Annotated in this window: 55 protein-coding genes, 1 pseudogene and 1 riboswitch; of the genes and pseudogenes, 27 read left to right on the top strand and 29 right to left on the bottom strand. The window is 34.4% G+C overall.

The window, feature by feature from the left end; genetic code table 11:
* The 3 genes from B0E44_RS04365 to purB all read right to left on the bottom strand — a co-directional run.
* On the bottom strand, nucleotides 1-1,150 hold a 1,150-nt coding region (locus B0E44_RS04365; RefSeq protein WP_077370982.1), incomplete at its 3' end, for a P-loop NTPase fold protein.
* A 393-nt stretch (nucleotides 1,151-1,543) separates the two neighbouring features.
* Nucleotides 1,544-3,784, bottom strand: a complete 2,241-nt coding sequence (locus B0E44_RS04360; protein WP_077370981.1) for a cation:proton antiporter — start codon at nucleotides 3,782-3,784, stop codon at nucleotides 1,544-1,546.
* A gap of 166 nt (nucleotides 3,785-3,950) precedes the next feature.
* Nucleotides 3,951-5,297 carry an adenylosuccinate lyase gene (gene purB, locus B0E44_RS04355; protein ID WP_077370980.1) on the bottom strand — a complete coding sequence of 449 codons (1,347 nt, stop codon included), beginning with the start codon at nucleotides 5,295-5,297 and terminating at the stop codon, nucleotides 3,951-3,953.
* A 199-nt stretch (nucleotides 5,298-5,496) separates the two neighbouring features.
* On the opposite strand from purB, the gene B0E44_RS04350 reads away from it, so the two are divergent.
* The 7 genes from B0E44_RS04350 to B0E44_RS04320 are packed head-to-tail and all read left to right on the top strand — an operon-like array spanning nucleotide 5,497 to nucleotide 11,652.
* Complete coding sequence (locus tag B0E44_RS04350) at nucleotides 5,497-6,393, top strand: MerR family transcriptional regulator (RefSeq protein WP_077370979.1); 897 nt, start codon at nucleotides 5,497-5,499, stop codon at nucleotides 6,391-6,393.
* A gap of 36 nt (nucleotides 6,394-6,429) precedes the next feature.
* Nucleotides 6,430-7,905 carry an NAD(P)/FAD-dependent oxidoreductase gene (locus B0E44_RS04345; protein WP_077370978.1) on the top strand — a complete coding sequence of 492 codons (1,476 nt, stop codon included), beginning with the start codon at nucleotides 6,430-6,432 and terminating at the stop codon, nucleotides 7,903-7,905.
* The gene (locus B0E44_RS04340; protein WP_077370977.1) at nucleotides 7,902-8,741 is read left to right on the top strand and encodes a phytoene/squalene synthase family protein; all 840 of its coding nucleotides are present in this window, start codon (nucleotides 7,902-7,904) and stop codon (nucleotides 8,739-8,741) included. The genes B0E44_RS04345 and B0E44_RS04340 overlap by 4 nt, the downstream gene beginning before the upstream one ends.
* 36 nt (nucleotides 8,742-8,777) lie before the next feature.
* The gene (locus B0E44_RS04335; protein WP_077370976.1) at nucleotides 8,778-9,218 is read left to right on the top strand and encodes a sterol desaturase family protein; all 441 of its coding nucleotides are present in this window, start codon (nucleotides 8,778-8,780) and stop codon (nucleotides 9,216-9,218) included.
* 1 nt (nucleotide 9,219) lies between these two features.
* Nucleotides 9,220-9,909, top strand: a complete 690-nt coding sequence (locus B0E44_RS04330; RefSeq protein ID WP_077370975.1) for a lycopene cyclase domain-containing protein — start codon at nucleotides 9,220-9,222, stop codon at nucleotides 9,907-9,909.
* On the top strand, nucleotides 9,896-10,357 hold the full coding sequence (locus B0E44_RS04325; protein ID WP_077370974.1) for an SRPBCC family protein: 462 nt from the start codon (nucleotides 9,896-9,898) through the stop codon (nucleotides 10,355-10,357). Before B0E44_RS04330 ends, B0E44_RS04325 begins: the two co-directional genes overlap by 14 nt.
* The gene (locus tag B0E44_RS04320) at nucleotides 10,357-11,652 is read left to right on the top strand and encodes a deoxyribodipyrimidine photo-lyase (protein WP_077370973.1); all 1,296 of its coding nucleotides are present in this window, start codon (nucleotides 10,357-10,359) and stop codon (nucleotides 11,650-11,652) included. The genes B0E44_RS04325 and B0E44_RS04320 overlap by 1 nt, the downstream gene beginning before the upstream one ends.
* On the opposite strand, the gene B0E44_RS04315 is transcribed toward B0E44_RS04320, so the two are convergent.
* The 8 genes from B0E44_RS04315 to B0E44_RS04280 all read right to left on the bottom strand — a co-directional run bounded on the left by B0E44_RS04315 (nucleotide 11,653) and on the right by B0E44_RS04280 (nucleotide 18,430).
* Nucleotides 11,653-13,071, bottom strand: a complete 1,419-nt coding sequence (locus tag B0E44_RS04315; RefSeq protein WP_077370972.1) for an SDR family oxidoreductase — start codon at nucleotides 13,069-13,071, stop codon at nucleotides 11,653-11,655. It lies immediately after the preceding gene.
* A gap of 129 nt (nucleotides 13,072-13,200) precedes the next feature.
* Entirely contained in the window at nucleotides 13,201-13,812 is a 612-nt protein-coding gene (gene folE, locus B0E44_RS04310) for a GTP cyclohydrolase I FolE (RefSeq protein WP_243412109.1), read from the bottom strand.
* A 20-nt stretch (nucleotides 13,813-13,832) separates the two neighbouring features.
* Entirely contained in the window at nucleotides 13,833-14,516 is a 684-nt protein-coding gene (locus B0E44_RS04305) for an SDR family NAD(P)-dependent oxidoreductase (protein ID WP_077370971.1), read from the bottom strand.
* 13 nt (nucleotides 14,517-14,529) lie between these two features.
* Nucleotides 14,530-14,814: a TIGR03643 family protein gene (locus B0E44_RS04300; RefSeq protein WP_077370970.1), complete on the bottom strand. Its 285-nt coding sequence runs from the start codon at nucleotides 14,812-14,814 to the stop codon at nucleotides 14,530-14,532.
* Nucleotides 14,815-14,831: 17 nt separating this feature from the next.
* A complete protein-coding gene (locus B0E44_RS04295) occupies nucleotides 14,832-16,316 on the bottom strand; it encodes a cryptochrome/deoxyribodipyrimidine photo-lyase family protein (protein WP_077370969.1) in 1,485 nt (494 codons plus the stop codon).
* 8 nt (nucleotides 16,317-16,324) lie between these two features.
* Nucleotides 16,325-16,459: a DUF2256 domain-containing protein gene (locus B0E44_RS04290; RefSeq protein WP_077370968.1), complete on the bottom strand. Its 135-nt coding sequence runs from the start codon at nucleotides 16,457-16,459 to the stop codon at nucleotides 16,325-16,327.
* A 4-nt stretch (nucleotides 16,460-16,463) separates the two neighbouring features.
* A complete protein-coding gene (locus tag B0E44_RS04285; RefSeq protein WP_077370967.1) occupies nucleotides 16,464-17,771 on the bottom strand; it encodes an AarF/ABC1/UbiB kinase family protein in 1,308 nt (435 codons plus the stop codon).
* Nucleotides 17,771-18,430, bottom strand: a complete 660-nt coding sequence (locus B0E44_RS04280; protein ID WP_077370966.1) for a TetR family transcriptional regulator C-terminal domain-containing protein — start codon at nucleotides 18,428-18,430, stop codon at nucleotides 17,771-17,773. The genes B0E44_RS04285 and B0E44_RS04280 overlap by 1 nt, the downstream gene beginning before the upstream one ends.
* 118 nt (nucleotides 18,431-18,548) lie before the next feature.
* Between B0E44_RS04280 and B0E44_RS04275 the strand changes: the two genes are divergently transcribed.
* Nucleotides 18,549-19,460 carry a TIGR01777 family oxidoreductase gene (locus tag B0E44_RS04275; RefSeq protein ID WP_077370965.1) on the top strand — a complete coding sequence of 304 codons (912 nt, stop codon included), beginning with the start codon at nucleotides 18,549-18,551 and terminating at the stop codon, nucleotides 19,458-19,460.
* 30 nt (nucleotides 19,461-19,490) lie between these two features.
* Here the strand turns inward: B0E44_RS04275 and B0E44_RS04270 are convergent, their stop codons facing one another.
* The 4 genes from B0E44_RS04270 to rmuC form a co-directional block, all read right to left on the bottom strand.
* The gene (locus tag B0E44_RS04270; protein ID WP_077370964.1) at nucleotides 19,491-20,030 is read right to left on the bottom strand and encodes a YceI family protein; all 540 of its coding nucleotides are present in this window, start codon (nucleotides 20,028-20,030) and stop codon (nucleotides 19,491-19,493) included.
* 163 nt (nucleotides 20,031-20,193) lie between these two features.
* Nucleotides 20,194-20,742, bottom strand: coding sequence for an acyl-CoA thioesterase (locus B0E44_RS04265; RefSeq protein WP_077370963.1), 549 nt, complete (start codon nucleotides 20,740-20,742; stop codon nucleotides 20,194-20,196).
* A gap of 4 nt (nucleotides 20,743-20,746) precedes the next feature.
* Nucleotides 20,747-21,112, bottom strand: coding sequence for a 6-phosphogluconate dehydrogenase (locus B0E44_RS04260; protein ID WP_077370962.1), 366 nt, complete (start codon nucleotides 21,110-21,112; stop codon nucleotides 20,747-20,749).
* A 6-nt stretch (nucleotides 21,113-21,118) separates the two neighbouring features.
* On the bottom strand, nucleotides 21,119-22,489 hold the full coding sequence (rmuC, locus tag B0E44_RS04255; protein WP_077370961.1) for a DNA recombination protein RmuC: 1,371 nt from the start codon (nucleotides 22,487-22,489) through the stop codon (nucleotides 21,119-21,121).
* A gap of 185 nt (nucleotides 22,490-22,674) precedes the next feature.
* Between rmuC and B0E44_RS04250 the strand changes: the two genes are divergently transcribed.
* The 4 genes from B0E44_RS04250 to B0E44_RS04235 all read left to right on the top strand — a co-directional run bounded on the left by B0E44_RS04250 (nucleotide 22,675) and on the right by B0E44_RS04235 (nucleotide 26,113).
* Nucleotides 22,675-23,538 carry a protease complex subunit PrcB family protein gene (locus tag B0E44_RS04250; RefSeq protein WP_077370960.1) on the top strand — a complete coding sequence of 288 codons (864 nt, stop codon included), beginning with the start codon at nucleotides 22,675-22,677 and terminating at the stop codon, nucleotides 23,536-23,538.
* A gap of 92 nt (nucleotides 23,539-23,630) precedes the next feature.
* Complete coding sequence (locus B0E44_RS04245; RefSeq protein WP_077370959.1) at nucleotides 23,631-23,954, top strand: hypothetical protein; 324 nt, start codon at nucleotides 23,631-23,633, stop codon at nucleotides 23,952-23,954.
* Nucleotides 23,955-23,973: 19 nt separating this feature from the next.
* Nucleotides 23,974-24,519 carry an RNA polymerase sigma factor gene (locus tag B0E44_RS04240; protein ID WP_077370958.1) on the top strand — a complete coding sequence of 182 codons (546 nt, stop codon included), beginning with the start codon at nucleotides 23,974-23,976 and terminating at the stop codon, nucleotides 24,517-24,519.
* Between the two features lie 10 nt (nucleotides 24,520-24,529).
* Nucleotides 24,530-26,113 carry a hypothetical protein gene (locus B0E44_RS04235; protein ID WP_077370957.1) on the top strand — a complete coding sequence of 528 codons (1,584 nt, stop codon included), beginning with the start codon at nucleotides 24,530-24,532 and terminating at the stop codon, nucleotides 26,111-26,113.
* Nucleotides 26,114-26,225: 112 nt separating this feature from the next.
* Here B0E44_RS04235 and B0E44_RS04230 read toward each other — a convergent pair whose 3' ends face one another.
* A complete protein-coding gene (locus B0E44_RS04230; protein WP_254423241.1) occupies nucleotides 26,226-26,591 on the bottom strand; it encodes a hypothetical protein in 366 nt (121 codons plus the stop codon).
* A 166-nt stretch (nucleotides 26,592-26,757) separates the two neighbouring features.
* Here B0E44_RS04230 and B0E44_RS04225 point away from each other — a divergent pair, with 166 nt between their 5' ends.
* Nucleotides 26,758-27,333, top strand: coding sequence for a pseudouridine synthase (locus tag B0E44_RS04225; protein ID WP_077370955.1), 576 nt, complete (start codon nucleotides 26,758-26,760; stop codon nucleotides 27,331-27,333).
* 26 nt (nucleotides 27,334-27,359) lie between these two features.
* Nucleotides 27,360-27,812, top strand: a complete 453-nt coding sequence (locus B0E44_RS04220) for a tRNA (cytidine(34)-2'-O)-methyltransferase (RefSeq protein ID WP_077370954.1) — start codon at nucleotides 27,360-27,362, stop codon at nucleotides 27,810-27,812.
* Here B0E44_RS04220 and B0E44_RS04215 read toward each other — a convergent pair.
* On the bottom strand, nucleotides 27,799-28,296 hold the full coding sequence (locus B0E44_RS04215) for a hypothetical protein (RefSeq protein ID WP_077370953.1): 498 nt from the start codon (nucleotides 28,294-28,296) through the stop codon (nucleotides 27,799-27,801). The two genes, B0E44_RS04220 and B0E44_RS04215, sit on opposite strands and share 14 nt — an antisense overlap.
* Nucleotides 28,297-28,406: 110 nt before the next feature.
* Here B0E44_RS04215 and B0E44_RS19000 point away from each other — a divergent pair.
* Nucleotides 28,407-28,517: pseudogene (locus B0E44_RS19000) on the top strand (tRNA (uridine(34)/cytosine(34)/5-carboxymethylaminomethyluridine(34)-2'-O)-methyltransferase TrmL); the annotation flags it as partial.
* A 101-nt stretch (nucleotides 28,518-28,618) separates the two neighbouring features.
* Entirely contained in the window at nucleotides 28,619-30,226 is a 1,608-nt protein-coding gene (locus B0E44_RS04210; RefSeq protein ID WP_077370952.1) for a class I SAM-dependent methyltransferase, read from the top strand.
* A 63-nt stretch (nucleotides 30,227-30,289) separates the two neighbouring features.
* Here the strand turns inward: B0E44_RS04210 and B0E44_RS04205 are convergent, their stop codons facing one another.
* From B0E44_RS04205 to B0E44_RS18995, 5 genes are all read right to left on the bottom strand, one after another.
* The gene (locus B0E44_RS04205) at nucleotides 30,290-31,066 is read right to left on the bottom strand and encodes an ABC transporter ATP-binding protein (protein WP_077370951.1); all 777 of its coding nucleotides are present in this window, start codon (nucleotides 31,064-31,066) and stop codon (nucleotides 30,290-30,292) included.
* 49 nt (nucleotides 31,067-31,115) lie between these two features.
* Nucleotides 31,116-31,460, bottom strand: a complete 345-nt coding sequence (locus tag B0E44_RS04200; RefSeq protein ID WP_077370950.1) for a 5-carboxymethyl-2-hydroxymuconate Delta-isomerase — start codon at nucleotides 31,458-31,460, stop codon at nucleotides 31,116-31,118.
* 66 nt (nucleotides 31,461-31,526) lie between these two features.
* Entirely contained in the window at nucleotides 31,527-32,555 is a 1,029-nt protein-coding gene (locus B0E44_RS04195; RefSeq protein WP_077370949.1) for an iron ABC transporter permease, read from the bottom strand.
* A 7-nt stretch (nucleotides 32,556-32,562) separates the two neighbouring features.
* A complete protein-coding gene (locus B0E44_RS04190; protein WP_077370948.1) occupies nucleotides 32,563-33,705 on the bottom strand; it encodes an ABC transporter substrate-binding protein in 1,143 nt (380 codons plus the stop codon).
* A gap of 90 nt (nucleotides 33,706-33,795) precedes the next feature.
* A complete protein-coding gene (locus B0E44_RS18995) occupies nucleotides 33,796-34,053 on the bottom strand; it encodes a hypothetical protein (RefSeq protein WP_254423243.1) in 258 nt (85 codons plus the stop codon).
* Here B0E44_RS18995 and B0E44_RS18990 point away from each other — a divergent pair.
* From B0E44_RS18990 to B0E44_RS04150, 7 genes are all read left to right on the top strand, one after another.
* Nucleotides 33,974-34,165, top strand: a complete 192-nt coding sequence (locus B0E44_RS18990; RefSeq protein WP_254423242.1) for a DUF5522 domain-containing protein — start codon at nucleotides 33,974-33,976, stop codon at nucleotides 34,163-34,165. The two genes, B0E44_RS18995 and B0E44_RS18990, sit on opposite strands and share 80 nt — an antisense overlap.
* 255 nt (nucleotides 34,166-34,420) lie before the next feature.
* Nucleotides 34,421-34,951, top strand: coding sequence for a bifunctional adenosylcobinamide kinase/adenosylcobinamide-phosphate guanylyltransferase (gene cobU, locus B0E44_RS04175; protein WP_077370945.1), 531 nt, complete (start codon nucleotides 34,421-34,423; stop codon nucleotides 34,949-34,951).
* Nucleotides 34,952-35,020: 69 nt separating this feature from the next.
* Entirely contained in the window at nucleotides 35,021-36,700 is a 1,680-nt protein-coding gene (cobT, locus tag B0E44_RS04170; RefSeq protein WP_077370944.1) for a nicotinate-nucleotide--dimethylbenzimidazole phosphoribosyltransferase, read from the top strand.
* Nucleotides 36,701-36,713: 13 nt separating this feature from the next.
* A complete protein-coding gene (locus B0E44_RS04165; RefSeq protein WP_077370984.1) occupies nucleotides 36,714-37,520 on the top strand; it encodes an adenosylcobinamide-GDP ribazoletransferase in 807 nt (268 codons plus the stop codon).
* Complete coding sequence (gene cobC / locus B0E44_RS04160; RefSeq protein ID WP_077370943.1) at nucleotides 37,505-38,041, top strand: alpha-ribazole phosphatase; 537 nt, start codon at nucleotides 37,505-37,507, stop codon at nucleotides 38,039-38,041. Before B0E44_RS04165 ends, cobC begins: the two co-directional genes overlap by 16 nt.
* Nucleotides 38,042-38,133: 92 nt before the next feature.
* Nucleotides 38,134-38,331: riboswitch (cobalamin riboswitch) on the top strand.
* Between the two features lie 30 nt (nucleotides 38,332-38,361).
* Nucleotides 38,362-40,209 carry a TonB-dependent siderophore receptor gene (locus B0E44_RS04155; RefSeq protein WP_077370983.1) on the top strand — a complete coding sequence of 616 codons (1,848 nt, stop codon included), beginning with the start codon at nucleotides 38,362-38,364 and terminating at the stop codon, nucleotides 40,207-40,209.
* A 4-nt stretch (nucleotides 40,210-40,213) separates the two neighbouring features.
* The gene (locus B0E44_RS04150) at nucleotides 40,214-41,311 is read left to right on the top strand and encodes a YncE family protein (protein WP_077370942.1); all 1,098 of its coding nucleotides are present in this window, start codon (nucleotides 40,214-40,216) and stop codon (nucleotides 41,309-41,311) included.
* Between the two features lie 171 nt (nucleotides 41,312-41,482).
* On the opposite strand, the gene B0E44_RS04145 is transcribed toward B0E44_RS04150, so the two are convergent.
* Both B0E44_RS04145 and B0E44_RS04140 read right to left on the bottom strand, forming a co-directional pair.
* Entirely contained in the window at nucleotides 41,483-42,103 is a 621-nt protein-coding gene (locus B0E44_RS04145) for an N-acetylmuramoyl-L-alanine amidase (protein WP_124019274.1), read from the bottom strand.
* Between the two features lie 69 nt (nucleotides 42,104-42,172).
* A complete protein-coding gene (locus B0E44_RS04140; protein WP_077370940.1) occupies nucleotides 42,173-43,621 on the bottom strand; it encodes a S41 family peptidase in 1,449 nt (482 codons plus the stop codon).
* A gap of 125 nt (nucleotides 43,622-43,746) precedes the next feature.
* Here B0E44_RS04140 and B0E44_RS04135 point away from each other — a divergent pair, with 125 nt between their 5' ends.
* The 4 genes from B0E44_RS04135 (at nucleotide 43,747) to B0E44_RS04120 (ending at nucleotide 45,842) form a co-directional block, all read left to right on the top strand.
* Entirely contained in the window at nucleotides 43,747-44,256 is a 510-nt protein-coding gene (locus B0E44_RS04135) for an RNA polymerase sigma factor (protein ID WP_077370939.1), read from the top strand.
* Nucleotides 44,243-44,692 (top strand): hypothetical protein, encoded by a 450-nt coding sequence (locus B0E44_RS04130; RefSeq protein ID WP_077370938.1) that lies wholly within the window; start codon nucleotides 44,243-44,245, stop codon nucleotides 44,690-44,692. Before B0E44_RS04135 ends, B0E44_RS04130 begins: the two co-directional genes overlap by 14 nt.
* A gap of 81 nt (nucleotides 44,693-44,773) precedes the next feature.
* A complete protein-coding gene (locus tag B0E44_RS04125) occupies nucleotides 44,774-45,301 on the top strand; it encodes a DUF4252 domain-containing protein (RefSeq protein ID WP_077370937.1) in 528 nt (175 codons plus the stop codon).
* A 1-nt stretch (nucleotide 45,302) separates the two neighbouring features.
* Nucleotides 45,303-45,842, top strand: a complete 540-nt coding sequence (locus B0E44_RS04120; RefSeq protein ID WP_077370936.1) for a DUF4252 domain-containing protein — start codon at nucleotides 45,303-45,305, stop codon at nucleotides 45,840-45,842.
* A 57-nt stretch (nucleotides 45,843-45,899) separates the two neighbouring features.
* Here the strand turns inward: B0E44_RS04120 and B0E44_RS04115 are convergent, their stop codons facing one another.
* From B0E44_RS04115 to B0E44_RS04095, 5 genes are all read right to left on the bottom strand, one after another.
* The gene (locus B0E44_RS04115; RefSeq protein WP_077370935.1) at nucleotides 45,900-46,535 is read right to left on the bottom strand and encodes an NTP transferase domain-containing protein; all 636 of its coding nucleotides are present in this window, start codon (nucleotides 46,533-46,535) and stop codon (nucleotides 45,900-45,902) included.
* A complete protein-coding gene (gene xdhC, locus B0E44_RS04110) occupies nucleotides 46,525-47,286 on the bottom strand; it encodes a xanthine dehydrogenase accessory protein XdhC (RefSeq protein WP_077370934.1) in 762 nt (253 codons plus the stop codon). The genes B0E44_RS04115 and xdhC overlap by 11 nt, the downstream gene beginning before the upstream one ends.
* A gap of 40 nt (nucleotides 47,287-47,326) precedes the next feature.
* Nucleotides 47,327-49,510: a xanthine dehydrogenase family protein molybdopterin-binding subunit gene (locus B0E44_RS04105; protein ID WP_077370933.1), complete on the bottom strand. Its 2,184-nt coding sequence runs from the start codon at nucleotides 49,508-49,510 to the stop codon at nucleotides 47,327-47,329.
* A gap of 2 nt (nucleotides 49,511-49,512) precedes the next feature.
* Nucleotides 49,513-49,971: a (2Fe-2S)-binding protein gene (locus B0E44_RS04100; RefSeq protein ID WP_077370932.1), complete on the bottom strand. Its 459-nt coding sequence runs from the start codon at nucleotides 49,969-49,971 to the stop codon at nucleotides 49,513-49,515.
* Nucleotides 49,972-50,143: 172 nt separating this feature from the next.
* Entirely contained in the window at nucleotides 50,144-50,479 is a 336-nt protein-coding gene (locus B0E44_RS04095) for a hypothetical protein (RefSeq protein ID WP_077370931.1), read from the bottom strand.
* Nucleotides 50,480-50,716 lie beyond the last annotated feature (237 nt).

The raw sequence follows: 50,716 nt of genomic DNA, 5'->3' as shown, positions 1-50,716 counted from the left end.
CAGTATCATTATTTAATTTATCTTTTACTATTTTATAATATTCCTCTTGGAGTTCTGTAATAGTTAATTGTTTAGACTTTATTTTATTATATTTTTCTTCATCTGTTACCTTTATAAATATTAAGAAAAGAAAAACTTCTGGAATTAAGTACATATTGTCTTTAAATGCACGTAAAGCTAATCTAGAATGCGAAAATATTTTTTCTTGTTGTCTTAATGTAATAGGAGAATTTGAAAATAATATTTCAGATATTTGTAAAAAACTTTTTTTATCTGAATTCAATTCGGAATGACGCTTTCTAGTTTCTTTCTCTAAAAAATCATCAAATCTAAAATAATCGTATAAATATTTATTGTATACCTCTTTTTCAGGTTTAGGAATTGAGTATTCAATATCAATGAATCTTCTTAAGTATTCATCTGCATCGATTCTATCACTTCCATAAACACCTCTTACAGCATTTCCCAATTGCTCTTTGTCGATTGAAAGAACAAAAACGATATTTGGAACTGTAAAAAAATGTTTAATTTGTTCTAAAATTGAAACGGCATAGTTTGGTCTACATCTATCAAGTTCATCAATTATAAATACTAATGACTTGCCTTGATTTGTATTAGCGATAAATGAAGCTAAACTGGTTCTAAATTCAATAATGCTTTTTTTCTTTTTAGCGTATTCGTTGACATCATTTTCAAATACATCCGCAATTCCTTTGCTAACTCCATTTATTAAATCTTTAATTTCCTTTGTATCTATATATTTATCAGCAACTGCTTGTGCAATAACAGGTAAAATTTGTTTAGATAGAATAGAAGCTTTTTTTAAAGTTTTATTAAATGCAGGTACTGTTTTAGTATTTGTTAATGTCTTTAATTCGCCCATTAGAGCAACTAATGGATTGTTTTCAAAATCATTTTCCCAAGCATTAAAATATACGGTTTGATAATTTTTATTTTTTAAGTCTTGTTCCCACATTTTGATAAATGTAGTTTTTCCAGTTCCCCATTTATTATTAATTGCTAAAACAAATCCTTCTGGATAAGAATCTAAGATTTCTGTTAAAACGGTAGAATATTTTTGTCTACCTAATTTACAGTTTAAAAATGGATTTGAACAATCAATTTCTATTTCGTTATGTTTAATTTTCATCTATTTAAGTTCTTGGATTTTCTACGGTGCGGTAAGCTGACTGCTAACTCGTTTATAGGTCTGACGACGATGTCCGACTTATCACTCAAAATTGGTTGGCTATGTCTAGTAAACGTCAGTATTTGTTTATTTTCAAATGTATGAAAAATGAATCATAAATTTTTAATAGTTTTTACTTTGCAATAAAACAAAAGCATTGAAAATAAGTTTTTTGAAATATTTCTTTAGAATGATAAACGTGTTCTCTAGCCCCGATTGCAGTGGAAATCCCACGCTTTTGGGGCGTGGATTGAAACGAAAAGCGGGAGTGAAGCTGTTATGAAAAACTAACGTTCTGCTCCTAAAAAAAAACACCAGCTTTTCGACCAGTGTTTTTATGAGATAAGGGAAAGTCTAATCATGAGCCAAATCTGCCAATAGTTTTTTGTTTCCAACAATCCACAAAATATCATCTTTTTCCAGAATGACATTCGACTCTGGGTTTAAAGTTCGTTTTCCTCTTTTTTCGATGCCGACAATTAACCCTTGTGTTTTTTCACGCAGTCTAGATTCTTTGATGCTTTTTCCAATGAAGGTGTGGTTTTTTAATTCGATTTGGCGTAAAACAATATCGGGTTCCACAATTTCTGGAGAAACATCCATTTCGTGTTGGTCCAGGTATTTTTTAAATTGCTGTACTTGGGCATCGGTTCCGATAACACAAATTTCATCACCTGGGAAAATACGTTCGTTCCTACTCGGAATGTGTATAGTTATGTCACCCCGCTTTATCGAAACAATATTTATTCCTAAATTTTCCCTCATTTGAAGGTTTTTCAACGATTCGCCGGCAATATTGGATTCAGCCGCAATGTCAAATATTGCCATGTGGCCGTCCCAAGGAGTTAAATCACTTCGACTTCTTTTAGTTCTTTCAATTTCCCGGTCGTTCAAATTGGCCAGAAAATGATTTTCAATTTTGTGGTATTGAATGTGGAGTTTCTTTTGAAAAATTAAATAAATCACCACTGCAACTATGAATGCAATCATCGCAATTTTTGGAGAGAAAAATATATTTAGCAGTAAGCCAATAAAAATAATTGACAGCACTATGCGTATAAAAAAGAGCATTGTCAACGGCCCACGAGATTTGCGGTCTTCCATTAATTGTTCTACTTCATCGGTTGCGACTCTTCGAAAAGCAAGCGCCCACAAAAAAGGCGAGACTATTCCCAAGGTGATTAAAGCTCCCATTGTATTTCCTAAATGATAATCTTCAACCAAAGGCAATATAAAACGAGACGAAAGCAAGATGACGGCAAGTATGATTACGACAAGTACAATCACCTGGATTAAAAAAGCATTGATAACCGTTTGCCACAAACTGACTGTTTTTATCGCTTGCGTACTCGCTGAATAACGTTCAATTCGTTTGGTCCATTTTCGAGGTAAATTATGAGCCAAATATTCGGAAAAAGGGAGTGAATATTTAATCATAAATGGAGTCGTGAATATAGTTACCGCCGAAACTGCAACTACTATAGGATACAGAAATGAATTGGTTGCTTTCAAGGTTACTCCCAAAGTCGCGATGATAAAGGAGAATTCCCCAATTTGAGATAAACTCATTCCTGTTCGAATTGAATCTTTAAGTGGTTGTCCCGATAATATGGCGCCAACAGTAGAGCTGATGGATTGACCGAAGATGGTAACAACAGAGAGAATAACGACAGGAATAGCATGTTGGTACAACGCATCGGGATTGATTAACATGCCGACCGATACAAAAAATACGGCTCCAAATAAATCTTTTACGGGTTTTACCAAGTGTTCAATATGTTCGGCTTGGGTGGTTTCGGCAATGATGGATCCCATTATAAAAGCGCCAAGTGCAGGCGAAAAACCGGCATTTGCCGCTAAAACAACCATCATCAGGCAAAGAGCCAGAGAAATGATGAGTAGCATTTCGTCGGTGAGTAAATGTTTGGTTTTTTTGAGTACTGTTGGAATGATAAAAATGCCACCCAAAAACCAAATCACCAGAAAAAAGAGCAGTTTTAATACCGACATTAAAAGGTCGCCGCCAGAAAACTGATTGCTCACGGCAATCGTTGATAATAAAACCATCATCAAAATGGCTAATATATCTTGAACAATTAAGGAGCCAATTACAATTCCTGCAAATTTTTGTGTCTTAACACCCAATTCATCAAATGATTTTAAAATAATTGTAGTCGATGAAATTGAGAGAATTACGCCCAAAAAGATACTGTCCATTTTGGGCCAATCCATCCATTGCCCAACGGCATATCCCAAAACACACATGCTTACAATCTGAATTCCTGCAGTGATAGAGGCTGTTCCGCCTACTTTCATTAATTTTTTGAAACTAAATTCAAGTCCTAGGCTGAACAATAAAAAGATAACACCAATTTCTGCCCAAACTTCTACGCTTTTAATTTCTTTTACGGAGGGAAAAAAATCAAAATGATTACCGGCCAGAAAGCCCGCAATCAAATATCCCAAAACCAAGGGCTGTTTTAGTTTTCTAAATATCAAAACGGCAACAGTCGCAGTCATTAAGATAAGACCTAAATCACTGATTAAAGGGTTTAAATGGCTTGTGGTTTCTGATACTTCGGCTAATAGACTCATAAGGTAGGATTGCAGTTCATCAATGCAGTTTATATGTAAAAATCATCGATGGCTAATTTACGAAAAAAGAAAATTCTTTATGGTTTGCTTTTTTTGATATTTAATTTTCTCCACAAAAAAAGCTACCTTAAAAAGATAGCTTTTGATATAAACAGTTTGTTGCTTATTAAATTCCCAAGAAATTACTTGGTGTGATTTGCATCAATTCGGCTTTGATTGCATCCGAAACATCAAGCGTTGCAATAAAACCATGAATGGCTTTTTTGTCAATTGCTTCGTTGGTTCTTGTTAGGCCTTTCAAGGCTTCGTATGGGTTTGGATAGGCTTCACGACGTAAGATAGTTTGAATCGCCTCGGCTACAACTGCCCAGTTTTTCTCTAAATCTTCGTGAAATTTGGATTCGTTCAATAATAATTTGTTCAAACCTTTTAGGGTAGCTTCAAAAGCAATTAACGTATGTCCTACAGGTACTCCAATGTTTCTTAAAACAGTACTGTCGGTCAAATCGCGTTGCAATCTTGAAACTGGTAATTTAGCCGATAAATGTTCGAAAATGGCATTCGCTATTCCTAAGTTTCCTTCGGAGTTTTCAAAATCAATTGGGTTCACCTTGTGCGGCATAGCCGATGATCCAATTTCTCCCGCTTTTATTTTTTGTTTGAAATATTCCATCGAAACATACGTCCAAATGTCACGGTCTAAATCTATAATGATAGTATTGATTCTTTTTAGAGCATCAAAAAAGGCTGCAAAATGATCGTAATGTTCGATTTGTGTTGTTGGAAAAGAATGGTGTAATCCCAAGTTTTCTTGAACAAATTTGGTTCCGAATTGTTTCCAGTCAATTTGTGGATAAGCCACATGATGCGCATTGTAGTTTCCGGTAGCTCCACCAAATTTGGCTGCAAACGGAATGTTGAATAACAAACGCATTTGTTCTTCCAGACGCTCTACAAAAACGGCAATTTCTTTACCCAAACGTGTTGGAGAAGCTGGTTGTCCATGTGTACGGGCAAGCATTGGAATGTCCTTCCACTCTTGGCTCAATTCTTTTAATTTGGATGTCAAAGTGATTAACGACGGCATATATACTTTCTCAAAAGCGTCTTTTGTAGAAAGCGGAATAGCAGTGTTATTAATGTCTTGGGAAGTTAATCCAAAGTGGATGAACTCTTTGTATTCTGATAACCCCAGTTTTTCAAAAGCGTCTTTGATAAAATACTCAACGGCTTTTACGTCGTGGTTGGTTACTTTTTCGGTTTCTTTTATCCAAAGAGCATCTTCGGTAGAGAAGTTTTTATAAATGTCACGTAAACTGCCGAATAAACTTGGGTTTACGTTTTTTAATTGTGGTAAAGGTACTTCGCATAAAGCAATGAAATATTCGATTTCAATTAATACGCGGTATTTTATTAAAGCTTCTTCAGAGAAAAAAGGAGCCAATGATAATGTCTTATTTCTATAACGACCGTCGATTGGTGATATAGCATTCAATTCGTTTAGAGTAGTCATTTTTTGTTGTTTTTTCGAAAGGCACAAATATAAAGAGAATTTAGGGATTAGGAGGTACGAATTTTGAGCTTTGACAAAGAATTTAGTTATAAAAAGTATAGTTATTCGATGAAAATGAAATATTTAAAGATTATGAAATTACTTTTTTAAAAAGTAATTTAAATTATAACTATATTTGTTTAATAAAAATTAAATATTGATGAACAATGTAAAAAATGTTTTTAGCATTAAGGATCTTGAAAATCTTTCAGGTGTAAAAGCGCATACCATCCGAATTTGGGAAAAACGATACAATGTCTTGCAGCCCATGCGTACCGATACCAATATACGTCTGTATTCTTTGCCAAGTCTTCAAAAATTGTTGAATATCACTCTGTTGCATGATTATGGGTATAAAATCTCTAAAATCGCAACCTTTAATGAGGAAAAAATAGTCGAAATGATTCGTGAAATTGTTTCGAAAAAGAATGCTAAAAATCATGCTGTCAATGCTTTTAAGATGGCTATGATGAATTTTGATCAAGACCTTTTTTCTAATACATACAATTGGTTACTCGAAGAAAAAACGTTTAAGGAAATTTTTAATCAAGTATTTATTCCATTAATGGAGGAAATTGGGCTGTTGTGGCAAACTGATACGATTACGCCTGCTCACGAGCATTTTATCAGTTGTTTGTTGTTAAAGAAAATATTAGTCAATATTGAAAAAATTGAAGCAGATAAGCCAATAAACACAGACAAGGTTTATGTGTTGTCGCTTCCTCTTAACGAAATCCATGAATTAGGATTGGTTTATTTGCATTACGAAATAGTTTCTAGAGGCTATAGAGTTGTATATTTGGGTGAGAGTATGCCTTTGAATTATTTGAAAGATTTAAAGAAACATTTCAATTCAATTATTTTTCTGTCCTATTTTACGATACAGCCAGACAGGGAGTATGTCAATGATTATGTGCAAACTATGGGTGAGGAACTTTTGGGTGACGGCTCACAAATTTGGTTAATCGGTAAGTTGACTCAGTACATTGATCCAAATTTAATTCCTGTAGATGTTAAAGTTTTTGATTCCATTCCTGATTTAATAGAAAAGATTTAATTTTTTGTTTAATATTTTTGTACATTTGTTAAACAAATGAAAAAATCAATCTCAATAATAGGTTCTGGGTTTTCGGCAATGGCCGCAGCTTGCTATTTGGCCAAAAGTGGTCATAAGGTAACAGTATATGAAAAAAATGCATCATTAGGAGGTAGAGCCCGGCAATTAAAAGCCAGTGGTTTTACTTTTGATATGGGGCCGAGCTGGTATTGGATGCCCGATGTTTTTGAACGTTTTTTTGCTGATTTTGGCAAAAAAACAACTGACTATTACGAGCTTGTAAAACTCTCACCAGCCTACAGAGTTTATTACGGAATTGATGATTTTATAGCAATTGCTGATAATCTGCCACAAATTGTAGCTGATTTTGATGCTATCGAAAAAGGTAGCGGTCAAGTTTTGAAGGAGTTCATGTATGAAGCCAAAAGTAATTATGATATCGCCATCAAAGAATTAGTATATCGTCCCGGTGTATCTCCGTTAGAATTAGTAACTCTTGAAACTGCCAAGAAAATCGGTCAGTTTTTTAGCAATATCAGTAAAGATATTAGAAAGAAGTTTAAAAATGAAAGGCTCATTCACATACTGGAATTTCCCGTTTTGTTTCTTGGAGCAAAGCCATCCGATACGCCTTCGTTTTATAGTTTCATGAATTATGCGGATTTTGGTTTGGGTACTTGGCATCCAAAAACGGGTATGTTTGATGTTGTTCGAGCTATTGAAAGTCTAGCGAGAGAGTTGGGTGTTACTTTTGTAACCAATGCTAATATTGAAAAAATAAATGTTCAAAGTAAAATAGCTCGATCAATTGTAGTCAATGGAAAAACAATACCATCGGATATTATTTTGAGTGGTGCCGATTACCATCATACCGAAACCTTATTGGATATAGAGCATCGTGCCTATTCAGAAACGTATTGGGAGAGCCGAGTTTTTGCACCATCTTCTTTATTGTTTTATGTTGGTTTCAATAAAAAAATAAAAAACATTTCGCATCACGCTTTGTTTTTTGATGTCGATTTTGAAAAGCATGCCAAAGCAATTTACGATGAACCGCAATGGCCTAAAGAACCTTTGTTTTACGCTAACTTTCCATCATTGACAGATAAAACGGCCGCTCCCGAGGGTATGGAATCAGGCTTTTTTCTTGTACCGCTTGCTCCCGGAATAGAAGATACTGAAGAGTTAAGAAATCAATATTTTGATAAAATAATAGAGCGTTTCGAAATTTTGACCCAGCAAACGGTAAAAAGCAGTATCATATATAAACAGTCTTTTTGTAAAAATGACTTTGTTTCGGAGTACAACTCATACAAAGGAAATGCTTATGGAATGGCAAACACGCTTTTGCAGACAGCCTTTTTGAGGCCAAAATTAAAAAGTTCCAAAGTGAAAAACCTTTACTTTACTGGGCAGTTAACCGTTCCTGGTCCAGGTGTTCCTCCAGCATTGATTTCCGGAAAACTGGTATCAGAATTAATAGATAAACAACTTTTAAATCATAACGTATGAAGCAATTATTTGACGATGTGTCCTTTAAGTGCAGTAAATTGGTTACCAAAAATTACAGTACTTCGTTTTCTATGGCGGTTTATATGTTGGCGCCCAGCATTCGTGATGCCATTTACAGCGTCTATGGATTTGTGCGTTTTGCCGATGAAATTGTGGATTCTTTTCACGGTTACGACAAAGAAAATCTGATTAATGATTTTGAAGCCGAATATTACAAAGCCATGAAATCAGGTATCAGTTTGAATCCAATTTTGAATTCGTTTCAGCAAACAGTAAAGGAGTATAACATATCGGATGATATGATACAATCGTTTCTCAAAAGTATGAAACTCGATTTAATCAAATCTGATTATCACAGCAAAGAAGAATACAACGAATACATTTATGGCTCAGCCGATGTAGTGGGATTGATGTGTCTCAAAGTTTTTGTTAAAGGCGATGAGGCCAGATACAATCAGCTAAAAGACCAAGCTATGAGATTGGGTTCTGCGTTTCAAAAAGTAAATTTCCTGCGAGATTTAAAGGACGATAATTTACTATTAAATCGTAATTATTTTCCAGGTATCGATTTAAAATCCTTCGATGAAAAGTCGAAAAAAGCAATTATCGAGGAAATAGAAGAAGATTTTAGAATTGCCTATCAAGGAATTATAAAATTACCTTTGGAAGCGAAGTTTGGAGTGTACACGGCTTACGTTTATTACAAAAAACTGCTCAAAAAACTGGAGCAGACACCATGTCACGAAATTGGAAATTCCAGAATTAGGGTTTCCAATTATTCCAAAGCAGGATTGTTGGCGCAGTCTTTCGTATCTTACAAGTTGAAATTAGTATAGAAAAACTGCATAAATTTTTAATTCAATAAAAAGAATATGGTTTCCTTTTTGATTTTTTTAGGTGTTTTTTTATGTATGGAATGTGTTACTTGGCTCACGCATAAATACGTTATGCATGGATTCATGTGGTATTTTCATGCCGATCATCATCAGCCAAAATATGCTCATACTTTTGAACGAAATGATATATTCTTTGTAATTTTTGCCGTTCCAAGTATTGTTCTTTTTTATTTTGGAGTACAGCAGGGTATGAATTATCTGTTTTTTATTGGACTTGGAATAACTGCCTACGGATTTTGCTATTTTATGATACATGATGTTTTGATACATCAGCGTTTTAAGTGGTTCAAAAACAGTAAAAACAAGTATTTGATTGGGTTGCGGAAAGCTCACAAAGTGCATCACAAACATTTAGGGAAACAGCACGGAGAATGTTTCGGAATGCTGTTCGTACCTTTCAAATATTATAAAATTTAGTATGTCTTTATATCTTTTTTTAAATATAGCTTCCTTCTTAATTCCGTTTCTGTATAGTTTCGAAAAAAGAATGAAATACAGTAAGCGTTGGAAAGTGATTTTTCCTTCTTTGATTATTACGGCATTATTTTTTATTATTTGGGATATTATTTTTACCAAAATGGGAGTTTGGAGCTTCAATCCAAGATATCATTCCGGGATAGAATTTTTTGGTTTGCCAATAGAGGAGTGGCTTTTTTTTATTTGTATTCCTTACGCCAGTATATTTATTCATTTTTCTTTTCAATACTTTTTGCCCAATGTAGGTTTAAGCGATACCACAGTAAAAAAGATTTATTGGTTTTTGATGATCCTCATTGTTTCGGTAACAGTATTGAATTTTGATAAATGGTACACTTTTGTCAATTTTAGTGTGTTTATTTTAGTTTTAACGATAGCCGTTTTTAAGTTTCCTACGATTTTAAAAACTTATTTTATTACTTTTTTAATCATTTTGATTCCTTTTTTAATAGTGAATGGAATCCTTACTGGGAGTTTCATAGATGAACCAGTTGTTTTTTATAATAATGACGAAAATTTAAGCATTCGATTGGGAACTATACCTGTCGAAGATGTTGGTTATGCTTTTACAATGCTGTTGATGAGTTTAGTTTTGATGAAAATAATGGAAAGAAAAAATGAAAGTATATAAAAAAGAAACCGTTCAGCATATTAATGCGACTTTAGATGAATGTTGGGAATTTTTCTCCAGTCCAAGAAATTTGCAAAAGATAACTCCTGAGTCGATGGGATTCGAAATTACCGATTTTGACAACCAATCGATGTATGCAGGGCAAATTATTCAATACAAAGTTTCGCCACTTTTGGGATTAAAATTAAATTGGACTACCGAAATTACACAAGTCAAAGACAAAGCTTATTTTATAGATGACCAGCGTTTTGGGCCATATAGCTTTTGGCATCATAAACATTTTTTTGAAGCCACTCCAAGCGGCGTCAAAATGACCGATGTAGTGCATTATGCATTGCCATTTGGTTTTTTAGGAAGAATTGTAAATGCTTTAATCGTCAAAAATAAACTGAATGAAATCTTTGATTACCGTTGTCAAAAAGTTAACGAACTCTTTAATTCAAAATAATGGATAAACAGCAAGTTACTATTTTTTGGTTTCGGCGCGATTTGCGTCTTGAAGATAATGTAGCGCTGTTTCATGCTTTGCAGTCCAAATATCCAGTCATTCCATTGTTTATTTTTGACACGGATATTTTGAACAGTTTGTCAAAAAATGATGCACGTGTAGGTTTTATACACGAATCACTCCAAAAAATAAATGCACAACTCAATGCTATTGGGAGTTCACTTTTAATCAAAAACGGAACAACAACTTCAGTTTGGGAATCTCTTTTTCAAGAGTTTTCCATTTCGGAAGTTTTCTTCAACAAAGATTATGAACCGTATGCTGTCAAAAGAGATCTGGCTATCGAGGCACTGGCAAAAGTAAATAATGCAGCTTGTTTTTCTTTTAAAGATCAAGTTGTTTTTGAGGAACTCGAAATCACCAAGTCCGATGGTTTGCCTTATACTATTTATACACCCTACAAAAATAAATGGCTGGAAAAATACAGATCTATGGCTCCGCTTGTAGAATACGATACCAAAAGTTACTTTTCTAATTTTTGCAAAAGCAATTTTTATTTTCTCACTTTACAACAAATAGATTTCGAAGAGAGCAATATAAAAGTAATTCCACATAACCTTACTCAGATTTCCAATTACCACGAAACAAGAGATTTTCCGGCTATTGACAGCACTTCGTATTTGTCACCACATTTGCGTTTTGGAACTGTCAGTATTCGAAAATTAGTCAATTGGGCGGCTCGAAAAAACGATGTTTTTTTGAGTGAATTGATATGGCGGGAATTCTTCATGCAGATTCTGTTTAGCTTTCCAAAAGTAGTTAGTCATAATTTCAAATCAGCTTATGATGGAATTCAGTGGCGCAACAATGAGGAAGATTTCAAGCGATGGTGTACTGGAACTACGGGTTATCCAATGGTAGATGCAGGAATGCGCCAGCTCAATGAAACGGGTTATATGCACAATAGAGTACGTATGGTAGTGGCTAGTTTTTTGTGCAAACATTTACTCATCAATTGGCAATGGGGTGAAGCCTATTTTGCCGAAAAACTGTTGGATTATGATTTGTCGGCCAATGTTGGTAACTGGCAATGGGCGGCAGGAACGGGTTGTGATGCGGCACCTTATTTCAGGGTTTTTAATCCTGATATTCAACTCAAAAAATTTGATGAAAAAGGAATTTACATTCGCAAATGGATTCCGGAATTTGATTTGGGTTACGGTAAACCCATGGTTGATCACGCATTTGCACGAGACCGAGCTATCGCTACATATAAAGCAGGAATTTTAAAATGATTATCGAATCAACTTTTGAAGCATTCCATTAAAAATAAACCCGTGAAAAGGCAAAACGAAATACCAATACAATTTCCCCCAAATACCTTCGGGTTTAAAAGTAGCGGATTGGTATAAAGTATTGTTGATGATTTTAAATTCGAGCCAGGCTTCACCAGGCAGTTTCATTTCGGCATAGAGAATGAGTTTGCCTTCGTCTTTGTTGGCATACAAAACCCGCCAAAAGTCTAATGCATCACCAGCGTGAATGTCGTGTTTGTTGGTGCGTCCTCTTCGCGAACCGACACCTCCAAAAAGTTTGTCAATAAATCCGCGTAAATCCCACAGCCAATCTCCGTAATACCAACCGGTTTCACCGCCAATGGACCAAATTTGGTTAATAGTAAAGGCTCTGTCTTGGATTTCCATTTTTCTTCGGTCGATAAAGCAGTTTTTCTTTGGGACTTTAAGATAGTCACCGACATTTCCAATAAATTGACCGCTTACCATAGAATCTTTCCAACTTGAAGCGATAGTATCATTGTCAATTTTGACCAAGGCTTTGGATAATGCCAATTCATAAGACATAGGGGTAATATTCAAAATTGAATTGATGCTATTGTCACGGCAAATAACTTCGACTTTCATACTGCTCACCAAAGCAGATGCTAGTTTGTAGGAGGTTGAGGTAACAAAGTACAGCCAATAAGAAGATAATTTAGGTGTCATTACGGGGATAGTGTAAATATACCTTTTGAGATGAATGGCTTTGGCAAAGCCTAAAAGCATTTCTTTGTAAGTGAGAATATCGGGACCACCAATGTCAAAACTTTGGTTGTATGTTGATGGATTCAAGAGTGATTTTGTCAAAAATTCCAAAACATCGGCGATGGCTATGGGCTGGCACTTGGTATTAAGCCATTTTGGGGTAACCATTACGGGTAATTTTTGAACTAAATCCCGAATGATTTCAAAGGATGCACTACCAGATCCTACTATGATTCCTGCTCTCAATGTAGTTGTGGCAAAGGTTCCCGTATTTAAAACTTCTTCTACCGCTTTTCGTGAGGATAGGTGTTTGGAAAGCGATTGATCATTGACAATACCGCTTAAATAAATGACTTGTTTGGCATTCGTCTTATTAATTCGTTCTACAAAATTTTCAGCTGAAATACGTTCTAATTCATCATAATTACTAGCCGATCCCGACATGGAATGAATCAGATAATAAGCGGCATCAATATCTTTGGGAATGTTTTCTAAAGTTTCTTTTTTTAAGAAATCAACTTCTATGACTTTTACATTTTTTTCAAATTCTTTTGGACAAAAAAAGCGCTGTTTATCCCGCACGCAACAAATAATATCGTGACCTTGTTCCACCAAAATAGGTAAAAGTCGTTTGCCTACATAACCTGTTGCTCCTGTTAAAAGAATTTTCATGTTTTATTGATATTAATTTTATTAGAACTTTACCGTTAATAATGCCTTCTAAAAAAAGCCACGAATTTTACGGATTAGGAGTAATATTCGTGGCGGATAAATTATTTGTTATTGGTTTTGTTTTATGATTTAACTCAATTTGTTTGAAACGAGACTTATAAATTCTTTTCTGGTTTTATCTTTTTCGAACGCACCTGTAAAAGAAGAAGTTGTTGTTACCGAATTTTGTTTTTGAATTCCACGCATTTGCATGCACATGTGTTGTGCTTCGATGACAACGGCAACACCAAGCGGATTCAATGCTTCTTGTATGCAATTTTTAATCTGGTCGGTCAATCGCTCTTGTACCTGCATTCTTCTGGCAAAAGCATCGACAATTCTTGGGATTTTACTTAAGCCAACAATTTTTCCGTTGGGGATGTAAGCAATATGGGCTTTACCAAAAAAGGGCAGCATGTGGTGTTCACACATCGAATATACTTCTATATCTTTTACTACAATCATTTGTTTGTGGTCTTCAGAAAACAATGCCGATTTTAATATGTTTAACGGATCTAATTCATAGCCGTGTGTTAAATACTGCATTGCTTTTGCAACTCTTTCAGGAGTTTTTTCGAGTCCTTCTCTCGTTACGTCTTCGCCGAGATCACCAATAATTTTTTTATAGTTTTGGGCTAGCTGTTCTGTTATTTCGGTGTCGTATTGTTCGATTTTCTCGTAACTTCTCATTTCTTTTATCATCTTTTTTTGCTGTTTTTTTATTAAATTTTAAAACTTACGATTCCATAATCCATTTCAAAAACTTGTCCCGAAATAGATTTGGCATTTTCTGATATTAAATAATTTGCCATTTCGGCAACTTCACTGGGTTTTAAATAATTTTTCATCGGGTGGCGTTCCATCATATTTTCTTTCATGCGATCGTTTCTGAGGATATTTGCCGAAAGCGAAGTTTCGGTTATTGTAGGAGCGATTGCATTTATGCGAACCACCGAAGCCAATTCGGCACCAAGGGATTTTACCAATCCTTCAATTCCTGCTTTAGCAGTAGCGATACTGGCATGGAAAGGCATTCCTAATTTGGCGGCAACAGTACTGAATAATACAATTGACGGATTATTTCCTTTTTTTAAGGCAGGTAAATATTTCTGAATAGCTTTTACCGCACCAATAACGTTGATTTCAAAATCATTTCTAAAATCGTCAAGATTTAAACTCAAAATGGGTTTCAGCGTAATCGAACCAGGACAATAAATAAGAACATCTACGGCTTCAATTTCGGGTAAATCATCTTCAAGAATTGAAATGGGATAATGAATTAAGTTAGGATGTGTAATATCAGGAGCAGTTCGGCTGATGTTATACACTTTGTTTTTTTCCAATTGCTGCAATAGGATAGCGCTTCCAATTCCTTTGCTTCCGCCAATGATTACTATGTTTCGCATATTTTTTTTTGAATTATCTTTTTGAAATTTTATTGTTGTTGATTTGTCTTTGTCTCGAACATTTGAATCGGCCTTCTTGAAAGCTTCTTAATTTTTCGTGTTTTGTTTTCCGGCCTTGCACACGTTCGCGCCACATTTTGAAACTTGACGGCTTCATTTCGGCACGCATTAGATCGATAACATCTTGTTCTTTTAAGCCAAATTGTATATGAATGGCATCAAAAGTGGTTCTGTCTTCCCAAGCCATTTCTATAATTCGGTCTATTTCTATTGGTGTTAGTGTAATTTGTAAATTCATCCTATACGATTTTGGTATTAGTCACTATCTCCGACATCGGCCATAGTGTGTAATTTTAAGATTCTGTTATTTTCTTCTTTCACCAGCGGATTCTTTTTCATATTCCACAAAAAATCGCTCGCGTGTTTTCTAGTTCTCTCTATATTAACTATTGGTTTTGGATAATCCACGCCCAAATCAAAATTGCTAAACTTTTGGTCTAAAAATGTCATTTTAGAAGGATTGTGAATAAAGGGAATAGGCAGATTTTGTAACTCTGAAACCCATTTTTTTATAAACTCTCCATTAGGATCATGCTCTAAACTATTTTTTAGCGGATTATAAATACGCAACATATTAATTCCAGTTTCACCCGCTTGCATCTGCAGTTGCGGATAATGAATTCCAGGTTCAAAATCCAGAAACATTTGTGACAAATGGGGTGCTGCTTCCTGCCAAGGCTGCCATAAATTATGGGTAAAAAAGGAAACCACCATGGCTCGCATTCTGAAATTCAAATAACCAGTCTGGTTTAGGCATCGCATACAGGCATCTATTATTGGGAATCCTGTTTGTCCTGTTTGCCAAGCTTGGATATAAGAATGATTTGTTTTCTTTTTCAAAGTATGGAATCCTTTATTGACGCTTTCAAATTCCATGATTTCTTCCATTTCAAATTTTTGAATAAAATGGGCTTGCCATGTCAATCTTGAGACAAAGGAGTCGATTTGTTTTTTGTTGTTACTAGTTAATCGAAAATTGGCTGCCTGCTGCAATACTTGTCTTGAGGATAAATTTCCCCAGGCAATATAAGGAGATAACCGGCTGCAGCTTTTTCTTGCTAATAATGGCTTCGAAATATTGCGATTATAATCTTGATAACGATCATAAAAAAAACTTTCCAAATACTTATTGCCCATATTAGTTCCTCCTTTTTGAAAAACATCATTTGGAATGGTTTGCAATGAAACGGTTTCAAAACTGTTTTCTAAAAAGAGGATGCTTTCTAGGGATAAGAAATTTTGAGAAGCTGCTTCAAAAGGAAATTGTTTGGAATTCATATAATCTTCCCAAAGTTTTATCCAGTTTTTTCTATTTTCTAATGCTCTAAAAATGCCATTATTGATGTTCTCTTTCCAGATAATTAAATTGTTTTTGCAAAAGCGTTTAAAGGATTTGTCTCTTTCATAAGTAATTTTTATGCCAGTCTCCTGATGTGAAAACACAGTGTCAATTTTGTAAATTTCCTGGATGGAATTGATAATTGAAATCACTTCGCCCGAAACGCTTAAGACTTTAGTATTTAAAGGAGCAAGCTGTTGGTTGATGTCTTTAATAGATTGTTTGATAAAGTCCCAATGTCTTTCGCTGTAATGACCATCATTTTGTAATGAGTTTTCAAAAACATACAATAACAAGGTTGGTTTATTGGATTGAATGGCATTGAAAATGGCTTCGTTATCCTGTAAACGGAGATCTCTTTTGAACCAAACAATATTGATATGACTTTTATAAGTATTCATTTTTTCGATTAATGGCTTTTATTTCTCCTGCATCTTTCACTGCAATATTTCACGTCATCCCAAACGGTCGCCCATTTTTTACGCCAATTAAAAGGACGTTTACACACCAAACATATTTTAGACGGTAATTCTGATTTCTTCAAATCGCTACTCGTATTTTTTATATTGATTCACTATAATATTGGCTTTCAAATCAAACAATAGATTGTACAGTCCAAAAAAGGTACGGTTCATATAGATAAAATGTTTGGAACCCCGGTTGCCGTTCATTTTTTTTAAGTTGGTATCTTTTGAAAAACGTTCTCCGAGCTGTGCAATGTTTCCAAAAAATTCAGCATCCGAAAAATCAAATGTTTCTCCTTGAAATGGCTGGGTGAAAAGTGATAATAAATCATAAAACATCTGAGTGAAATAGACAATTTCTTCTGCAGAATCATCTGCTCTTAGAATTTCCAGTTCAAAAAGTTTCTTGTTGAACAATTGCGGGTTGTCGAGTATTTTTGGGTTTACCAATTCAAAGTAAGGAATGTAAAAATCATTCGGAATTTTCTTCATGCAGCCAAAATCCAATGCAACCAACTGATTGTTATCGTTAACCAAAAAATTACCAGGATGCGGGTCGGCATGTACTTTTCTCAAAATATGAATTTGATACATATAAAAATCCCATAAAGCTTGTCCGAGTTGGTTTCCTAATTCGCGATTTTTGTTTATAGCAGTGAATTCAGAAAGATGAATTCCTGTCATCCAGTCCATCGTAATGATTTTCTCGGACGAGAACTCGGGGTAATATTCAGGAAAAACCAAATGCTCTATTTTCTTGCAGGCGGCAACGACTTCTTGACTTTGTTTCAGTTCCAGTAAATAATTGGTTTCTTCAATCAATTTGTCCTCTACTTCCTTGAAATATTTATCGGAGTCTTTGCCTTGTAAATTAAACATTCGGATAGCTATAGGTTTTACCAAAGCCAAATCCGAAGAAATGCTATTGGCAACGCCCGGATATTGAATCTTTACGGCCAGTTTTTTACCGTTTTTCACAGCAATATGCACTTGGCCAATACTCGCCGCATTGACTGAATTAGGATTAAATTCGTCAAAAATTTCATAAGGTGTTTTCCCTAAGTTACTTTTAAACGTTTTCAAAACCAATGGAGCCGAAAGCGGAGGTACTGAAAACTGTGACAGCGAAAATTTCTCTACATAAGCTTGCGGCAGGAAACTTTTGTCCATACTCAGCATTTGAGCGACTTTGAGAGCACTTCCTTTTAAACTCTTCAAACCATCATAAATATCTTCTGCATTGTTTTCATTGAGTTTATCACGGGTCAAATCAGAATTGACCATTTTTTCTCCATAATATTTCAAGTAATTAACACCAACTTTGGCGCCGGTTTGTACTAGTTTTGAAGCTCTTTCGATTTTGGAAGTTGGGATGTAGTCTATTGTTTTCATTATTTGTTTTTTATTTTTTCTTTGAAAATGAATTTTCCAAAATCAATCAGGCTGTCAATGGGCGTTATATCAATTAATTCGAAAGAAACCTTAACCGATTTTTCGATGTAGATATCTGTTTTCTCAAACGAAGGAGAAGCATCTTCCATCCAAAATTTCATGGTTAATAAAAATTGAAACCAAAACGATTCGGTTAATACTTTTTCTTGGTATTGCTGTAGTTTTTCAATTTTAATGCGGAAATCATCTGTGATTATTTCTGAGATGTAGTCTTTGAATTTATTTCTAAACTCGGACAAAATCATTAGTTTTTTTAGTTGATTTTGATGCTGTTTCAAAGTCATCATGACGTAGCTTCTATTAGCGGTAATTAATTCGAAGAAAGTAAAATAAAAACTCAGCAGTTTGGTTTTCATATCGTAACTTTCGTAATTATCGTCTTTCTGCAATAGCTCGATTGTTTTGTCAAAAAAGATGTTGAATATTTCTTTTTCGATACTTTCCAGTGTGCCAAAAAATGTATAGAATTCAGCCTCTGTAAAACCATTCACTTTGGAAAAATGAAATACAGACTTTGGTTTTTCATTATGTTCTAAAGTATAGTTCATATACATTGAGACAATGAGGTCTTTGGATAAATTTATTTTTTTAGTTGCCATGTTTTAAGTTTTATTTGTGTATAAAGGTAATAATGTTTAACTTATTATTAATAATGCTAAACAAAACATTAACTTATATTTGTATAGTTTTAATTGATTGCCCCTAATTTATAAAGTAATGAAGCAAAATGTTTTAATAACTGGAGGTACTGGATTTATTGGTAAAAAATTGACCAAAATATTGTTGGAAAGAGGCTTTTCTGTTTCAGTACTTACAAGAAATAGTAAACCAAATATAGATGGAGTTACCTATTATATTTGGGATGTATCTAGTCAAAATATTGAAGAAGCCGCTGTGCTCAATGCCGATTATATTATTCATTTGGCAGGAGAGAATATTGCCGAAAAAAAATGGACTACCACGAGAAAAGCTGAAATCAAAGATAGCAGAACACAATCAGCTCAATTGATTTATAACGTTTTGAAAAAACACAATAAACGAATTGAAGCCTTTGTGTCGGCTTCAGGAATAGGTTTTTATGGTGCGATTAACGGAGAAGGCATTTGTACTGAAAACACCTTGCCAGCCAATGACTTTATTGGAGTGACTTGTCAAGAATGGGAAAAATCTGCTGATTTGATGGCAGGTTTAGGCATTCGAACCGTAAAAATTCGAACCGGTTTGGTTTTAGGTAAAGATGAAGGAATATTAAAAAAACTTACTCCAATTTTTAAACGAGGTTTAGGTAGTGCTTTGGGATCAGGGAAACAATATATGCCTTGGATTCACATACACGATTTGTGCATGATGTATATCGAAGCAATTGAAAACGATAAGATGTCTGGGGCGTACAATGCTACCATCAACGACAGTACTACTAATTTATCTTTCTCCAAAGCATTGGCTAATTCTCTTGGTAAATCAATGTGGTTGCCGAAAGTTCCAGCTTTTTTAATCCGAATAGGAATGGGTGAAATGGCTGACATTGTTTTGACGGGAAGAAGAGTTTCTTCTGATAAAATAAAAAAACTGGGTTTTAGGTTTCAATTCAAAAATCTCAAAAAGGCACTAAAAGATTGTTTGAGTTAGCTAATTATTAAATGCTAATTACTCAAAAAATTAATTCAAAATACAATCGATTTTGGTATTTACATTTTTTGATATTTTGGCAATGACAATACTTGGAATTTCGATATTGAAGTCGTCAGTGTTTAATGTGAAATGAGAGTTTATATGGATTCCATTTTCTACTTTTTTAATTTTAGCTTTTACAGTAATCATCCTGGTTTGACCATGGATTGTTAGTTTTCCTTTTATCTGAAAGACTTTTTCGGTTTCGGTTACAATTTTCAAATCAAATTTTTCGATAATCCCTTTAAAAACAGCTTTAGAATAGCGGTCACTTTCCATATAGTTACTATTGAAATGTTCTTTCATTAAATCTCTTTTGAATTGAAAATTTTTAATGACAGCAGTAAAGGTTATTTGGCTTTTGTCTGGAATTAGTGTACAGTCCACAACATCGTTTTTTGCTTCAACGGCTTCGAATAAAGGCACAGAAGCTTCGAAGTAAATAGTACATTTTGAGGTACTTAATTTTTCTTGGGCACTAATAGGGTATAAGACAAAAAATAAGACTAATAGAGTAAATTTTTTCATAATTTTTTCTATTAAAGGTTTAATCTAAAGTTACGTTTTTTTTTACGACAATACTCTTAAAGTTACGCCAAAAAAAAGCCAATATCAAAAGATTAATTCTTTCGATATTGGCTTTTTAAATAGATTTTCAGTAAGTATTATTCTTAGTATTTTAAGAAAAAAACTAATCCAAATTAATCTGTATGTTGTATTTTTTTAGTCCTTCCAATGTTTCTTTTGATGTGTAATTAAACTCTTCTTCGTGTAACTCACGTTCTTTTTTCAGGGCGATCTGTTTTAATGAATTACAAAAACGTTTTACATCTTCAAAGTTAGACAGAATTAGACCTGGAACGGGAACGCTATTGCCTTCATTGTCTTTTGCAACCATAGTAAAATAAGAAGAATTACAATGTTTTTTATTACCTGTCTGGATGTTTTCGGCCTCAACGCGAATCCCTACAATCATAGAGCTTCTTCCAACATAATTAACAGATGCTTTCATTGTTACAAGTTCACCCACTTCAATAGGTTTCAGGAAATCTACTGTATCCACTGAGGCAGTAACACAATAATTTCCAGAAAATTTGGAAGCGCAGGCAAAGGCAATCTGGTCTAATAGGGACAAGACAAATCCACCGTGAATTTTTCCACTAAAATTGGTATGTGAAGGCAACATAAGTTGGGAAATGCTGACATGAGATGAAGCAACTGTTTTGTATATTTTCTCCATAGGTTTAGTTTTGGTTAAAAGGGGATTTTTCTTTTTGTATTGTTTTGATAAAATATCTAGTTTCTCCCCACCAGAAAAAGGTTCTGTATTTTTCTTCATAAGTGAGTTTGACATAATGGCCCTGCAAGGTCTTCATTTGCTCAATCACCTCTTTGTCGCTATCCAATACTGAAAACTTGAAAATTTGTGCCCCAGAGATTCCTTGGCTCAATTCTCCTTCCCATGTTTTTATGATAACACCTTTATGACTTAATCGGATTAATTCTCCAGAGCGAATGCCTTCACTAACGGTTACATAATAGATAAATGCAAAGTAACATAGGAATCCAATACCTATTAATGCTACAATTACGGCCAAAATTTTTCTCATATTATTTTAATTTAAAAGGGAATTTTCATCTGCTTCAGCTCTTTTTAAAATACTGTCAGGGAGTGCTTTTTTAGCTTTGGCACCCATTTTCTTGAGTTTTTCGACACTTGTGATGAGGTTTCCTTTTCCTTCCACGAGTTTATTCATAGCGCCTTGATATTCTACTTTACTCTCTTCGATTTTTTTACCAATTTTTATTAAATCAGCGACAAAACCTTCAAATTTATCATACAAGGCACCAGCTTGTCTGGCTATTTCAAAGGCATTTTCTTGCTGTTTTTGGTTTGTCCACATACTGTCAATTGTGCGTAAAGTTGCCAATAGAGTAGATGGGGTGACAATTACGATGTTTTTTTCGAATGCTTTGTTGTATAAGGTTGTGTCTTCGTTGAGTGCCAATGCAAAAGCGGGTTCCATGGGTATAAAAAGCAAAACAAAATCAGGGCTTTCTATCTGGTATAAATCGTGATAATTTTTACTTCCCAATTGATCCACGTGGCTTTTTATCGAATTGACGTGTTCTCTTAAAAAGGTTTTCTTTGAATTTTCATCTTCTTCATTAATGAATTTTTCATAAGCTGTTAGTGAAACTTTAGAATCGACAATCATCTTTTTTCCATCAGGAAGATTGATGACAACATCCGGAAAAACACGATTTCCTTCTTCTGTAGTATGGCTTTGCTGTACTTCATATTCGCGTCCTTTTTCCAATCCTGATTTTTCAAGGACACGTTCTAGTACCAGTTCTCCCCAATTTCCTTGCATTTTACTGTCTCCTTTTAATGCTTTGGTCAAGTTGATGGTTTCTTTGCTCATTTGAATATTCATTTCACGTAAGCCTAAAATTTGTTGGCGTAATGCAGCATGATAATCAATGCTTTCTTTGTGGGTATCTTCGACTTTCTTTTCGAATAACTGAATTTTATCTTGTAGCGGGGACAAGATATTTTTCATGTTTTCCTTGTTTTGCTCTGTAAATTTATTCGATTTTTCGTCTAATATTTTATTGGCAAGATTCTCAAATTCTTTGGTGAATTTCTCCTGAAGTTTCTCGACTTCTTCTTTTTGTTCCTTGTTGCGTTCCCAAAGATTTTCAAAATCGACTTCTTTTTTAGAAAGCTGAATGGCTAGACTGTCTTTCTCATTTCGGATATTTTCCTTTTCAGAATTAGATACTTCCAGTTGTTTTTCGAATGTGTTTTTATCTAATAAAAACTGTTCTTTCTGTTGGTTTAATTGAGAATTAAGCGCGATTAATTTTTCTTCCAGACTTACTTTTTCCGATTGAAATCGAGCAGAAAATAGGAGCTTGCCAATGAAAACGCCTATTGTAAGCGCGATAATAAAAACCACTAATAAAGGAAGAATTGTTAACATAGATATTTCTTTTTTTTAAAATGTAAAAGTACGCATTAATACGTAGTACTTAATTTTAAAAAATGAAATTTCACGAATTATTAGAAATCCAATACTAAATCAACAATTTATTTTTTTTATGTCATCACGCAACCATTTTTGGAATGAACCATCTTAATAGTATATAAATTAATTAAAAAGTAAATATGAAACGTTTTATTTTAATAGCTCTTACGGCTCTTAGTTTTTATTCTTGTTCCGATCCGATTGATAGTGATAACGCCCAAAACTGTGGCGATGTCAGAAATGTAACTTATGAGAATTTTAAATATTGCGGACAGCCAAAAGAGAATCCAACAAAACCAATTTATGTGCTTATAAACTCCAATGAAGAACTGCAAAAGCATTTTGCTGCTTGCGATGTTAGTGCTTTACCTGATTTTACTCAGAAGAGAGTGTTAGGGCTTTTGGCAGGACCGAAACCTACATCCGGCTATGATATAAAAATCCAATCTGTAATTGAAGATGACTGCCAAATTCTGGTTCAGTATTCTGAAAAAGTGCCTGGTGCTAATGAAGTGGTGCTTCAGGCAATTACGTATCCTGCAGAATATATTGTACTTCCAAAATCAACTAAGCCTATTTTGTTCTCCAAAGTAAGTACAGATATTGATTATGCTATTGTTGGTACTTATTTCGGACAATGTACTGGGGCAGACTGCTATCAGTTTTATAAAGTCGAAAATCACAAAGTAACTAAATATCCAACAGTGAATAATTTTCCTGCTGAGTTTAACCAAACTAATTATAAAGCATTAATTTTTAAAGATGATTATGCTGGTTTTCTTTCAAAAATACCAGCCGAAATAAAAAACTTAAAAGGACAGACCAAAATATTGGGTTCTCCAGATGCACATGATCAAGGCGGTGTTTACTTTGAGTGGAGCCAAGGTGGAGTTGTCACCAAAATTTATTTGGATACTGATAATACAACAGATCAAACGGCTGATGTTATTGCATTCAAGAAGGTGATTCAGGACAAAATAGTGCAATTAAAAACAAAATCATAATACTATGATTGGTTATCGAAACGATTACTTTTTTTCGATTGATAAATTAGAATTGAATATAAAAACCAGCATCAACATTTAATACTTGTGAAATGAAAAAATTTATTTGTATAATTCTTATAGCGCTTACTTTCTGTTCATGTGCTAATGATGACGCTGGTTTTGATTCAAAAACCAAAAAAGAAATAATGGATAGTTGGGCTTGGAAAATTTTTATTTTTACTGATGAAGGAGAATTTACACCAGTCGAGACTGCCAAAAATAAATTTGATAATACAACAAAAGTAAACCCTATTTTTGTAGATGATATTTTGGAAATTTACAGCAATGATGAATTATTCTTAGATAATAAAAAAGAAGGATTTAATGATCCAATTGCTTTTGCCAATTATAATGTAACTAAAAGAAAAAAATAACGAGTTTAATACTTATTTCTTGGAAGAAAACATAGAACTATTTATAAAAAAATGTGTCGATAACGACCGGGAAGCACAACTGAAAATTTATCAGTTGTTTTCTCCTGTTTTATATGGGCTATGTCTTAAATACATGCGAAATGAAGATGACGCCAAGGATGTTTTTCAAGAAGCTTTTGTAATTGCTTTTCAAAAGATGGGGCAATACAAATTTGAAGGAAGTTTTGAAGGTTGGATCAAGCGTATTTTTATCAATAAATTGCTTGAAACATTAAAGAAAAAGAAAAAAGATGTGCTCTTCTTAGATGTTTTTGATACCGATGTAATTGAGGAAGAAGAACTGGAATTGGCTCCCATTGAACAAGAAAAATTATTAGAATACATTCAAGAATTACCCGACCAGTACCGGATGGTTTTTAATTTATATGTTTTCGAAAAAATGAAGCACAAAGAGATTGCAAAATTGCTTCAAATTTCAGAAGGTACATCAAAATCCAATCTGAATAGAGCCAAGAGTATTTTGAAAAAAAGAATTTTGGTTGTATTAAATTTTAAAACAGCATAAAAAGCAAGGCATGAAAAATAAAGAAGCAAAATCTATTTTTTCTTCATTGGAAAACTACTCCAGTATTCCGCCTCCCGAATTATGGGATAAAATTGAAGCACAATTAGACGAACCTAAAAAGAAGAAACGAGCCATTATTTGGTGGTCAATTGCTGCTAGTTTAGTAGTTGGACTTTCTGTTCCAACTATTTTGTATTTTAATTCCAATCCAGGAAATGGTATTGAATTGAATGTGGAAAATAATGCGAATGAAGTTGTTTTGCAAAAGGATTCAAATGAAGAAAATAACAACATTCAGCAAGATAATCGCAAGGCAAAAGAAATTAAAAATGATAATTTAAATAATAATCCAGTAGCGACAACAACCGTTTCGAGTATTTCTTTTAAAATAAAAGATTCTTCTAAAACTAAAAATTTGAATCCCCAGAAAAACAATGGAATGATTCAAACTGTTATGAATGAATCCCAGTCCAATGCTATAGCTTCAAATCAAAATTCAAGTTCTGTTATTCTTAAATCTGAATTACAAATTAATAAATCTGCTAAGGTTGGTAATCCAAATTCAAGTAAAAACGGTATAGTTAATAATCAAAAAAGTATTGTTTTAGAAGCTAATAAGAGTAAAGGAATTGCAGATAATACAATTTCAAAACCAGAATTAGTAAATGACAAATTAGTTCAAGTTAGCCCATCAAATACCAGTAAAAAAGCTATAGTAAGTAACCAAGATAATGATGTTTCAGGATTGAACAGCAATAAAGGAATTGCAGAAAACACAAAATCAAAAGATTCTTTAAGCAAAATAAAATCAGAAGTTGCGCAATTGGAGAAGGCTTTAGTACAAAAGGATAAAGACAAAATAAAGAAAAAAGAGGTTTCTGAAAGCATTGATAAATGGTCTCTTCAAGTTTTTGCTGGGGTTATGAGTTCCCAAAATTATAATAACGAAAAGGCATTAGGATATGCTGTAGCTTCACAACAGTCTAATGGTTATGGCGTGAAGACGAATTATAAACTGAACAAAAAATGGGGAGTAAGTTCGGGGTTTAAAATCAATGAACTGGGACAAAAAATTGCTGGAGTTTCTTATTACGATAAGCAAAACTTGTATGGAGCTGCCTCTGGTTTACTTCCTCTGACCAACGATAAGTATGTGCCTAATTCAACAACCAATTATCAATTTGTATCGATTTCAAAAAATGAGGAATATTTATTTTCTTCTAATTCTAAAAATGTAAGTGGTCTCGAAAAAGGAGATGTAACACAAAATTTGAAGTATTTCGAAATGCCATTGGAGGTTTCGTATGCTATTTTGAGTAATAAGAAAGCAAATATTAGTATGAATACGGGAGGTTTTGTAGGGAAGTTAATTTCAAATGATATTGCTTTGAATGGAAGTTCCATTGGGGAAAACAAAAATGTAAACGAATTTGTTTACGGAACTTTATTGAGCAGTACCTTGCAGTATGAACTCTTTAAAAAGACCAAGTTTTTCATTGAACCCGGAATGAATTATTATATAAATCCGTTGGAAAACCAATCATTCAATCAGTTTCAATGGATGTTTAATGTAGGTTTGAATGTTAATTTTTAATTTTACAAAAAAGCTACAATATTATTTTATTTTTGATGTGAATAATACAAAATGCTAGATGCTCCTGCAAAATCTAGCATTTTGTATTTTAAATTAATTTTTTAAATACATTTTATTCATCCAATTTTTGATTCCCTCTGTCAATATGATTGTCTGGATTTGAGTTTGGATACCGATCGGGTGTTATGTCAGAATTTCGATCTCTATTTTCTAGTGTTTTTTTAGTGTCTTTTTCCGTTAAAACTCCACGGTTCAAACCCTTTTTTTCTAGTTGATCTTTATCTATTTCTTCGGGAAGATCTGGAGTGGTACCTTCAATATTCCGAGCTCTTTGTACTATTTTTTCATTTCCATGGCTATCAATTTCTATTTCTTCTTTAAGTTTTGATGTTTCTGAATTCAAGTTTTTATCAGTTGGTTGCGTGTCAGAATTTTGCTTGCTATTGGTTTTTTTTGAACCTAAATTATTACTTTCCATATCGTTATATTTTGGTGTTAATACTATAATTATTATAATGATACGCTTTTATCTGCAGTAATTCAATCAATTAACATAGCATTGGGTTTAAAGAATGAAATGTGCAGTGGTCTTTTTTAATACTCCAAAAACAAATCTATCTTTGTACTCACAAAACAAATCTAGAATGTCCCACCATCATTTCGTCCTTCACAAACCCTACGGTTATTTAAGCCAATTTATTTATGAACTGAAACGCAAGAAAAAACTCTTGGGTGAATTACATGATTTTCCTGCCGGAACAATGGCTATTGGTCGACTTGATGAAGATTCGGAAGGTTTACTTTTATTGACAACCGATGGGAAAATGAGTGAAATCATTCGAAGTAAAAAAGTAGACAAAGAATACTATGTGCAAGTCGATGGAATTATTACTCCCGAAGCAATAGAACAATTGAAAAATGGTGTCGAAATTGGTTTTAATGGCACAAAATATACAACCAAACCCTGTGAAGCTTTTATTGTAAACGAGATTCCTAATTTTGGAGCAAGAGGCAAAAAGATTCGGGACGAGCGTCACGGTCCTACTTCTTGGGCGTCTATCACGGTCAATGAAGGAAAGTTTCGCCAAGTACGAAAAATGACGGCAGCCGTTGGTTTTCCTACCCTAAGATTGGTAAGAGTCCGAATAGGAAACGTACTTTTAAATGACTTGCAAGCTGGTGAAGTTTTGGAGGTTTCTAATTTTCAATTAAACGAATAAACAAATTACCGATTAAACAAATAATTATGTTAAACATTGTTCTCGTAGAACCCGAAATACCTAATAATACTGGAAATATTGGTCGTCTTTGTGTAGGTACTGAAAGCCGTTTGCACTTAATACATCCTTTTGGCTTCGTTATTAATGATAAAAACCTAAAGCGTTCTGGACTTGATTATTGGGTGCACCTTGATGTAACAGAATATCAAAATGTAGCCGAATGGATGTCTCAAATTCCGGATAAATCTAGAGTTTTTCTGATGAGTTCTCATGCCGAAAAGTCCTATTTGGAAAATCAATTTCAAGATGGGGATTGGTTGGTTTTTGGCAAGGAAAGTGTAGGTTTGAGTGCCGAAGTTTTAGCATTATTCGAAAATCATTTGACCATTCCCATGTCACCATTAATTCGAAGTTTTAATATTGCCAATTCCGTTGCGTTTGTAGTGGGAGAAGCGAAGAGACAGATTATTGGGCTATGAAATTGATATAAGATTTTATAATTCTATTTACGGTGTTTTCCAATGAAGGTTTAGAATCTTTGAAATCTTCCTTGAGTTTACCTTCAGAAGTAAAAAAATCGACTACCGTAGTCTTCATCAGTACCCTATCGGTATAAATTTCTTTTACAGTAAATGTAAGGGTATATTTTTGATTTTCTCCAAACACAATTTTAAGGCTGTATTTGATGTCAAAATTATATTTTACGGCTAAATTCCAGTAGTAATAAGCATTTTCATAGCGAGCTTCAATGGTTAAGGAATTTTCAGTAACATCAAAAACATCTGAACCCTTTTCATTATAATACCGTGCCCATTCTTTAGATTGCTCTATTAACTTATTAATAGGCTGATTGGGCATTTCTATTTCCAGAGGAGCAAACCCTTTAGGTGTCAGTTCCAACTTTGTCTGTGCCGAACTTACGACAATCCAAAAAAACAAGGTTATTTTAAGAAAGTATTTCATCTCTAGGTTTTTACGACTCTTACAAAGATAAACAACTGTGATGGTTTTGTTTGAAAGTAAATTTTCCTTTTTCCTTTTCGAAAAAAAAAATCATCCTTAAATATGATATCAAAAACCATCTGACCATTCTTATGTCCCCGTTAATCAGAAGTTTTAATATTGCCAATTCGATTACTTTCGTTGTTGGAGAAGCAAAGAGAGAAATTGGGTTAGGTGTTTAATATGAGGTGTTTAAAATCTATTTGTAGTAAAGAAAATCTATTTTTTTAAAGGAAATTTCATATATTTGAGATAGACAATGTTAGGTCTTAAATCTCTTTTTATGATAGATAACGTTTCCTTACGAAGTACTATTTTTAGACATCTCGATGGTTTAGTGACAGCTCCGGTAGCTTTTTGTTTATATAAAAAAGGTGTGTTAGCTTATATTTTAGATAAAAAGGAAGTAAGCCTTTCTGAACTCACCGAAAAATTTAATGCCAATGAAGGCTACCTCAATGTGGGTTTGCGTGTTTTGGCTTCTCAAGGTTTCCTCAATTATCATATTGCTACGAGTACTGACCTAATTACCATTGGCATTAATGAAAAAAGCGAAACAGCTTTTTCCCTGTTTCCATTGTACGAAGATGCTGTTGATTTATTGCATTATTCAATGGATTTTCATCCCAGATTATTTGAAGAGGCTCCCTTTGAACGCTTAAAATCTATTTTCGAAAAGTATAAAGACAATTATGGAATTTCGTTCTCTTCGGATTCTTTAACCAATACCATTCAACATCAAATTTTAAAGCATATTGAAGGTTTTTTGGTTGGTCCAACTGTAGTTCGTCTGGGCATGAGTGGTATGTTTCATAAATATTTTATGGAAATATCTTTTCGTCCAGAAGAGTTTCATAAATCCCCCGAAAACTTCAAAATCATCCTTGATTTTTTGGTTTATTTGGAATGGTTTACGCAAAAAAAAGGCAATTATCAGTTTACTGAAACTGGATTGTTTTTTGCCAAAAGAGCTTCTGCTTATGGTGTGACGGTCTCATATTTGCCAACTTTTAGTAAAATGAATGAATTAATTTTTGGAGATCCTTCTGTTTTAAGAATTGTTGGAGATGGGGATGATGAAATCCATGTCGATCGAGAAATGAACGTATGGGGAAGTGGTGGCGCCCACGACACCTATTTTAAAGTTGTTGACGAAATTATCATCAAATTATTCAATTTGCCTATTGAAGAGCAACCCAAAGGAATTTTGGATATGGGCTGCGGAAATGGTGCTTTTCTGGAACATATTTTTAATGTGATTGACCGACAGACTTTGAGGGGAAGAATGCTAAATACCCATCCTTTATTTTTGGTGGGTGCCGATTACAATCAAGCAGCGCTAAAAGTAACACGAGCCAATTTAATCAAAGCTGATATTTGGGCCAAAGTGATTTGGGGAGATATTGGTCGTCCAGATTTGCTTGCTGAAGATTTATGGGAAAATTATAATATCGATTTAAAAGATTTGCTGAATGTGAGAACCTTTCTGGATCACAACAGGATTTGGGAAATGCCAAAACAAATCACTGAAGGAAGGATAAGCAGTTCAACCGGAGCATTTGCACACAGAGGTGTTCGAATAAACAACAATTTAGTAGAAGGTAATTTATTGGAACACTTCCAGAAATGGTCACCTTATGTTCATGAATTTGGATTGTTAATCATCGAATTGCATACTATTTCGCCTCATTTGACAGCTGAAAATTTAGGCAAAACAGCAGCCACGGCTTATGATGCTACACACGGTTTTTCGGATCAATATATTGTGGAGATTGATGTTCTGCATAAAAACGCCGCCGAAGCAGGATTGTTTCCTGATCCTAGTTATTTTAAAAAATTCCCAGATTCAGAAATTGCGACAGTGAGTATTAATTTATTGAAAGGAATTTAAAAAAGTTTGCGGATTTCAGTTTACAGATTTCAGTCTTGTGCAGTAAACCCAAAACTCATAATTCTAAGTAATAACAAATTTGCCTTTTTCGCTGTCAAAAACGATATGTTCGTCTTTGAATAAAGTATTAAAACTTCCTTTGCTAATTAAGTTACAAGGTTCGTCTTGTACGACAGTTTCGGGTGTCATGATAATCATCTCGTCGCTTAATTGTATGGCCATATCAATGTCGTGAGTCGAAAATAGAATACACTTTCCTGTTTCGTGTGTTAGTTTTTTCAAGAGTTTCAACAACGAAACTTTGTGCAATAAGTCCAAATGTGTAGTGGGTTCATCAAGGATAATCAAGGGAGTATCTTGTGCCAAAGCTCTTGCAATCAAAACCTTTTGTAACTGACCGTCGCTTATTTCGTAATGTTTTTTTTGTGACAAATGGCCAATTTGCGTTAGCTCGATTGCGTCTTGTACGATTTGAACATCGGTATCTGATAATGTGCCAATCCAATTGGTGTACGGCTGACGTCCCAAGGCAACCAATTCAAAAACGGTTAAATTACTGGGTGGTAGTTTCTCGGTCAAAACCATACTTAAATTTTGGGCAAGTGCCAAAGGTTCGTAGCTGGTTATTTTCTTATCGTTCAAGAAAACAGTTCCATGCAAAGGTTTTTGGATTCCAGTAATAGTGCGTAACAAAGTAGATTTCCCAATACCATTTGCTCCAATCAAAGCAATCAGTTTTCCAGCCTGTAAGTTCAGGTTGAGGTTTTCTGCAATGGTCACGGTCTCCTTTTTGGAAGAGTATCCAATGCTTAAATTTTCTGTGGTTAGGATATTGCTCATTTTGAAATGCTCTAAATTTTAGATAATTATTTTACTGAAAAACGAAAATTTACACCATAGATTTATTGCAATAGGTAGCTTTTTCAAAATCCCTGATGTTTATGGATAAAATCGGAATCTCAGGAAACATTAGCTTCAACTGACTAACTATTTTGTTCGAGAGATTGCTTTTTTGAGCAGTTGTACGGCCTTCCATTATGTTCGCAAAAATATGAATAAAATCATCCTTAGTATTTCCTGTGTTGTAATATCGAAAAGGATTGATGCGAACTTTAATATCTGCTGGGTCAAAAAGACCTGTTGATTCTGCAGTATCATAAACGGCTTGCATAATTTTTTCGGGCGATTTTAGATTCAGTATGTTTTCGGAACAATCAATTACAAAATGTGGCATAATATTTTTATTTAAATGTTTTAAAATTGAAATATGTAAACGATAACCGAGTGTTCAATTATAAGTCTACTTAAAACTCCTCTTTCGAACCAAGAGCCAAATAACCACCGGCGCTCCCAGTATCGAAGTAATGGCGTTGATAGGCAAGGTAATTTCCATTCCTGGCATTTGGGAAACCACATCACAAACCAACATTATAGCTGCGCCAAAAAGCAAAGTGCTCCAGAATAAAACAGTATGATTACTGGTTTGAAATACTAATTTGGCGATATGAGGAACTGCCAATCCTATAAAAGCGATCGGACCCGCATAAGCCGTTATGCTACCCGCCAAAATACTCGTAGCTAATATGATTATAAGCCGAGCTTTGTTGAAATTCAACCCCATACTTTTGGCATAATTTTCACCCAATAATAGTGCGTTCAATGGCTTTATACTAAGCAAACTGAGGAATAATCCCAATAAGACACAAATCGTTAAAATGAGAATAGATGGCCAGGACAAATTGCCCAGATTACCCATCGACCAAAAAGTGAATTTTTGTAGTTGCTCTGCGGAACTGAAATAAGTTAAAACGCCCACAACTGCACTGGTAAAACTACCAAACATAAGTCCAACTATCAAAATTGCCATGGTGTCACGCAAACGTTGCGAAACCAATAAAACCAATAATAAAACGCTCGTGCTTCCTAGTGTTGATGCCAAAACGATTCCGTAGGGAGACAATAAAAGATCACTCAAAAATGAAGGTAATACGCTGGCTCCTAATATTACAAAAGCAACTCCCAAACTAGCCCCCGAACTAAGCCCCAAAACATAAGGTCCAGCAAGCGGATTCCGAAATAAAGTCTGCATTAATAATCCGCTAATAGATAATCCCATTCCGACCAAAACTGCCGTAATCGCTTTGGGCAAACGGTAGTTGATGATGATATATTCCCAAGTCGATTTACTCGAATATCCTCCTGTCAAACTGTTGTAAACTTCTTTGAAAGGGATTGTAATCGACCCAAAACTAATGTTTACAAAAAACAGCACAATAAGCCCTAAAAATAGGAATGAGAATAAGATTGTATTTCGTTTTTGATTGTTCAATTTGTGTCTAATTCAGTTTAGTAGCAAAAGTAAAAGTATAATCAGGAAGCAATTCAGGATGAAAAATTTTGATGTAATCTTTCAGTACTAAATCAGGTCTTGATGGTGACAATTCATAAAAAATAGTACCTCCGGTAGCTCCCAATTTTCCTTCAAAAGTATAAATCGTTTTATTTGTAAAAGCATCAAACTGACTGTAATGAGGATTGGCTTTTTCCAGTTCAGACAATGATTTGAACGAACCAGTTGCAATCCAAAAATTAGCAGTTTTTGCTTTGTCCAATATATTTTCAAAAGACAACCCAAGACTTCCGGTACCTTCGAGGTCTTTCCAAAGATAATCGGCTTTGGCATCTTTCATAAATTGCGCAACCCAACTGTTTCCTTTGGCCACAAACCATTGGTCTTGATACATCGAACCGTATAAAACAGTCGAAGTCGGTTTTTTATCAGCAACCAAAGCTAGAGCGTTGTTGTATTCTTTTACAATATTTTCGAACAAAATATCGGCCTCTTTTTCTTTTCCGAATAATGCTCCGTAAAGTTTTAACCATTCAGCTTTTCCAAGTGGAGATTGCTCCATCCAATCGGCTTGAATGAGTACTTTTAAACCGCTCTTTTGTAAATTTTCAATAGAGGGATTGTTATTGTCAATGCCAAAAGTTACGATGAGTTCCGGTGACAATTCTATCAGTTGTTCAATATTGAGTTTCTCGTTTTGTCCAACATTTTTAACTGAACCAGCATCAATTAAGGCTCTTGTTTTTTCGGATGAGATATAATCTGTATGAGGGAAACCAACAAGCGATTTTTCGACACCGAGCATTTCAAGAAACGGAATATTTGTGGTCGAAGTCACTACAATAGATTGTAATGGAACGGAAATTTCAGTGTATTTTTTTAAGCTGTCCGGAACAATTCCGTTTTTTTCTTTTAGAATATAAGTGAAATCTTTAACCGCATCCGGCCAAGGATTTGAAACCGTTACCACTGTATAACCTTCGTGTTTGTGAATGGCTAAACTTTTGGCATACTGAATGCTATTTGGAGTGTTGACATCAGTTTGAGTGTCATTTTTTTCATTTTTTTTACATCCAATAAATGAAAAAAGAATGACGAATAAAATAACTTTGTAGAACGAAAATTTCATATTATATTTTTTACAATAAGAGCAAAGGTATATTAAATTATAAATTTCCTGTTTAGTTTTTGAAGTAAAAAATTAAGACAAACGCTATCTTTACCAAATGAATACATTAAAAGTGAAACATTGTTCGGCTTGTAAATTGCCTTTTAGCTGTGGAGATTCAGTCAAAGGAAAGGAATGTTGGTGCAATGATTTTCCTCCCATTTTCAATCCTCTTGATATTGCAGATTGTCTTTGCCTCACTTGTTTTAAAACCGCTTGTTCCGATAAAATAGACGAATTTGTCGCCACTATAACTCCCGAAAATGCAATAGGTAATAAAGCCTCGCTATTACCCGAAACCACAAACATAATAGAAGGAATTGATTATTATTTTGAAGATGGGTGCTATGTTTTTAAACCTTGGTTTCATCTCAAACGGGGATATTGTTGCAAAAGCGATTGTACGCATTGTCCGTATTGATTGAAAAATAGATTGCTTTAGAAGCAGAAAGATTTGGCATTTTTTGGAAGCATCGTCCCGCTCTCCGTTACAATCTTGTAAGCCGAACCCCGGCTTACAAGGATTTCCACTGCTATCGGGGCTAAAGGGAGAGATTTTCCTTTTTTGCCATCATTCCAAAAAAGGAAAAGAAGTAACAATAAAATTCAGATTCAGAAACGATTTTATAAAACATATTGAGAATACGGAGAAAGTTTTAAAGAAAGGAAAACAAAAATGATATATCTAATTACAGGCGGAGAACGTTCCGGAAAAAGCAGTTATGCTGAAAATTTGGCAAAAGGTTTATCCGAAAAGCCAATGTATGTGGCAACAGCCAGAAAATGGGACGATGATTTTCAAAAAAGAGTTGACCGTCATCAAAAAGACCGAGATGAACGTTGGGTTAACATAGAAAAGGAAAAGCATTTAAGCGAAATTGATTTCACCGGAAAAGTGGCCGTTGTGGATTGCGTAACGCTTTGGCTAACTAACTTTTTTGTGGACACGAAAAATGATGTTGCCTTAAGTTTGGAACAAGCCAAAGCCGAAGTAGATCTAATTGCAGAACAAGAAAATACAAATATTATAATTGTAACCAATGAAATCGGAATGGGAATCCATGCCGAAACGCATATTGGCAGAAAATTCACAGAGCTTCAAGGTTGGATGAATCAATACATCGCCCAAAAAGCCGAAACTGTTGTATTGATGGTTTCAGGAATTCCGGTTGTAATTAAAAAACAAGGTCAATATCAATTGCAATAGCAAAAATCAATTTTTAGACATTGTCATTGATATTGCCATTGTCATTGAAAAATTTTATAAAATAATAATATGTCAAATTTAGATGATATTATAAAATCACGTCGCGACACTCGTCATTTTACACAAGACGAAGTGCCCGATGAAGTAATCCAAAAAGCACTTCAGGCAGGACATCACGCGCCTTCAGTTGGTTTGACCGGCGCTACAAAATATTATCTGATCAAATCAGCTGAAATCAAAAAAGCCATAAAAGAATTGTTTTTGGATTATGATATTAAGGCATCAAACTTAACCGACGACAAACTTCAAAAAGCACAATATAAAGCCTTAAAGCTAGAAGCGATTGAGGAAGCACCACTTGGATTGGTGATTTGTTACGACCGTTCGGTGTTGAATCATTTCACGATTGGAACAGTTGGCAGCAATGAAGCGGTAAAATTCAGTGCCGTTTGCGCCGCCCAAAACATTTGGCTGTCATTGACCGAACAAGGTTATTCGATGGGTTGGGTTTCGATTCTGAATTATTATCAATTCAAACAGCTTTTGGGATTACCCGAAAACATAGAGCCTTTGGGATATTTTTGCGTAGGCAAACCAGCTACCAATTACAACAACCAGCCGATGTTACAACAATTGAACTGGAAACAAAAAGCTAAAAAACCTTGTGTTGAAGAGATTTTAGTTTCAGCCCCTGTCTCGGTCTCAAAGTCTTTGCTGGAAACGAAGCAATCTCACTTCAATGATTCCACAATAGGCGAGGCACTACAACAAAAAATAGATAATAAAACCAAACCAACTGGTTCTCTTGGAGTTTTAGAAAGTTTGGCAAAGCAAATTGGAACCGTTTTCCAAACATTGGAACCCAAAATTACAAAACCCAATATAGTTGTTTTTGCCGCTGACCACGGAATTGGTAATCACGGCGTAAGTGCCTATCCGCAAGATGTTACCCGACAAATGGTAACTAATTTTTTGGAAGGCGGAGCAGCAATCAATGTTTTTTGCAAACAAAATAATATCGAGTTAACCATTGTGGATGCCGGAGTAAATTATGATTTTCCAACAAATGCAAATTTGATTTCCGCCAAAATAGCGAAGGGAACACAATCGTTTTTACACTGTCCAGCAATGAGCCAATCAGAATTGGATTTGTGTTTTGTAAAAGGGGCAGCAATCGTGAATTCGATTTTTGAAACGGGCTGTAACTGCATCGGTTTTGGCGAAATGGGAATTGGGAATACTTCCACAGCTTCGGTTTTGATGAGTATTATTATAGAATTACCTATCGAAGATTGTGTCGGAAATGGAACAGGTGTTGTTGATGAAAAGTTAATTCAAAAGCAAAATATTCTAAAAAAAGCTCTTGAGAATTATAATGGTTCAAATGATTTGGAAAGTAAGTTAGCCTATTTTGGAGGATTCGAAATTATGCAAATGGCAGGAGGAATGCTTCAAGCCAAACAAAACAATATGCTCATTTTGGTCGATGGTTTTATTTGCACTGTTGTTTTTTTAATTGCCTACAAAATGAATCCATCAGTAAAAGAAAACGCGATATTCTGTCATTCATCTGCAGAGAAAGGGCATCAAATAATATTGGATTATTTAAACATTCAACCATTGTTGCAGCTTGATTTGCGATTGGGTGAGGGAACAGGTTGTGCTGTGGCATTTCCAATTATTCAATCGGCTGTTTGTTTCCTGAATGAAATGGCCAGTTTTGAATCTGCAGGAATTAGCGGTTCGTAAATCAATTTTAAATATGAAAAAACAATTACATATATTTTTCACGGCATTGATGTTTTATACCCGAATTCCGTGTCCTAAAAACATCGACCACAATCCTGATTATTTAAACAAAGCATCCCGATACTTCCCTTTAATTGGATGGATAGTTGGGGGAATTTGCTTTGGAGTTTATTATTTGGCATCGATTGTGTTTTCAGTCGAAATCGCTTTGATACTGTCGATGATTGCAGGAATTCTAACTACGGGAGCTTTTCACGAAGACGGATTCGCCGATGTTTGTGATGGTTTTGGAGGCGGATGGACCAAAGAGAAAATCCTTTTGATAATGAAAGACAGTGCCATTGGAGCTTATGGAGCTATTGGATTGGTTTTGCTTTTTCTACTAAAGTTTCAGAGTTTGATTCAATTGATAAGTAACATTCAATATTCTGAATTTACAATTTACAATTTACAATTCACCATTTTTTTACTCTTTATTTCGGCTCATTCGGTTAGTAGATTAGTTGCTATTTCTATAGTTTTTACACACCAATATTCAAGAGAAGACACATCGAGCAAAAGCAAACCAATTGCCCAAAATTTTACTTGGAAAGAAGTTATTGGTGCTTCATTTTTTGGATTATTGCCCTTTGTAGTTTTGTCGTTTTTTCAATGGCAATTATTGTTGGCTTTAGTTCCAGTTTTTCTTGCCCGTTTCTTTCTTGCCCGTTATTTCCAAAAATGGATTGACGGCTATACCGGAGATTGTTTGGGGGCCACGCAGCAAGTATGTGAAGTAATTTTTTATCTGTCAATTATAGCAATATGGAAGTTTATTTAGTCCGTCATACCGAAACGGTTTGCGAAAAAGGAATTTGCTATGGTCAGAGCGATGTTGGAATTCGTGAACCATATGATGCCATTTTTGAGTCCATTTTAAACCAATTGCCGGAAGAAGCAATTTTGTATTCCAGTCCGTTGCAACGCTGTTCCATTTTGGCTAAACATATTCAAAAAAATACTAAAATCGAATCCATTATTGAGGATTCAAGATTGATGGAAATGGATTTTGGGGATTGGGAACTAAAAAGTTGGGATACCATCCCTCGTGAAGTTTTAGATCCTTGGATGGAAGATTTTGTCACCGAAAATGTGCCTAACGGAGAATCGTTCGTGGATTTGGATACTAGGGTTCGAGAATTTTTGGATAATGATTTATCAAAATTACACACTAAGCCGATTATCATTGTCGCTCACGCGGGAGTTATCCGAAGTATTTTGTGTAAAATAAATAATCTTCCACTACAGGAAGCTTTTAAAACGAAGTTGGATTTTGGAGCTGTTGTGAAAATTGAAATCTAGAATTATGTTTTAAATTACTGAAAAACAATTCGTTGCATCGTCATAAAATTAAAATGCTCCATTAACTTTACTTTTCAATAATTTTAACTTTATATTTGCATCCGAATTAAGGTTGTGTTTTACTTTTTACGAAAACACATTAAAAGGGAATTAGGTTCAAAACCTAAGCTGTTCCCGCAACTGTAAGCTATCAAGCTTGTTGTTATCTACAAAGCCACTGTTTTTAAAAGAATGGGAAGGTGAACAACAAGACGCAAGCCAGGAGACCTGCCTTTTTTCTTAACGAATATCGAACTTTCGGGAAAAAAGGTTCAGAAATTATGACTTTAAAAAAACTAATATTTGCCCTTTTCGTTTTAATGTGCCAATTGATTTCGGCACAAAATGATACTATTACCAATTTAAAAGAGGTTATAGTTTCAGACCGTACTTTGTATTCAAGTAATAAATCACAATCCATCCAGATTCTTAATGATTCGGTTATCAATAAAAACCAATCTTCACTTTCCAATTTATTGAATTATAACAGTGTGCTGTATTTCAAGGAATACGGACGTGGAATGCTTTCAACCGTTTCTTTTAGGGGGACTACAGCTTCGCAAACAGCTGTAATTTGGAACGGAATAAATGTTAATTCACAACTCAACGGCAGTGCCGATTTCAATACTTTCACCGCTCCCGATTTTAATACCATCAGCATAAAAGCGGGTGGAGGAAGTGTGAGTTATGGAAGTGGAGCCATTGGTGGAACAGTTCATTTAAGCAATGATTTGGTTTTTAAAAACAAATTCGAAAATGATTTTCGACTGGATTATGGTAGCTTCAATACCATTGGAGTAAATTATAAAATGATTCTTTCGAACAAAAAATGGAGTACTCAAGTCGGGTTTTCAAGAAACAGTTCGGATAATGATTATCCCTACGTGAACCAATATACTTGGAACGGAATTCAACGAAAAAATGAAAACGGGCAATATGCAACGACTAATTTGTATGCCAATGTAGGTTACAAAGTAAATCCTAATTCTGTCGTTACTTTTTACAGTCAGTCCTCAAATACGGACAGGAATCTTTCTTTAATTTCTGAATCAGATTCAAAAACGAAATACGTCAATACTTTTAGTCGAAATCTTTTGGAGTATTCAGTAGCCAAAGATCGTTTCAGCAGTAATTATAAAGTGGCGTATCTCACAGAACAATATCAATATTTTGAGAATATCGACAGCAATGATTTTAGTTTTGGGAAATCAGAATCGCTTATAGCTAAAATGGATTTTGGTTACCAATTATTAGAATCTATAAAGCTTAATGGGATTTTAGATTACAATCGTACTAAGGGTTTTGGAACTAGTTTTGGGGATAATACAAGACATATTGGAGCCATAGCAATCAAAGCGGTTGAACAACACAATGAAAAATGGCAAAATGAATTAGGTTTCCGAAAAGAAGAGAGTTCGGATTATGATAGTCCATTCTTATTCTCATTGGGTTCTTCTTATGTTTTCAATTCCTTCTATAATTTAAAAATCAATCTTTCCAGAAACTTCAGGATTCCGACGTTTAATGATTTGTATTGGGAAACAGGCGGGAATCCCGATTTGAAACCGGAGAGTTCTTACCAAGCAGAGGTTGGAAATGTTTTTAAATATAAAAAAATCACTTTGTCCGAAACAATTTATTTCATAAAAATAAGTGACTTGATTCGTTGGGCTCCTTTGGATGGAAGTAATTGGACACCCGAAAATATTGACAGGGTAAATAGCTATGGCTCCGAAACGAATTTGGGTTGGACCAATACATATGGCAAAAATAATTTGGCACTAAATGCTAGTTACGCTTACACTGTTTCCGAAAACGTAGAAACTGGAGAACAATTAATCTATGTTCCGTATCATAAATTCAATTCGAATGTTTCCTATTCGTATAAAAAAATAGCGGCAACCTATCAGTTTTTATTCAATGGCGCTGTTACGACTCCTTCTCAAAAATACCGTTTTGTCAAAGAATATTGGGTATCCAATCTGGGTGTCTATTATGATTTGGGAACTAAATATACTTGTAAAATAGGCCTTCAGGCATTAAATCTTTTTAATCAAAATTACCAGAGCATTTCCCAGCATTATATGCCAGGAAGAAATTTTATAATCAACCTAACTTTTAAATTTTAATAAAATGAATTTCAGTAAACTAGTTTTAATAATGTTAATTTCCTCTTTGTTTTTTGTTTCGTGTACCAATGACGATACGAATGACGATACTCCATTGGGAAGTTATGATAATGGATTCTTGATTTTGAATCAAGGCGGATTTGGTCATAATGATGCTTCGGTTTCGTATGTTTCCTCTGATTTTTCAATTGCCCAAAACGATGTTTTTTCGGTAGTAAATCCTTCAATAACATTGGGTGACACAGGTCAAGATGTAGGTTTCAACAATGAATTGGCTTATATCGTTTTGAATGCCAGTAATAAAATTGAAATCGTGAATCGCTATACTTTAAAGAGTGTTGGAAGCATCAATTCAGGATTGAAGAATCCAAGATATATCGCTTTTGCAAATGGAAAAGGATATGTGACCAATTGGGGTGATGGAAGTGTGGCTACCGATGATTATGTGGCCGTAATTGATTTAACAGCAAAAAAAGTATCAAGCTCAATTCCAGTTTTAGAAGGGCCTGAGAGGATTATAGCGAATTCTGGTAAATTGTACGTGGCTCATAAAGGTGGATATAGCTATGGAAATAAAATTTCGGTTATTGATGCAACTTCAAATGCTGTTTCTACAACAATAACTGTTGGAGATGTGCCGGAAAATATGGAAATAAAAGATGGAACTTTGTGGGTGTCATGTGCTGGAAATCCTAGTTATGTATCAGCTCCTTTGGTAGAAACTGCAGGTCAAATCGTGAAAGTGAATTTAACAACCAATAAAGTGGCAAGCACAATTGCCTATTCGGATGCAACTAAGCATTTATCGAATTTGGTATTGAACGGGAACGATGTTTATTATACCATCAATGCTGATATTTATAAAATGAGTGCCACTGCAACGACATTGCCTACAACTTCAGCATTTAGCACTACGGCTCAAGGAGTTTACGGTGTGTACAGTTTTGCAATTCATGGAAATCATATTTATGTTGGTGACGCTGGAGATTACTCGCACAATGGAAAAGTATATGTTTATGCATTAAGCTCACCATCAATTGGTAGTTTGGAAAAAACATTCTCAGTTGGGGTCATTCCAGCGGGTTTCTATTTTAATGATTAATTTATATACTCTTAGTCAATTTATGGTCTAATAGTTTTTATTATAATACGGTTGTAGGTTTAATAGTTAGTGGTATTTCTATTGGCTTAATTAACGTATTAGGTAATTGTTTTTTGAAAAAAAAGAAGGCTTTCAGAGATGAAAGCCTTTTTTGATTGAGGTTGTTTGTTATTATTTTAAATCCGACAAAAAAGAATTGATGTTCTTTGCAATAGCAGCTTGTTCTTTTTCGTCTGTAAGGTATTTTCTGTCTTTAGCATTTGTCAAATAACCTAATTCAACAAGTACTGTTGGAGCTTCTGATTTTTTTAGAATATGAAAAGGGGCTAGTTTTGTTTTAGAAACTTTCAGAGAATTATTATTTGCAAGTGATGCATTTAATTGATTGGCAATTGCATTTGACTTTTCGTAAAAAGGAGATTTATCACTTACATAAGATTCAAGTCCTGATTTTTCATTATTTGAATTTGCATTTATATGAAGTGATAATACCAAATCGGGTTTAATAGAATTGATAAATTCTGTTCTTTTTTCTAATGTTATAAACTCATCGGAATTACGTGTTAGTAAAATAGTAATATTTTTATTTTCATTCAAAGACTTTATTTTTTCGGCAATTTGAGAAACAATTACTTTCTCAGAAGTTCCATTGAAAGTTGCTCCAAAATCTGACCCGCCGTGACCTGCATCAATAACAATTGTAAATGTTTTTGGTTCAGTTACACTCGGATTAATAAAGGCAAAAGAAACTATTGCGGTTATGCCTAAAAATAATAGTGATGTCTTTTTCATTTCTTTTTTTATTAAATGGTTATCAGACAACAACGCTTAATTTTGTAGTATTATTGTGTAATAATCATTTTATTCTAAAGACCTTAACAATCCAGCCGGAGCTTTGTCAACATACATTTGGTTTTGTAGTCCATTAATTGATTTTGAGTCCTCAAAATATGGATATATTTTCCCGTTGGTTTTTTTAACCATTTTGGCAGTTCCAGTAATTTTTCCAATAGCTGTACTCAACAAAGGCTCAGAACTGTTGCCCAATATTCCTAAACTGGTTATGTTTTCTTTTAAGGAATAGGTTGGTGTTAAACCATTAAAGTAATCACCAAAATCATCTGCATTTACAATTTTCAAAACGATAGGCTGCATCGCATAACGGTGAAGCGGGTTTCTGTTTTCTTTTCCAAAAGTAGGTGAATCATAAATGGTGATTGATCCCACATTTTTTCCGGTAGTTATATCACCAATGTGAACCACATCGATATAAGGTTTCAAGCCATTGATGACCAATTCACTTGCTGAGGCGGTGCTTTTTGTCGTTAGGATGTATACTTTGGTAAGGTTTAAACTGTTTACTGCAGAACCGTCAATAGTGCTTGTGAATAAATTATTCAATGCGCTAGGGTCTTCGGATTCGAAATAAGCATTGATTTTGTCATTCCATCTTTGTTTAGAAAATACTTTATCGGTAAACTGACCGGTTATCATACTGGCCAAACGTGTTGCTGATTGAACAGAACCTCCAGAATTGTATCTTAAATCCAGAACTAAATCCGTAATTCCTTGTGATTTTAATGAACCAAAAGCATCATTCAATTGGGAGTCATAGTTTGGATAAAACCCATTGTACATAAGATATCCTATTTTATGACCACCAGTTTCAATTACCTTGTTTATTAAAATGGGGTTTTCAGAAAGTTCAGTTTTTGTTAAAGTTACTGATTTCCCGTTAGGCGTAATTTGACCATTATTATAATCGGCCAAATTCAGTGTGTAGGTTTCAGAATTTAATAATAAAGTTTGGTAATTACTCACTGTAAGTTGCGTTCCATTTACACCATAAAAAATGTCCCCGCGTTTGATCTCTTTAGTTGAAGCATCAGAATCGGATATGATATAACGCACATATCCAAATATGTCATTTGAATTTGAAGATTTAAGGTAAAGACCAAAATCCATACCGTCATTTTTTGTAGTTCCTTGCAGCATTCCTTCAAGATCTCGATAATCACTTACAATCCAACTGAATTTATCAATCGATTTATCTACTCTTAATGCTTCAAATAAATCTTCCGGTTGTGGATATTCTTTTAAAAATGAATTTAAATCGCTTTGATTGGCAAATTTTTCATCGGCTAAATTAGGAACATCGGCTTGCCATAAATAATACAAATTGAGGCCTTTCCATACAAAATCATTGACCTCTAAGTACTCGGGAGCTGCAACATCGTCCATGTCTTCGCAACTCTGAAAAGTAAAAAGGGCTATGAATAATAAAAGTGTAATTTTGAAAGATTCCTTCATGTTAAGAATTTATTTGTAGGTATAGAACGCAAAAATACTAACTTTAGTTTAAATTATTTTTTTTTTTGTAACAAATATAATTGTGAATCGTCTTGATTGTATAACCGATATTAATTAGCCGTTTTATGAACCAAAATGAATTTGTGCTTTTAATCAATCCATTCAAAGATAAACTCTTTCGATTGGCCAAGCGATTACTCGTGAGCACAGAGGAAGCTGAAGATGCTACGCAGGAAATTTTGGTAAAATTATGGAGTAAAAATGGAAATTTAGATTCGTATAATAGTGTCGAAGCAATGGCCATGACAATGACCAAAAATTATTGTTTGGATCAGTTAAAATCGAAAAGAGCGGGAAATCTTAAAATTGTACATAATAATTATACAGACAGAGAACCCAGCTTGGATAAAAAAGTTGAGGATAATGACAGTTTAAATTGGGTCGAAAAAATTATAGACCAATTGCCGGAACAGCAACGATTGATTATTCAGTTGCGGGATATAGAACAATGCGAATTTTCGGAAATCGCAAAAATAGTAGAGATGAATGAAACTGCCGTGAGAGTGGCACTTTCAAGAGCAAGAAAAACAATTAGAGAATACATGTTAAAAACACACAGTTATGGAGTTCAATAAAATGGAATCACTTTTAGAAAAATACTTTGAAGGAGAAACAAGTATTGCTGAAGAAAATGAGTTGAAAGATTATTTTTCTTCTTCAAATGTAGCACCACATTTAGAACAATACCGACCACTATTTGGATATTTTACTGAAGCGAAAGAGCAAAAGTTTACAAATAATCTACCTCTAGTTTCTAAAAAACGAAAAGTAGCGTGGTTGTCAATAGCAGCCTCAATCATTGTGATGCTCAGCATTGGGACTTACTCTTATTTTGAAGTTAATACTGTAGACGAAAATCGAGAATTAGGAACGTATGATGATCCTGAGGAAGCTCTTGAAGCGACACAGAAAGCATTGGCCATGTTGTCCGATAATGTGAATGTTGGTGTTGAAGGGGTGCAATATCTTCAGGTATATGAAATAACGAAAGATAAAGTATTTGTTGAATAAAAATAAAGCGAGAGTGATTCTAGAGCATTCAAGCCCAATAGTTGAATTGAATTTTAAAAATAATCATTAAATCAAAATAAAATGAAGAAGTTAATAATCACATTAGTATTAGTATTAGTATCAAGTCCGTTTTTTGCTCAAGGAGCATTCGATAAGTTTGACGGCCAAGACGATGTAACATCGATTGTTGTCAATAAAAAGATGTTTGAGTTGATGAGTAAAGTAAAAGTGGACACCTCGGATAAAGAGGCGCAGCAATACATGAACCTTATAAAGAAATTGGATAATTTGAAAGTGTTTACTACTCAAAGCACGAGGGTAGAAGGCGAAATGAAAGCTAGCGCAGATAAATATATTAAAACTGCAGGTTTGGAAGAATTGATGCGTGTAAATGACAAAGGAAGAAACATTAAAATCATGGTTAAATCTGGAGCCAAAGACAGTCAAATTAAAGAGTTGTTGATGTTTGTTGAAGGAGGAAAAGATGAAGATACTGTTTTGATGTCATTGACAGGTGACTTTGATTTGAGTGAGATTTCGGTCTTGACAGACAAAATGAAAATTCCTGGTGGTGATGATTTGAAAAAAGCAACTAAAGGCAAAAAGTAACATGAAAGTAGCATTATTCATAATCGCGTTGCTAAGTAGTTTGCTTTTTGGGAGCTGTAATTCAGAGCCTACTTTGCAAAAGTATTTTGTTGAAAATACCGAAAACAAAGATTTTATCGCCTTGGATATTTCATCAAACATTTTGAATGTTGATAAAACCAAATTGACAGTAGCTCAAAGTGAAGCATTGCATTCTTTTGATAAAGTTAATGTTTTGGCTTTCAAATTGAATGATAAAAACAAAGCACAGTTCGAGACAGAAAGAGCTAAAGTGAATTTAATTTTAAAAGACCCAAAATATCAGCAGTTGATGAAGTTTGGTTCAGGTAAACAAGGTGCTTCTGTTAGCTATGTTGGAACAGATGATAATATCAATGAATTTGTTTTTTTTGCCAATAAAAACGATGCTGGTTTTGCCGTTGTCAGGGTTTTGGGAAAAGACATGAATCCAACGCATATTATGAATATGATTTCGGTTTTGAAAGAGTCTAAAATTGATTTGGAGCAATTGAAACCATTGCAGGAATTAATCAAGAAATAGGTTTAAATTTAATTTTAAAAAAAGCGTTTCGATAGTTTTGAGACGCTTTTTTTATGTTTATTTCTGTTTGGAATTTGAAAACTCAATCCAGTCATTTGGAGTATTTAAGTTTTTTATTATGCACGAATCGGTTACTGTTATTGTTGTTATTTTGGAAGGAATGATTTTTTTGATTTCCAAATCCAATCTACTGTTCTCATCGGTTGGATTAAGTAAAAGTAAGGTTTGCCAAAATTCAGAATGCAATTTTATTGGATGTCCATTTTTGCTTTCAAAATTTGGAAGTACAATTTGGTTTTGTGTTCTGATAATGTTTTGCAATTCGGTTGTGTTTAATATCGGAATGTCAATTGGATTGATCAATACCGATTTGGTTTGTGGAATTTGTCTCAAAACGGTTTGAAGTGTTGAGAAAGAACCAAATTGTGGATTTTGGTTTACGACAACTTTCACTTTTAAATTTTTATAAAGCACAAAATGCAATTGAGCTTCTTTAAACCAAGGGATTTTGTTTGAATATTCTTCGTGATGATAACCCAATCCAATATAAACTTCGGTTGTTGTTGAATTTGATATTCGATTTAATTGTTCCAAAATCCAATAGGTGTTTTGGTATTCGAGCAAGCCTTTTGCAACACCCATTCTTTCGGATTTTCCACCGGCCAACAATACAAATATGGTATTATTTTCCATAATAGACTTTCAGTAATTCGGAAGCGACGCTTATGGCTATTTCTTTTGGGGAATTGCCGCCCAAATCCAATCCAATCGGACAATGAACGGACTTGATTCCTGGTTTGAAATCCAATTCGTTTATCAATAAGTTGTTGAATTTGTTTTTCTTGGTTTTGCTTCCAATCAATCCAATGTATTTGGTTTGTTCATGTAATGCCAAAGCGGTGATCTCAAAATCTAGTTTGTGGTCGTGGGTCAAGATAACAACGTAACAATTCGGTCCCCAATTTATTGTTTGTTTATAAAGGTCAAAAGGAGAGGCATTGTAAGTAACCGTTTGATCAATTTCGATAGTTTCTCTCCAATTTTCCCTAGTGTCAAGAAGTGTAACGGAAAAAGGTGTGTCTTTTAATACCTCGCAGATGGCAACGCCTATATGTCCAGCTCCAAAAAGGTATAATTCTGGGTATTGATTCATAGGTTCAATAATTAATTCAACTTTTCCGCCACAACATTGTTCAAATTCGGGACCCAAAGTATAACTACATTCTAAAATTTTATTTTCTTGAATGGCACGAACCGCTTCATCGATTACCTGAAATTCTAATTTTCCGCCACCAATCGTTCCGTATATTTTTTTTTGTGGTGTAACAATCATCTTTGACGCTACTTTGCAGGGAGCAGAACCAAGAATTTTGGTAACAGTAACGAGTGCTACAGTTTTTTTTTTGTTTTTAAAATCTTGTAATAATTCAATCCAATTGTTCATTAAAATAGATATTCGTTTGGTGTTTTAATTTGTCAATCAGTTATACAAGGTCGTAATCGCTCAAAGGCAAGTTGTAATGTCGTTTTCCTGTTAGTTTGAAGATAGCATTGATTATGGCAGGGGCAATCACTGGTACGCCAGGTTCCCCAACTCCTGTAGGTTTTTCTGAGCTTTCCACAATTTCTACGTGAACCTTTGGGATTTCATTCATACGAATCATTCGATAATCACTATAGCTATTTTGTTCGATTGCTCCGTCCTTAGCCGTGATTTTTCCGTAATAGGCTATTGACATTCCGAAAATAGCAGCGCCTTCCATTTGGGATTTAATAGTGTCTCTATTAACAGCCGTTCCGCAATCAATGACAGAATGGACATTGTGTACTTTTACTTTGTTATCAACCATTGAAACTTCAACCACAGAAGCTACATAGGAATAAAAGCTATAATGAACTGCTATTCCGTGAGCATGGCCTTTTGGTAAAGGTTTTCCCCAATTGGCATTTTTAGCAGCCATTTTCAAAACATTTTTGAGACGGGCTGTATTGTATTTTATTGGGTCTTTGGTGTCTTCTATACGGTCGTCACCAATTAATTTTAGTCTGAATTCTAATGGATCTTGCTTGGCAGCATACGCTAATTCATCGGCAAAAACATTGATCGAAAAACCATGCAGAATATTGATAACTGATCGCATCCATCCAATTCGAACCATTGCTGGGGCTTGTCCTGATTCTGCTTTGAAATTTTTTATAGCAAAAGGAACATCGGCAGCACTGGAAGCTTCCCATCCGGCAGGATAATCGGTACCTGGTTTGAAGGTGGACATAATCGAAGGAAATGCGGAACGATGCAACCAACCGGTAACATTGCCTTGTGCATCCAGCGAAGCTTTCATATATTGTGAGCTTACGGTATGGTAATAACCATGTTTTATATCATCTTCCCGTGACCAAACTACTTGTACGGGCGCATTGATAGCCTTTGAAACCATAACTGCTTCAACAATATAATCGGGTTTTGATTTTCGTCCAAAACCACCACCTAAAAATGTGACATTTATAGTTGTTTTGTCCAAGGCTGTTCCCAAATAAGCTGAAACTTCATCTCTGGCAGATTGTGGGGATTGTGTAGGTGCCCAAACTTCGCAAGTATCTCCTTGAACCCAAGCTACTGCATTTGGAACTTCCATTGGGGCATGAGCCAAGTGAGGTAATTGAAAAGTACTTTCGACAACTTTAGCAGCTTCGCTAAAAGCTTTGTTTATATCACCAATTTCTTTTTCAACTTTACCTGATTTATGAACTCTTTCGGTTAATTCGACCATATATTTCTCGGAATCATAACCTTCATTTTTTCCATAATTCCATTGTATTTCCAACGCTTCTCTTCCTTTAAAGGCGGCCCAAGTGTTTGTGGCAATCACAGCGACACCACCAAGCGGCCCGAAAGGTTTTTCGATTCTAGGAATTTCGATTACATTTTCGACACCGAGAATTTTCATAGCCGCTGTTTTGTCAAAAGACTTGACAGTTCCAAAAGTAACTGGACATCTCGCTATCGCAACGATCTTCATATTGGGTAAACGTTTGTCAATTCCAAATACAGCACTTCCGTTTGCAAAATCTTTAACGTCGATGCTTTTTAGGGTCTTACCAATATATTTGAAATCTTTAGGGTCTTTATAACTAATGGTTGTTGGAACTGGCAATGTTTTTACTAAATCAACTAATTCACCATAACCTAATTTTTTTCCGCTGGAATGAATGATAAAATGGTTTTGGGCTTTGCATTCACTTTCGGGAACTTGCCATGTTTTTGCGGCAGCGGTAATCAGCATCATTCGAGCCATCGCACCCATTGTTCTCATGGTTTCATAAAAATCAGTTACACTTCTAGAACCATCGGTGTTTTGGTCTCCGTATTTGGCATCTCCTGTGGCCTGTTTAATGGATACTTTATTCCAGTCGGCTTCCATTTCATCTGCAACAACAGAAGTCAGGGAGGTTCTTACTCCATTACCCATTTCGGAACGGGAAGCGATTATAATGAGACTTCCGTCCGGATTTAATTGTACAAACAGATTCGGATTGAATTCTGCTAGATTTCCCGATTCAATATCTTTAGCGAATAATGTGTAATTAGAGGCTAAGATTAATCCACCAGACGCTAATCCCATATTCTTGATAAAAACTCTGCGGCTTATGTTTTGAATTATACTCATGATTAGCGTTGTTTTTTTAGTTCTACGGTATGTTTAATGGCATTTTTGATACGTTGGTACGTACCGCAACGGCAAATATTACCACTCATGGCATCGTCAATATCAGTATCCGAGGGGTTCTTGTTAGAATTGAGTAAGGAAGTTGCCGTTATTAATTGCCCTGGTTGGCAATAACCACATTGAGGTACGTTGAATTCTTCCCAAGATTTTTGTAATAATTGTAAATTTTCTGTGGTACCTTCAATAGTTGTAATGTTTTTGCCGACAACAGTTGAAACAGGAGTTAAGCACGAATAAGTGGCAACATTGTCAACAAGTACTTTGCAAGAGCCACAAGCACCTATTCCACATCCAAATTTTGTTCCCGTAAGTCCAATACTGTCTCTAATAGCCCAAAGTAAAGGCATTTCTGGATCAACATCGATAGTGTATTTCTTCTTGTTTATGAGTAGTGTCGTCATTTGGATTTCAATTTTGAAATTAGGAAGTTGAAAGTTATGACTTTTTTTAAAATTTACATTTAATTTTTTCTAAGAAGATATGGGTTTGGATTTAATGTATAAAAAAATAGCGGCTATAGAGTTTGAATATAGCCACTGTTTGTGTTTAGGTTTAATAGATCTTTTTGGAAAGTTATTTCCTCATTAATTGATATCTTTCTTTGCTTTTTGGAGAAATTTGAGAAAGGCTGTATTTGCCAAATAGCTTGTCGAAGTATAGTTTTGATTTTTGGTAATTTTTATTTTCAAAATAATAATTTCCAAGAGACTCGTAGATTTCAACAGATTCATAGCCCTTGTCGGCAATTCGTTCATAGGTTTTTTGTACATCTACGAGTACATATTTTTGTTTACTTACACTATCATATCGAACGGTTTGCGAATTAGCAGTTATTGTGGCTAAAAGTATAAAGGCAAAGCTTAAAAATAGGGGTAAATTATATTTTGATGATTTTGCAGTTTTTTTCATGGACAAAATTTGTTTTGGTAGAAATGGATTACTAATGTGTTTAATTTGAGTAAATTAACGTTTTTATTTACTGAATATTGTATTCGAATAAAAAAAATAATTAAAAATTAACAACTGTGTTAGTCTGTGTTTTTTATAGAGCCCTGTTTAGAAATGCAAAAAGAGCATTAAAAAAGTTAAGTTAGCTTACTTTTTTAATGCTCTTTTTACATTTTTGTGACCTTCATGGTACAGAAT

Source organism: Flavobacterium sp. A45, from assembly GCF_002001005.1.
Taxonomy (GTDB): domain Bacteria; phylum Bacteroidota; class Bacteroidia; order Flavobacteriales; family Flavobacteriaceae; genus Flavobacterium.
This window is presented reverse-complemented; position numbering and strand designations above follow the sequence as displayed.

Bases quoted from the DNA above. Each gene is read 5' to 3' on its own strand.
- B0E44_RS04270 (WP_077370964.1), bottom strand. From the start codon at position 20,030: ATGAAAAAATTTACTCTATTAGTCTTATTTTTTGTCTTATACCCTATT.
- B0E44_RS04330 (WP_077370975.1), top strand. From the start codon at position 9,220: ATGTCTTTATATCTTTTTTTAAATATAGCTTCCTTCTTAATTCCGTTT.
- B0E44_RS04235 (WP_077370957.1), top strand. From the start codon at position 24,530: ATGAAAAATAAAGAAGCAAAATCTATTTTTTCTTCATTGGAAAACTAC.
- B0E44_RS04315 (WP_077370972.1), bottom strand. From the start codon at position 13,071: ATGAAAATTCTTTTAACAGGAGCAACAGGTTATGTAGGCAAACGACTT.
- B0E44_RS04205 (WP_077370951.1), bottom strand. From the start codon at position 31,066: ATGAGCAATATCCTAACCACAGAAAATTTAAGCATTGGATACTCTTCC.
- B0E44_RS04225 (WP_077370955.1), top strand. From the start codon at position 26,758: ATGTCCCACCATCATTTCGTCCTTCACAAACCCTACGGTTATTTAAGC.
- B0E44_RS04150 (WP_077370942.1), top strand. From the start codon at position 40,214: ATGAATTTCAGTAAACTAGTTTTAATAATGTTAATTTCCTCTTTGTTT.
- purB (WP_077370980.1), bottom strand. From the start codon at position 5,297: ATGACTACTCTAAACGAATTGAATGCTATATCACCAATCGACGGTCGT.
- folE (WP_243412109.1), bottom strand. From the start codon at position 13,812: ATGATAAAAGAAATGAGAAGTTACGAGAAAATCGAACAATACGACACC.
- B0E44_RS04145 (WP_124019274.1), bottom strand. From the start codon at position 42,103: ATGAAAAAGACATCACTATTATTTTTAGGCATAACCGCAATAGTTTCT.
- B0E44_RS04250 (WP_077370960.1), top strand. From the start codon at position 22,675: ATGAAACGTTTTATTTTAATAGCTCTTACGGCTCTTAGTTTTTATTCT.
- B0E44_RS04275 (WP_077370965.1), top strand. From the start codon at position 18,549: ATGAAGCAAAATGTTTTAATAACTGGAGGTACTGGATTTATTGGTAAA.
- B0E44_RS04190 (WP_077370948.1), bottom strand. From the start codon at position 33,705: ATGAAATTTTCGTTCTACAAAGTTATTTTATTCGTCATTCTTTTTTCA.
- B0E44_RS04335 (WP_077370976.1), top strand. From the start codon at position 8,778: ATGGTTTCCTTTTTGATTTTTTTAGGTGTTTTTTTATGTATGGAATGT.
- B0E44_RS04295 (WP_077370969.1), bottom strand. From the start codon at position 16,316: ATGAATACTTATAAAAGTCATATCAATATTGTTTGGTTCAAAAGAGAT.
- B0E44_RS04245 (WP_077370959.1), top strand. From the start codon at position 23,631: ATGAAAAAATTTATTTGTATAATTCTTATAGCGCTTACTTTCTGTTCA.
- B0E44_RS04210 (WP_077370952.1), top strand. From the start codon at position 28,619: ATGATAGATAACGTTTCCTTACGAAGTACTATTTTTAGACATCTCGAT.
- B0E44_RS04325 (WP_077370974.1), top strand. From the start codon at position 9,896: ATGAAAGTATATAAAAAAGAAACCGTTCAGCATATTAATGCGACTTTA.
- B0E44_RS04200 (WP_077370950.1), bottom strand. From the start codon at position 31,460: ATGCCACATTTTGTAATTGATTGTTCCGAAAACATACTGAATCTAAAA.
- B0E44_RS04230 (WP_254423241.1), bottom strand. From the start codon at position 26,591: ATGGAAAGTAATAATTTAGGTTCAAAAAAAACCAATAGCAAGCAAAAT.
- B0E44_RS04220 (WP_077370954.1), top strand. From the start codon at position 27,360: ATGTTAAACATTGTTCTCGTAGAACCCGAAATACCTAATAATACTGGA.
- B0E44_RS04215 (WP_077370953.1), bottom strand. From the start codon at position 28,296: ATGAAATACTTTCTTAAAATAACCTTGTTTTTTTGGATTGTCGTAAGT.
- B0E44_RS04135 (WP_077370939.1), top strand. From the start codon at position 43,747: ATGAACCAAAATGAATTTGTGCTTTTAATCAATCCATTCAAAGATAAA.
- B0E44_RS04305 (WP_077370971.1), bottom strand. From the start codon at position 14,516: ATGCGAAACATAGTAATCATTGGCGGAAGCAAAGGAATTGGAAGCGCT.
- B0E44_RS04100 (WP_077370932.1), bottom strand. From the start codon at position 49,971: ATGACGACACTACTCATAAACAAGAAGAAATACACTATCGATGTTGAT.
- B0E44_RS04350 (WP_077370979.1), top strand. From the start codon at position 5,497: ATGAACAATGTAAAAAATGTTTTTAGCATTAAGGATCTTGAAAATCTT.
- B0E44_RS04345 (WP_077370978.1), top strand. From the start codon at position 6,430: ATGAAAAAATCAATCTCAATAATAGGTTCTGGGTTTTCGGCAATGGCC.
- B0E44_RS04300 (WP_077370970.1), bottom strand. From the start codon at position 14,814: ATGAATTTACAAATTACACTAACACCAATAGAAATAGACCGAATTATA.
- B0E44_RS04360 (WP_077370981.1), bottom strand. From the start codon at position 3,784: ATGAGTCTATTAGCCGAAGTATCAGAAACCACAAGCCATTTAAACCCT.
- B0E44_RS04105 (WP_077370933.1), bottom strand. From the start codon at position 49,510: ATGAGTATAATTCAAAACATAAGCCGCAGAGTTTTTATCAAGAATATG.
- B0E44_RS04120 (WP_077370936.1), top strand. From the start codon at position 45,303: ATGAAAGTAGCATTATTCATAATCGCGTTGCTAAGTAGTTTGCTTTTT.
- xdhC (WP_077370934.1), bottom strand. From the start codon at position 47,286: ATGAACAATTGGATTGAATTATTACAAGATTTTAAAAACAAAAAAAAA.
- B0E44_RS04265 (WP_077370963.1), bottom strand. From the start codon at position 20,742: ATGGAGAAAATATACAAAACAGTTGCTTCATCTCATGTCAGCATTTCC.
- B0E44_RS04165 (WP_077370984.1), top strand. From the start codon at position 36,714: ATGAAAAAACAATTACATATATTTTTCACGGCATTGATGTTTTATACC.
- B0E44_RS04140 (WP_077370940.1), bottom strand. From the start codon at position 43,621: ATGAAGGAATCTTTCAAAATTACACTTTTATTATTCATAGCCCTTTTT.
- cobC (WP_077370943.1), top strand. From the start codon at position 37,505: ATGGAAGTTTATTTAGTCCGTCATACCGAAACGGTTTGCGAAAAAGGA.
- rmuC (WP_077370961.1), bottom strand. From the start codon at position 22,489: ATGTTAACAATTCTTCCTTTATTAGTGGTTTTTATTATCGCGCTTACA.
- B0E44_RS04285 (WP_077370967.1), bottom strand. From the start codon at position 17,771: ATGAAAACAATAGACTACATCCCAACTTCCAAAATCGAAAGAGCTTCA.
- B0E44_RS04340 (WP_077370977.1), top strand. From the start codon at position 7,902: ATGAAGCAATTATTTGACGATGTGTCCTTTAAGTGCAGTAAATTGGTT.
- B0E44_RS04155 (WP_077370983.1), top strand. From the start codon at position 38,362: ATGACTTTAAAAAAACTAATATTTGCCCTTTTCGTTTTAATGTGCCAA.
- B0E44_RS04130 (WP_077370938.1), top strand. From the start codon at position 44,243: ATGGAGTTCAATAAAATGGAATCACTTTTAGAAAAATACTTTGAAGGA.
- B0E44_RS04280 (WP_077370966.1), bottom strand. From the start codon at position 18,430: ATGGCAACTAAAAAAATAAATTTATCCAAAGACCTCATTGTCTCAATG.
- B0E44_RS04260 (WP_077370962.1), bottom strand. From the start codon at position 21,112: ATGAGAAAAATTTTGGCCGTAATTGTAGCATTAATAGGTATTGGATTC.
- cobT (WP_077370944.1), top strand. From the start codon at position 35,021: ATGTCAAATTTAGATGATATTATAAAATCACGTCGCGACACTCGTCAT.
- B0E44_RS04095 (WP_077370931.1), bottom strand. From the start codon at position 50,479: ATGAAAAAAACTGCAAAATCATCAAAATATAATTTACCCCTATTTTTA.
- B0E44_RS04115 (WP_077370935.1), bottom strand. From the start codon at position 46,535: ATGGAAAATAATACCATATTTGTATTGTTGGCCGGTGGAAAATCCGAA.
- cobU (WP_077370945.1), top strand. From the start codon at position 34,421: ATGATATATCTAATTACAGGCGGAGAACGTTCCGGAAAAAGCAGTTAT.
- B0E44_RS04320 (WP_077370973.1), top strand. From the start codon at position 10,357: ATGGATAAACAGCAAGTTACTATTTTTTGGTTTCGGCGCGATTTGCGT.
- B0E44_RS18995 (WP_254423243.1), bottom strand. From the start codon at position 34,053: ATGTTTGTGGTTTCGGGTAATAGCGAGGCTTTATTACCTATTGCATTT.
- B0E44_RS04125 (WP_077370937.1), top strand. From the start codon at position 44,774: ATGAAGAAGTTAATAATCACATTAGTATTAGTATTAGTATCAAGTCCG.